The following is a 57,042-nucleotide window of genomic DNA, read 5'->3' on the forward strand; positions in this document are numbered from 1 at the left end:
CAATCAAGATCATGCGCGCGACCGATTTCGTCTTCCACGGTGATAGAGGCGAGAAACGATGGGGCTTCACCCGCGATTATGATGATGATGGGTTCAAGCTCTATCTCTGCGGCCCGGATAATCGCGCCCACCGGGAGCGCATCCGGTTTCGCGACTATCTCCGAGATCACCCGGAAAGAGCCCGGGCCTATGCCGAGCTGAAACGCCGCTTGGCTGTGGAGGCCGGCGGCGATCGGGATTTCTATACCGGCGGCAAGACCGAATTCGTCAGCGAGACGGTGCGGCTGGCAGCCTTACGGACATGAATCGGAGTGCGTAGGGCACCCCGTGCCCTATCAATCCCCGTCGCCCCGTCCGGAGACGATCTCGCGCTTACCGACATGGTTGGCCGGCCCGACGAGGCCTTCCTTCTCCATGCGCTCGACGAGTGAAGCGGCTCTGTTGTAACCGATGCCGAGGCGGCGCTGGATGTAGGAGGTCGAGCACTTCTTGTCGCGCATGACCACCTTGACCGCCTGCTCGTAAAGCTCGTTGCCATCCTCGGAAGCCATGGCGCTCTTGTCGAAAACGGCGCCGGCCTCTTCCTCTTCCGGTTCTTCCTCCTCGTCGGCGGTCACGGTGTCGAGATATTCGGGGCGGCCCTGCGTCTTCAGATGCGCAACGACCTTCTCCACTTCAGCATCGGAGACGAAGGGACCATGGACGCGGGCGATGCGTCCGCCCCCCTGCATATGCAGCATGTCGCCCTGGCCGAGCAGTTGTTCGGCGCCCTGCTCGCCGAGGATGGTGCGGCTGTCAATCTTCGAGGTGACCTGGAATGAAATGCGAGTCGGGAAATTCGCCTTGATCGTGCCGGTGATGACGTCGACCGAAGGGCGCTGAGTCGCCATGATCAGGTGAATACCCGCGGCACGCGCCATCTGCGCCAGACGCTGGATCGCACCCTCGATCTCTTTGCCGGCGACCATCATCAGGTCGGCCATTTCGTCGACGATGACGACGATATAGGGCATCGGCGCAAGATCCAGTTCCTGGCTTTCCTCGATCGGCGCACCTGTTCCCTTATCGAAGCCGGTCTGGACCATGATATGGATGGTCTCGCCCTTTTCGCGCGCCTGTGAGACGCGGCCGTTATAGCCGTCGATGTTGCGCACGCCGAGGCGCGACATCTTGCGATAACGCTCCTCCATCTCGCGCACCGCCCATTTCAGCGCCATGACCGCCTTCTTCGGATCGGTGACGACGGGCGTCAGGAGATGCGGAATCCCGTCATAGACGGAGAGTTCCAGCATTTTCGGGTCGACCATGATCAGCCGGCACTGCTCCGGCGTCATGCGATAAAGCAGCGACAGGATCATCGTGTTGATGGCGACCGATTTGCCCGAGCCGGTGGTGCCGGCAACAAGCAGGTGCGGCATCTTCGCGAGCTCTGCGATCACAGGCTCACCGCCGATGGTCTTTCCGAGGCCGAGCGCCAGCTTGTAGCCGCTCTTGTCGAAATCCTGGCTCTCGATCATCTCGCGGAAGTAGACTGTTTCGCGGGTGACATTCGGCAACTCGATGCCGATGACGTTGCGGCCGGGGACCACGGCGACGCGGGCCGAAAGCGCCGACATCGAGCGGGCGATATCGTCGGCCAGGCCGATGACGCGCGATGACTTCACACCGGGCGCCGGCTCGAATTCATAGAGGGTGACGACGGGGCCCGGACGGACATGGATGATCTCGCCCTTGATGCCGAAATCCTCAAGCACGCTCTCCAGAAGACCGGCATTCTGCTCCAGCGTCTCCTGCGACATGATCTCACCGAGACGTTCGGGCGGCTCCTGCAGGAGAGCACGCGGCGGGAATTCATAGCCTGATGCATCGACCTTTTCCGGCCTCGTCGCTAGGCGCGGCGACGGCAGGACCGCAGCGACCGGGGGCGTCGGCCGAGGCGCGGGGGCGGCTTGTAGCATCGGGGCGGCCTGAAGCACCGGCGTGACCTGAGGCATTGGAGTGGCCTGGCGTGCGGCCTGGGGCGCCAACGCGATCGTCGCCTCGCGAGCCCGCGGCGGCTTTTCCAGGGAAATCGCCGCCGGCGGGCGCGGAGCCACCGGCGCGGTCGTGGCAGCCGGCGGCTGGGTCGGGCGGGATGCCGACGGGGCGGGCTTCAGCGCGCCCGGACGCCATTCCATGACGCGGAACAGGGAGGTGATCGATTCGGGCGCGGTCTCGATCTTCGGAAGAACGATCGCGGGCGCCCGCACGGGTTCGCCTTCTTCGAAGGCCATGACTTCCCAGAAGGCGAAATCGGAAATCGACGACAGTTCGGAAGCGGCGCGCAGGGGGGAAGCCTCCACCGCGGCGGCCGGCGGTTGCGGCGTCTCGATCGTCTGAGCCGGCGCTGCGGCAAGTTCGCCGGGCTCCGGCAGATAGATGTCGAAGGGGACGTCGACCGCGACCGGCTCGATCCGTATTGCCTGCTGTTCAGATTGCGGTTCGCCGCGAACAGGCTCGTTCGATGGGCGGCGGCGGCTGATCAGCGTTTCGGGCGTGCGGGTGAAGCGAACGTTCGGCGCGAGCGAGAAGTTGCTCTGCCAGATCGGCGCGGCGGGCTTTTCGCCTGCAATTTCCTCCTGAAGTTCCGTTTCAAGCCCGCTGGAAAATTCCGCGGCATCGGTCAAATTGGTTCTGGGAAAACGCATGCGTCCGCTACTCACTCATGCCTAACGAATTACGACCGTACCGGGATAGAAAAGGAAGGTTAATAAGTTCCTTCCGGCCGTACCATTCCGAGACGGCCTTCCGAGACAATTTGCTGCCATTTCAACGATTTGTGTAAAGTGGAAAAATCTTCGCTTTTTTTGTCGAGGCGATTAGTGCGCCTCGTCCCAATTGCTGGCGGCGCGGGCATCGACCTTTAGCGGCACGCGCATTTCGAGCGCTGGCATAGTGGCGTTTTCCATGACCGAGACGATGATCGGCATCGCCTTTTCGACATCCTCGTCTTCGACTTCGAAGATGAGTTCGTCGTGCACCTGCAGCAGCATGCGAACGCGCTCGGCAAGGCCGGCTTCGGCCAATGCCGGCTCCATCTTGATCATCGCCCGGCGGATGACGTCGGCCGCCGAGCCCTGGATCGGCGCGTTGATCGCCGCACGCTCGTTGAAGGCGCGCACGGAGGGATTGGACGAGCGGATTTCGGGATAGTTGATTCGCCGGCCGAAGATCGTTTCGACATAACCCTTGTCGCGCGCCATCGCCTTGCGGCTTTCCATATAGTCGCGGATGCCGGGGAAACGTTCGAAATATTTCTTGATGTAGTCACCGGCTTCCGACCGCTCGATCGAGAGCTGGTTGGCGAGACCGAAGGCCGAGATGCCGTAGATGATGCCGAAGTTGATCGCCTTTGCGCGGCGGCGCACCTCGCCCGGCATGCCTTCAACCGGCACGCCGAACATTTCCGAGGCCGTCATGGCATGGATGTCGACACCATCCGCGAAGGCCTTGGTCAGCTGCGGGATCTCGGCCACATGGGCAAGCACGCGCAGTTCGATCTGGCTGTAGTCCGCGGAGATCAGTTTGCGACCCGGCGTCGAGATGAAGGCGGTGCGGATCTTGCGGCCTTCAGCGGTGCGCACCGGAATGTTCTGCAGGTTCGGTTCGGACGAGGACAGGCGCCCCGTGGTCGTCGAAGCCAGCGAATAGGAAGTATGGACCCGCCTGGTTTCCGGATGGACATAGCCGGGAAGCGCGTCTGTATAGGTGGATTTCAGCTTGGTCAGCTGGCGCCAGTCGACGATCTTGCGCGGCAGCTCGAAACCGGCAGCGGCAAGGTCCTCGAGCACCGAGGCGGAGGTCGACCATTGTCCCGTCTTCGTCTTGCTGCCGCCGGCAAGGCCCATCTTGCCGAACAGGATGTCGCCGAGCTGCTTCGGCGAACCGATATTGAAACGCTCGCCGGCGAGCTGGTAGATCTCGTCTTCCAAGCGCGCCGCACCCTGGGCCAGTTCGCCAGACAGGCGCGACAGGATCTGCCGGTCGACGGTGATCCCACGCGCTTCCATACGCGCCAGCACCGGCAACAGCGGCCGCTCCAGCCGCTCGTAAACGCTGGTCAGCCCCGCCGCCGCCAGCCGCGGCTTCAGGACCAGCCAGAGGCGCAGCGTCACGTCAGCGTCTTCGGCAGCATAATGGGTGGCGCGGTCGATATCGACGAGGTCGAAGGTGACGTTCGCCTTGCCGCTGCCCGCCACGTCCTTGTAGGGGATGGGCGTATGGCCGAGGAACTTTTCCGAGAGCGGGTCCATGCCGTGGGCGCCGGTGCCGGCGTCGAGCACATAGGAGATCAGCATCGTGTCGTCGAAACTCTTCGTCTCGATGCCGTAGCGCTTCATCAGGAGGTAGTCGTATTTCAGGTTCTGGGCGACCTTGAGTACCGATTCGTCCTCCAGCAATGCCTTCAGCCGCGGCAAGGCATCATCCATGGGGATCTGGTTTTCGGCCAGGCCACCGCCGAGCAGATCGCCGACGCCGTTCTTGTGGGCGAGCGGCAAATAGGCGGCGCGAATCTTCGTGCCTGTGGGGTCGGTGACATTGTCGGCGATCGCCATTGCAAAACCGACAAGTTCGGCCTGCATCGCATCCAGCGACGTGGTTTCGGTATCGAAGGCCATCAGGCCGGTGTCGCGCGCATCGGCGATCCATCGGTCCAGCGTCGCCAGATCGCGGATCGTCTCATAGTTCGCATGATCGAACGGCAGCGTCGCAAAGGCCTCGGCACGCGCCTTGGCAAGATCGGCGGGCGAAAAAGCACCTTCGACGCCGGCCTTCGCCTTTGCGCGCGGCGGCACGGGCACCGATTCGCCCGAAACCTCTGGGATGCCGCCGGCAACGGGTTCCGGCTCGACCGCGTCGAGATCGGGACCACGGGCTGCGTCGCCCCATTCGATAGGGACGACAGCCGGTTCGATGGCGCTCGCATCGCAGTCGCAGACTTCGGCGACGCGTCGCGTCAGCGTCGTGAATTCCATCGTCTTGAGGAAGCCGATCAGCTTCGGGCCGTTCTGCGGTTCCAGCACCAGCGCGTCGAGATCGAGATCGAGCGGCACGTCGGTGCGCAGCCGCACGAGTTCGCGCGAAAGCCGCGCCATTTCGATATTGGCAAGGATCGTCTCACGGCGCTTGACCTGCTTGATCTCGGTGGCGCGGTCGAGCAGCGTGTCGAGATCGCCATATTCCTCGAGGAGCTGGGCAGCCGTTTTCGGGCCGATGCCGGGAATGCCGGGGACATTGTCGACGGAATCGCCGGTCATCGCCTGCAGGTCGATCATCTTTTCCGGCGGCACGCCCCATTTCTCGATGACGTCGGGGATACCGATCTGCTTGTCCTTCATGCTGTCATACATGTGGACATTCGGTGTGACGAGCTGCATCAGATCCTTGTCGGAGGAGACGATGGTGACATCGGCGCCCGCGGCCTCGGCCTGACGGGCGTAGGTGGCGATGATGTCATCGGCCTCGAACCCCTCGGTCTCGATGCAGGGCAGGTTGAAGGCACGCGTCGCCTCTCTTATGAGGCCGAATTGCGGGATGAGCTCTTCTGGTGGCGCCGAGCGGTTCGCCTTGTAGGCGTCGTAGAGATCCTTGCGAAAGGTCTTGGCGGAATAATCGAAGATGACTGCAAGATGGGTCGGCGTCACCCCGACATCGGTATTGCGCGCATCCCTCAAAAGTTTCCACAGCATGTTGCAGAAACCGGAAACGGCGCCCACGGGCAGGCCGTCGGACTTGCGCGTCAGCGGCGGCAATGCGTGAAACGCCCGAAAGATGAAGCCGGAACCATCGACTAGGAAGAGGTGATCGCCTTTTTTCATGCGTGCATGGATAGCGCGGGCACTGAACGAGGTCCATATAAAGTTCGATGCGCCAGGAGCGGAAAGGATTTCTGCTCACCGAACTGTTACCGATTTGTAACGTACCGTGACCCTTGAAAAACCACATTCGTAGCTACAAATCTATGTTACCGACGCTATTGATCGCGTCGCGGGTCTGATAACCGGCTTGTCCCCCGCCGCATCAGGCTTGGACAAAGGCCTTATCCCCCTCTCCGGGCCTTTGTCCCCATTTTAAAGTCGCCATGGCCAACCTCCAGGTCATGGCGACTTTTGTTTTCCGGGCCTGCGAAGCACTGATCGCGGCTAACATTTTTGGAGCGTCCTATGCGATTTGCTGCATTGTCTCCGGCACAGTTTTGAGCCTAACTTGCAATCATGGGATTTAACCGCATGGATTCGGGAGCTTACCTTGCCAGCCAGCTGGCGAAGGGTTTTGCCCGCTCGCTTCAGCAGCGGGCAGTCGGGCTTGGTTTCTCTCCCGGTCAGTTTCCCATCCTGCTGGAGCTCTGGGCCGAGGACGGGCTGACCCAGAAACAGCTTCTCGATCGAGTCGATATCGAGCAGGCGACCATGGCCAATACGCTTTCGCGCATGGTTCGCGACGGGCTGATTGAACGCCGGCCGCATCCCTCCGACAAGCGGGCGCAGCTGATCTTCCTCACGCCGATGGCCCGTGCCATGGAGGCACAGGCGATCGAGACGGCGCGTGAGGCGGACTTGGCGCTGTTCAAAGGCTTTCGCGGCTTCGAGCGCGAGCTGACGCTGGAATATATCCGCCGGCTGCTGGAAAACGCCAAGGCGCTCTGACCGAGATTACTCACAGGCAAGGCGCGTCGGTCGCCTCCACGGTATCGGCAGCGCGCCAGCATCGGCCGTCGAGGATAGGAGGCTTTTGCGGGCAGCGAGCTTGATGCTCGGCTCGATATCCGGCTTGCCGAGTAAAAAACCCTGCACCTGGGCGCAGCCTTCTTCCAGGACGATCTGGCGCTGCGTCTCGGTTTCGACACCCTCCGTCACGACAGGCATGCCGAGACTGTGACCGAGGCCGATGATTGCGCGCACGATTGAACGCGCCGCCGCGTCGTGTTCCAGCATGCCGGTGAAGCTGCGATCGACCTTGATCTTGTCGAAAGGGAAGGTCCGCAGGTTGGAAAGCGAAGAAAATCCGGTGCCGAAGTCGTCCATGACTATGTGAACACCTAGACTGCGCAGGCGCTGCAGCGTCGCCATCACCCGATCGCGGTCGCGGATGAGAGCGGCCTCCGTGATTTCGATTTCCAGCCGCTCGGGCTCGAGCCCCGTTTCATTGAGGATTGCCTCGATCCGCTCGCAAAGGTTTGGCAGCATGAACTGCACCGGCGAGACATTGACGGCGATTTTCAACGGATGCGGCCACCGTGCGGCCTCTGTACAGGCCTCACGCAATACCCATTCGCCGAGCTGGACGATCGATCCGCTTTCCTCGGCGATCGGAATGAAGACATCCGGCTCGCTGATGCCGTGCCCCGGCCGGTTCCAGCGCATCAAGGCTTCGTAGCCGCTGACCTCGCCGCTCTGCGCATCGTAAATCGGCTGATAGCTGACATGGATCTGGTTGCGGGTAACGGCGTGGCGCAGTTCGCTTTCGATCTGGCGGCGGGCTCGCGTGGCTTCGTCCATTTCCGCATCGAAGAAACAGGCCTTGCCGCGGCCGCCGTGCTTGACCCGATAGAGCGCGATATCGGCGTTGTTGCAGATCTCGTCTGCCTCACGTCCGTCGGCCGGATAAAGGGCGATGCCGAGGCTGACGCCCACGGCGGTCGGGTCGCGTGCCATATCCATTTCGGCGGCGAATTCGTCCAGGATCGCGGCGGCGAGCTTCTGCGCGGCGGCCGGTTGCTGGCCGGCGGGCTGGATGATGGCAAACTCATCGCCGCCGAGACGGGCGATCGTATCGCTTTCATCGGCCACGCGACGGAGGATCGAGGCTACCTTGCAGAGAATCCGGTCGCCCTCGGCGTGGCCGAAAATATCGTTGACGGTCTTGAACCGATCGAGATCGATATAGAAGAGCGCCACCTTGCTGTTCTTTCGTTCGGCCATCTGCAGCGCCTGGCGGATGCGCGTGTCGAACAACGACCGGTTCGGAAGATCGGTGAGAACATCGTGGTGGGCGAGATGTTCTATCATCTCCTCGGCCTGCCTGCGCTCCGTCAGATCGCGCACTGCCAGTACGTCGCAATTGTGCCCGCGATAGACGATCCGGCTCGTATTCACCTCGACGGCAATCTGCTTGCCGCTGCTGGTGATGAGCAACCTCTCGCCCGGCCCGTTCTGTCCCTGTATGACGGTCAAAGCAGCGGACGGCGCCTTGCCGACAAGATCGGCAAGCTTCCAGCCGGATAAAGCCTGGAATCGTTCATTGGCATCGACGATCCTGCCTTCGCGCAGGATCAGCAATCCTTCCTGCGAGGCATTGGCGAGCCCTCTCAGATCCGTCAGGTGGCTTTCGATAAAGACCACCGCGATAGCGGTCAGAATGAGAGCCGTTGCCGCGATGACGACGATCGCCGCCAGCAGGCTGGTATCGAGCACCGTTGCCGGAACTTCTTTGCCGGGATCGGGCACGAGCGTGATGCTTGCCATCGAAATGAAGTGGAGAGCGCAGATTGCCAAGACGAAGCTGACCGACGAGGTGAGCAGCCGCCTCGGGCCCTTTAACCGAAAGAAGGCGTGAAAGGCCGCGCTCGACAGCAGCGCTCCCGCGAGAACCGCAGTCAGCGTCATGTAGGGATCGTAAAGGATTATCGCCTGTGTCTCGATCGCCTGCATGCCGGTCAGGTGCATCGAGGCGATGACGACCGCCATCAGGACGCCGCCGCGGATGCGCGAAAACCTGCCGCGCCCCTCCGAAGCGACGACGATCGCGGCCCACGAACCAGCAACCGACAGGAGGAAGGAAAGCGCCGTCAGCCCCAGTTGGTAGCTGATCGGCATGCCGCCGTCATAGGCCAGCATCGCGATGAAGTGCGTTGCCCATACGCCGGTGCCGAAGGCGAAAGCCGAGGCGGCTATCCAGAGCTTGCGCCGCCCGGCATCGCATTCTTGAGCGCGCGAAAGCGGCAGCATCGCTGCCATCGCGCCGATCAGGCAAACCGCGGCGGAGGCAAGCACCAGCCGCCAATCGTGATCATCCCGAATACATGTAATGACCGAAAACATCCGCTCCCCCGAACAGCTGAATTCAGTCAGACTACTTTGGTTGTACTAAATAACTGTAAATTGAATTAGCATGTTCTTCTATATTATCCGGTAATCTTCTTGCACGCCGATCTGGACATGACCGCTTTCGCGTCACCCATTTGCTTTTCCGCCTCGCCTGCCTTCCTCGTTTGGTCTATCGTCCGGCCAAATTTCAAAAAGGAGTCGAAAATGACGGATCTACAACAGGTGCTTGCGCGCGCGGATCAGAACCTCTCCTCGAGCCTCGAAAAGTTGTTCGAGCTTTTGCGCATTCAGTCGATTTCAACCGATCCCGTCTACAAGGCCGAATGCCGGAAGGCCGCCGAATGGCTTGTCGCCTATCTCATGGGGCTCGGCTTCGAAGCGTCGGTGCGTGACACGCCCGGCCATCCCATGGTCGTCGCGCACCATGAAGGGTCTTCCGCCGACGCGCCGCATGTTCTTTTCTACGGCCATTACGACGTGCAGCCGGTCGACCCGATCGAACTCTGGGAAAACGACCCCTTCGAGCCATCGATCAAGGATATTGGCGATGGCCGCAAGATCCTGACCGGTCGCGGCACCTCCGACGACAAGGGCCAGCTGATGACCTTCGTCGAAGCCTGCCGCGCCTATAAGGAGATCAATGGTGGGCTTCCCTGCCGCATCACCATTCTCTTCGAGGGTGAGGAAGAATCGGGCTCACCGTCCCTGAAGCCCTTTCTCGAAGCCAACGCCGCCGAGCTGAAGGCCGATTATGCGCTTGTCTGCGATACCGGTATGTGGGACCGCGATACGCCGGCGATTGCCGCCGCGCTCCGCGGCCTCGTCGGCGAGGAGGTTGTCGTGACGGCCGCCGACCGAGACCTGCATTCCGGTCTCTTCGGCGGTGCTGCCGCAAATCCGATCCATATTCTCGTCGAGGCGCTTGCCGGCCTGCGTGACGAGACAGGCCGTATCACGCTCGACGGTTTTTATGACGGCGTCGAGGAAACGCCCGACAACATCAAGGCGTCATGGGAGACGCTCGGCAAGACCGCCGAGAGCTTCCTCGGCGAAGTCGGCCTTTCCATTCCTTCCGGCGAAAAGGGCCGGTCAGTGCTGGAACTTACCTGGGCGCGGCCGACGGCTGAAATCAACGGCATCTGGGGCGGATATACCGGCGAAGGCTTCAAGACCGTCATCGCCGCCAAGGCCTCGGCAAAGGTTTCCTTCCGGCTCGTCGGCACCCAGGATCCGACTGCTATCCGCGAGACGTTCCGCAGTTATATCAGGTCAAAAATTCCGGCGGACTGCTCGGTCGAATTCCATCCGCATGGCGGCTCGCCGGCGATTCACCTCTCCTATGACTCGCCACTTCTGACAAGGGCGAAGACCGCACTTTCCGATGAATGGCCGAAGCCTGCCATCGTTATCGGCATGGGCGGATCCATCCCGATCGTTGGCGATTTCCAGAAGATGCTCGGCATGGAATCGCTGCTCGTCGGCTTTGGTCTCAGCGACGACCGCATCCATTCGCCAAATGAGAAATACGAGCTCGTTTCCTACCATAAGGGCATCCGCTCCTGGGTACGAATCCTTCAGGGCCTCGCCGGCTGAGGGGCGATGCGACCTTGCCGCGCGCCCGTCGAAATCCAAACAAAAAGGCCGGTCGCCCGGCCTTTCGTCATCCGCTCGGCTCGGTGCCAGTTCATCCGTGGTCAAGGAGCAAGCAGGTATTGCCGTCAGATTGCCGCCCAAAGGTTAATGGACGTTTAACGGTCCTCTGATGTGGCCCTTTCAATGTGCCATGAGAGCGTACCCGAATGTGGCGCACAAATCTCCCCCCGTTCAAGCTGCGTTCATCACGTTCGGCCTATAAGATGTTGAAAGACAAGCGAATGGTGACGCCCTAACAAATGCCGGCGATCGCTCTATCTTTTGTTCCAGATGGCATATGCCAAGGAAACGCAGCCGAGCGCTGCGTGAAAACACGCCAACCAGGAGTGAGAAGCGTGAAAAACCTCATCGTCAAAATAGCCGCAGCCGCGCTGCTTGTGCTGGCTCCGGCAATAGCGCAAGCCGCCGAGGGTTACTCGACGGCAAACGTCAACATGCGTGCGGGTCCGAGCACACGGTATCCCGCCGTCGCCGTCATACCCGCCGGTTCGCCCGTCGAAATCCGTGGATGCCTTTCCAACGTCAACTGGTGCGACGTCGAATTCTACGGCGGCCGCGGCTGGGTCTCGGGCCAGTACGTGCAGGCAGTCTATCAGCAACGCCGCGTCTATGTTGGTCCGCGATATTACCGTCCGCTGGGCATTCCGATGGTCACCTTCAGTGTCGGCAATTACTGGGACCGTTACTATCGCAACCGCGATTTCTACCGCGAGCGTGACCGCTGGAGCCGAGGCCCTGACTATTATTACCGGGACCGCTACTATCGCGATCGGGACTATCTCGATCGGGATTACCGCGATCGGGATTACCGTGATCGGGATTACGGACGTCGCGAGTACCGGGAACGCGATCGGGATCGGCGCGACGACGTTCGAAGAGAGGAAGTACGGCGGCCGGAGCGTCGGGCTACCGACACGAATTTCCGTGACCTGCCGCAGTTCAGAGGCGGAAAGGCTGACACCTACAATCGTCCCGACCCCAGGGCCTCGCCTTTCGTCTGCCGCCCAGGCGACCCTGCCTGCGACTGAAAATATCGAGGGCGGCAGTGATGCCGCCCTCTTTGCACACGGTGGCCGCAATGCCAAAGCCGAGCGAAGAAAAAAGCCCGGCGCTCCTTGAGGGATGCACCGGGCCTGATGTCGATCGGCTCGCGTTGAGGGGAGACGGCCGATCAAGCGCGGGACGTGAGGGGGGTGTCCCGCTTCCCGATAAACACTCCTCGCGCCTATTGGTTCCGCTCGCCGCATAAATCGTTGAATCGGAAACGCCCTTTGACTGCGCAAAGCGTCCCGGCTCTCTGATCACGATCCTGTGCCTCGATAGCGTGTCCCCGTCGCCGTCGCCTTTAACATCCCGTTAAATCGCCGCAATTACAGTTCAGCCGGATGATCGCGTCGCCCACTGCATAGTTCCTTAAACCGAAATCAATTTAAGGACAAAATTATGCAGCACTTCAAAGTGCTACAGCGTCCTTTGCGCGTCTACAAAGACACGCGGCGCTGTAAATGGGCGCCGTTATGCGAAGTGGGCTTCGCGATCGAACAGAGGATGCGACCGGTCCGCGATGGCAGGCAGAGGCAGATCAGGCGACAGAATCGAACCGTCCTTCAGCGGCCGTCCGGCACGCGACGATGATGAATTTTCTCTCGACGCGGATGACCGCGTCATCACAAGCAGATCCGGGCGGCGCGGCGGCTCAAAGTCCCCGCCGCGACGCGTCGCCCGCCAGCGGCGGCGCGAGCCGCGGGAGCGTGATGGCGGCGGTTTTTTCGGCTTCCTCCGCGGCGTGGTCTACTGGTGCGTCGTACTTTTCATCTGGGCCGGCATCGGCGTTGCCGGGCTTGTCGTCTATTACGGCTCGCGCATGCCGAGCGCCAGCACGTGGGCGATCCCCGAGCGGCCGCCGAACGTCAAGATCACTGCCGTCGATGGCAGCGTCATCGCCAATCGTGGCGCCACGGGCGGCGAGGCGCTGTCGCTCGAAAACATGTCGCCCTATATTCCCGAAGCCGTCATCGCTATCGAAGATCGGCGTTTTTATTCCCATTTCGGCGTCGATCCGCTTGGCCTCGGGCGGGCGATCGTCACCAATTTCGCGGCCGGCCATATGGTGCAGGGCGGCTCGACGCTGACGCAGCAGCTTGCCAAGAATCTCTTCCTCTCTCCCGAGAGAACGCTGGAACGCAAGGTGCAGGAAGTGCTGCTCGCGCTTTGGCTGGAGCAGAATTATACCAAGGACCAGATCCTTGCGATGTATCTCAATCGGGTGTTCTTCGGATCGAACGCCTATGGTGTCGAGGCGGCGTCGAGACGCTACTTCAACAAATCGGCGCGCGATGTGAACCTCGGCGAGGCAGCGGTATTGGCAGGCCTGCTCAAGGCGCCGTCGCGGCTTTCGCCGGCCCGTGATGCGGAAGCGGCGAATGCGCGCGCTCAGCTCGTGCTCGCGGCCATGCGCGAGCAGGGTTTCATCACCGATTCCGAGGTCAAAACAGCGATGTCGCAGACCCCGGCTTCGGCCAAAAGCTACTGGTCGGGCGCCGGGCACTATGTCGCCGACATGGTGATGGATCAATTGCCCGGACTGATCGGCGACATCAAGGAAGACGTCGTTGTCGATACGACTATCGACAAATCCCTGGAGAAGAAGGCAGAACAATCGCTGGTCGACGTGCTCGACAAGGAAGGCGGCAAGCTCGATGCCTCGCAGGCGGCCCTCGTCTCGATCGACGGCACCGGAGCAATCCGAGCACTCGTCGGCGGCAGAGACTATGCGACGAGCCAGTTCAACCGTGCCGTCAAGGCCAAGCGCCAGCCGGGATCTTCGTTCAAGCCCTTCGTCTATGCCGCGGCGCTGGAAAAAGGGCTGACGCCTTTTTCGGTGTTGAACGACGCGCCGATCCGCATCGGCGACTGGACGCCGGAGAACTACGAGAAGAAATACAATGGCGAAGTGACGCTTGCGACCGCGCTCGCCAAATCGCTGAACACGGTAGCCGCGCAGCTGGTGATGTATGACGGGCCGGATCAGGTGATCAAGCTCGCCCACCGGCTCGGCATCGAAAGCGAACTGCAGCCGAACGCCTCGATTGCGCTCGGCACATCCGAAGTGTCGCTGATGGAACTCACCGCCTCCTATGCCGCCTTCATGAACGGCGGCTACAAGGCCACGCCGCACGTCATCCGCCGGGTAACCACCGCCGAGGGCAAGGTCCTCTACGAAAATACCTATGACAGTCCGCCGCGTGTGCTCTCCGAAGAGATCGCCGCCCAGATGGACACGATGATGATGGGCGTCATCGAAAACGGCACCGGCAAGAGCGCCAAGATTCCTGGCTGGCAGGCGGCGGGAAAGACCGGCACGACGCAGAATTCACGCGACGCGCTCTTCGTCGGCTTCACCAGCAACCTTACAACAGGCGTCTGGTTCGGCAATGACGACGGCAAGCCGATGAAGAAGGTGACCGGCGGCGGTCTTCCGGCCAAGGCCTGGAAGGAATTCATGATCGCCGCCCACAAGGGTCTTTCGCCGGCGCCGCTGTTCGGCAACGGCCAGCTGATTGACAATCCTACCAATGGGCAGCCGATGGCTGAGGCAGCGCCCGACGGCGGGCAGCCGGTCACGGCCGAAGTGCCGCCACCGACAACGATCGGCGGCATCATTTCCGGCGTCTTCGGCGGCGGCGAGAATACCGAACGTTATCCGCAGGCGCCTGTCCGGCAACAGCGGACAAGCCAAGGAACCGCTCCAGTTCCTCCTGCAGACGTTGCCGAAGGCGGCGGTCCAGGCTACGAAGGCATGGTGCCGCCCGGTGATATCGGCGGGCCGCAGACGACCTCTTCGGTGCAGCCGCGGCGCACGACCCTGCTCGATCTGATCATGGGTCAGTGAAATTCCTTGCTGCATGCCCGGCGCAAGCCATATATCCTAGAAATCTCACGCTTTCCGGAGATGGAGCGACCTCTTTCCCGGCCCCTGCGAAAATTGAGGGCAACACATTCGTTTTGCTGGATTCCGGGCTATTTCCCGCCTTGCAGTCCAGAAAACCGCTCCTTATATACGCCGCATCACCGCAATCACGATTGCGTAATCTTAAGTAGGCCCATCCCGTAAGGGGCTGTCAGGGAAATGCCTTCTGGGGGTTCCGACAGCTTGCTTCAAGGAGAGAATGACATGGCAAAAGTAATTGGTATCGACCTTGGAACGACGAATTCCTGCGTCGCGGTCATGGACGGCAAGGACGCGAAGGTCATCGAGAATGCGGAAGGTGCGCGCACGACCCCTTCCATGGTGGCCTTTTCCGATGACGGCGAACGCCTCGTCGGTCAGCCGGCCAAGCGCCAGGCGGTCACCAACCCGACGAACACCCTCTTTGCAGTGAAGCGCCTGATCGGCCGCCGCTACGAAGACCCGACCGTCGAGAAAGACAAGCATCTCGTTCCCTTCAGCATCGTCAAGGGCGACAATGGCGACGCCTGGGTCGAAGCCAATGGCAAGGGCTACTCGCCCGCACAGATTTCCGCGATGATCCTCCAGAAGATGAAGGAAACCGCTGAATCCTATCTCGGCGAAAAGGTCGAGAAGGCCGTCATCACCGTTCCCGCATACTTCAACGACGCGCAGCGCCAGGCAACCAAGGATGCCGGCAAGATCGCCGGCCTCGAAGTCCTGCGTATCATCAACGAGCCGACCGCTGCCGCTCTCGCCTACGGCCTCGACAAGAAGGAAGGCAAGACGATCGCCGTCTACGACCTTGGCGGTGGCACCTTCGATATTTCGATCCTCGAAATCGGCGACGGCGTCTTCGAAGTGAAGTCCACCAACGGCGATACCTTCCTCGGCGGTGAAGACTTCGACATGCGTCTGGTCGAATATCTCGTTGCCGAATTCAAGAAGGACAACGGCATCGACCTGAAGAATGACAAGCTTGCCCTGCAGCGCCTCAAGGAGGCTGCGGAAAAGGCCAAGATCGAACTGTCGTCCTCGCAGCAGACCGAAATCAACCTGCCGTTCATCACGGCTGACGCGTCCGGTCCGAAGCATCTGACGCTGAAGCTGACCCGCGCAAAGCTCGAAAGCCTGGTCGACGACCTCGTCCAGCGCACGATCGCACCCTGCAAGGCAGCCCTCAAGGACGCCGGCGTCACCGCTGCCGAAATCGACGAAGTCGTTCTGGTCGGCGGCATGAGCCGCATGCCGAAGGTGCAGGAAGTCGTCAAGCAGCTGTTCGGCAAGGAGCCGCACAAGGGCGTCAACCCGGATGAAGTGGTTGCGCTCGGCGCTGCAATCCAGGCCGGCGTTCTGCAGGGCGACGTCAAGGACGTCCTGCTGCTCGACGTGACTCCATTGTCGCTCGGCATCGAAACCCTCGGCGGTGTCTTCACCCGCCTGATCGAACGCAACACGACGATCCCGACGAAGAAGAGCCAGGTCTTCTCGACCGCAGAAGACAACCAGCAGGCCGTCACCATTCGCGTTTCTCAGGGCGAGCGCGAAATGGCTGCCGACAACAAGCTGCTCGGTCAGTTCGACCTCGTCGGCCTGCCGCCATCGCCGCGCGGCGTGCCGCAGATCGAAGTGACCTTCGACATCGACGCCAACGGCATTGTGCAGGTTTCGGCCAAAGACAAGGGCACCGGCAAGGAACAGCAGATCCGCATCCAGGCTTCCGGCGGCCTCTCCGACGCCGACATCGAAAAGATGGTGAAGGATGCCGAATCCCATGCTGCCGAAGACAAGAAGCGCCGCGAGACCGTGGAAGCCAAGAACCAGGCCGAAAGCCTGATCCACTCCACGGAAAAGTCGCTGAAGGATTACGGCGACAAGGTCTCCGAAGCCGACCGTACCGCGATCTCGGATGCGATCGCCGCGCTGAAGTCCTCGACCGAGGCAACCGAAGCCGATGCGGAAGACATCAAGGCCAAGACCCAGACGCTCATGGAAGTTTCCATGAAGCTCGGCCAGGCAATTTATGAAGCACAGCAGGCCGAAGGCGGCGCTGCTGCCGATACCTCCGCAGAAGGCGGCGACAATGTCGTTGACGCCGACTACGAGGAAATCAAGGACGACGACCGCAAGAAGTCCGCGTAATCCGCGGCGGCGTGGTAATGCTTCAACACCTGATCCGGCTGCTCACCATGGCAGCCGGAAATCCATTTCCGGGGTTTAATCCTTAATGGCAAAAGCGGACTTTTACGAAACTCTGGGTGTAGCCAAATCGGCGGACGAGAAAGAGCTGAAGAGCGCCTTCCGCAAGCTGGCGATGAAATATCATCCGGACAAGAACCCGGATGACAAGGAAGCCGAACGGAAGTTCAAGGAAATCAACGAAGCCTACGAAATGCTCAAGGACCCGCAGAAGCGGGCGGCCTATGATCGTTATGGCCATGCAGCCTTTGAGCATGGCGGCATGGGTGGCGGTGGCGGCGGCTTTGCCGGCGGCGGCTTCTCCGACATTTTCGAGGATATTTTCGGCGAGATGATGGGCGGCGGGCGGGCGCGCCAGCGCTCTGCTGGAGGCCGCGAGCGCGGTGCCGATCTTCGCTACAACATGGAAATAACGCTGGAAGAGGCCTTCTCGGGCAAGACGGCGCAGATCCGCGTTCCAACTTCCATCACCTGCGACGTCTGTTCCGGTTCAGGCGCCAAGCCCGGTACGCAGCCGAAGAACTGCGGCACCTGTCAGGGCACGGGCCGCGTGCGCGCCGCGCAGGGCTTCTTCTCGATCGAGCGGACCTGCCCGACCTGCCACGGGCGCGGCCAGATCATTCCCGATCCATGTCAAAAGTGCCATGGCCAGGGCCGGGTGACGGAAGAGCGTTCGCTCTCGGTCAATATCCCTGCCGGCATCGAGGACGGCACGCGCATCCGCCTGCAGGGCGAAGGCGAAGCCGGTGCTCGCGGCGGACCGGCCGGCGATCTTTATATCTTCCTGTCGGTGAAGCCGCATGAGTTCTACCAGCGCGACGGAGCCGATCTCTATTGCGCCGTGCCGATCTCGATGACGACGGCGGCTCTCGGCGGGACCTTCGACGTGGCGACGCTCGACGGCACCAAATCGCGGGTGACCGTGCCGGAGGGCACGCAGGCGGGCAAACAGTTCCGCCTGAAGGGCAAGGGCATGCCGGTGCTGCGTTCGGCACAGACGGGCGACCTCTATATCCAGATCCAGATCGAGACACCGCAGAAGCTCACCAAGCGCCAGCGCGAGCTGCTGCAGGAATTCGAGCAGATTTCCTCGAAGGAGAACAATCCTGAGTCGACGGGCTTCTTTGCCCGGATGAAGGAATTCTTCGAAGGCTGAGCTGCCAGTTGTTACGCGATCGCGAAAGCCGGGGCGGAAACGTCTCCGGCTTTTTTTGCCCCGCATATCCTGATTTGAGACATCGGCCGTTCATGCCGAGAGATCTGTTCCAGACCGGCACGATGCTCGATCGGCAGGGGGACTTCCGTTAACGCAGCCCGATAATGCCGCTTGCAAGTTTTTAAAATAATTCCAATCTCTGCCGTCAGTGCATAACCCCGAAGATCGAAACCGGTATCAGAAAGGTGATGCGCAGTTTTAGAGCGATAGAGTGTTCCAGCGCATACCAATGGACGCAGGCGCTCTAACGGGGATCACCGAAGCAAGAGTATTCATCATGGCGCCAGCCTTTTCCTCTCAGTCCGAAGATGTCGACGTTCTCGCCGGCGCCATCTATACATGGTGTGCCGAACGCAATATCAAGCTTCGCAGCCAACAGGGCCTTTCCATCGCCAGCATGGCGATCGACCTCTACCATGCCGGCCACCAGACGCAGGACGATCTGCTGACGGCGTTGCATGGATGCGAGATCCACTAAAGCGAGTCGCGATCTTTGAGATTCGCTTGCAGCGCCAACTCTTTGCTTTCGGCCTGCAGGTATCGCAAATCGCTGCGCACCTTTGCGCGACATGCTCTGCCGCATCACCCGGAACCGGAAGCTTTTTTCGAAAAGCATGGAGTTAGGACGTGCCGTGAATGCTGATTTCACCCTTGTGGATAGGCAGCCCGGTAAGGTTTGGACGTCCTCATAGCTGAACACGTTTTGCCTTCGCAGAGGCAAGCTAACGCACCGGCGGAGTCAGGCAGCGCTTTCGACCGCTTCGCCACTCATGAGAGTCAGGATGGTCTTGACCGCTGCCTTGCCTGCGGCCGAGTTCAGCTTGTCGTAGCTCAGCGCAAGGGCATAGGCATCAGGGCTGAGTTCGATACGGCCGCCGAATTCCGATATGCCGGTCCCCTCGAAGAGGGCGGAGATCTCGACACCGAGAAATACCGCGATCTGATGCAGCTTGCTGGCGGAAACGCGGTTCGTTCCCTTTTCATATTTCTGGATCTGCTGGAAAGTCAGTCCGAGTGCTTCACCGAGTTCGAGCTGGGAAACACGGCGAATGGCGCGAAGCTGTCTGATGTTGCGACCAACAATGATATCGACCGGATCTGGCACTTCACCACTCTCTTATACATGAACCTTTTGTTCACCATATCGTTTTCGCGAGATAACGCAACCGTCGAGTTGCAAAATTCAACCGGCTTTTTCTGGACTTTACGTTACGTCAGCAGCCGCGGGAGAATGTCGCAGAAACCCTGTTTTTCAGGCGATCCGGGAGTCGTAACGATGGTTGTCGCCGGGAAGGGCGCGCAAATCGGGCGCCTATGGTGCGGTTGTATTTTTTAGGTTCTTGAAAAGGCTGTACCGAAAAGTACCGGAATCGGCCGCGTTTCGGTGCTTCCTGTCAAGCGCACAAGCTTGCCATCTGCGACGCTTCGGCTTAGCTGTCACGCTTCACGAACCCGGATACGCAATGCCGCATAAGGTTTCTCTTTCGCGTCTGAAGCTGACAGACTTCCGCAACTATGCGGCCGCGAGCCTTAGCCTCGACGGTCGGCATGCCGTGCTGACGGGAGACAATGGCGCCGGCAAGACCAATCTCATGGAAGCGGTCTCGCTGCTTTCGCCCGGCCGCGGCCTGCGCCGAGCGGCCTATGGCGACATCACCCGCGTCGGCGCCGCCGGCGGCTTTTCGATCTTCGCGACGCTTGACGGCATGGAGGGCGAAGTCGAGATCGGAACCGGCGTCGAAACAGGCGAGGAGACCACAGCCCGCCGGCTGCGCATCAACGGCACCCCGGCAAAAACCGCCGACGAATTGACGGATCACCTGCGCCTTCTCTGGCTGACACCGGCGATGGACGGGCTCTTCACCGGCGCCTCCTCCGACCGCCGGCGCTTCCTCGACCGGCTGGTGCTGTCGCTCGATCCCGCTCATGGCCGCCGCGCCAGCGATTTCGAACGCGCCATGCGCAGTCGCAACAAATTGCTGGATGAAGGCCGCTTCGACCCTTCCTGGCTCACAGGTATCGAAGAACAGATGGCCAGCCTCGGCATCGCCATGGCGCTTGCTCGCCAGGAGATGCTTGGCCTGCTGACCCGGCTGATCGAGGAAACACTGGAGAGCTCGCCTTTCCCTTCGGCCGCGCTGCAGCTCTCAGGCTTCATGGATGGCCAGTTCTCGCGCCCATCGGTCGACCTTGAGGACGACTACGCGGCGATGCTCGCCGAGAGCCGTTACCGCGATGCCGGTGCGGGGCGTACGCTGGATGGGCCGCACCGGGCCGATCTCATCGTTCACCACCGCGAGAAGGCGATGGAAGCGGAGCGCTGCTCTACCGGCGAGCAGAAAGCGCTGCTTGTCGGCCTGGTGCTTGCCCATGCGCGGCTGGTCGGCAATCTCACCGGTCATGCCCCCATCCTGCTGCTCGACGAGATCGCCGCTCATCTCGACGAGAACAGGCGCGCCGCGCTGTTCGACCTCATCGACGGTCTGGGCGGTCAGGCCTTCATGACCGGAACAGATCGGGTAATGTTCTCGGCCCTCGGCGACAGGGCGCAGTTCTTTACGGTTGCGGACGGAAGGGTGGTCGGATGAGGGAGGCCGCTTTTCCCGATGTCGGCAGCCATGCTACCATCGCCGTCATGGAACCTCTCAGCCCTGATGAAATCGCCCGATACCACCGTCACATCCTACTCCCCGAAATCGGCGGCGCAGGTCAGCAGAAGCTCAAAGCCGCCCGCGTGCTGGTAATCGGCGCCGGTGGGCTCGGAGCGCCGATCCTGCACTACCTCGCCGCAGCCGGTGTCGGCACGCTTGGCATCGTCGACGACGACCGGGTGTCTCTCTCCAATCTGCAGCGGCAGGTGATCCATGATTCCGGCACCATCGGCGAATTGAAGACCGAAAGCGCCGCCTTGGCCATTGCCAGGCTTAACCCGCATGTGCGGCTCATCCGCTTCGAGGAACGCTTTTCTCCGGAGACCGCGCGCCGTCACTTGTCCGGCTTCGATCTCCTGATCGACGGCTCCGATAATTTCGATACGCGTTACGCCGCCGCCGATGCGGCGGAGGAAGCACGCATCCCGCTCGTCACCGGCGCCGTCGGTCGTTTCGACGGTTCGCTGACGGTCCTAAAGCCTTATGAGACGGCCGAGGACGGAGCGCCCAACCCCGGCTATCGCGACTTGTTTCCCGAGGCGCCTCCGGCAGGTCTGATACCTACTTGCGCCGAGGCCGGCATCATCGGCGCGCTCACAGGCGTCATCGGCACGATGATGGCTATGGAGGCGATCAAGCTGGTCACCGGCGCCGGCGAGCCGCTGATCGGGCGGCTGCTGCTTTACGACGCGCTCTCGGCCCGGTTCGAAACCGTACGCTATAAGCGCCGCCGCGCCAGGCAGGCTGGATGACGATTACCCGCCTTGATAGGAGCTTCACGCGCTGGGACGAGCTGCTCGCCCTCATCCTCACGGCCTTCGCCCCGATGAACGGCAGGATCGATCCGCCATCTTCGGCGCTCAGGCTGACGGCGGCGGCGCTGGCAGCAAAGGCCGAGGCGGAGATCGGCCATGTCGCCATCGACAATGGCAAATTGACCGGCTGCCTGTTCCTGCGGCCGGAGGCCGATTGTCTCTATGTCGGCAAACTCGCCGTTCTCCCGCAAGCGCAAGGCAAGGGCCTTGGGCGGCGTTTGCTTGAGATCGCCGAGGAGACGGCTGCAGAGCTCGGCCTTGCCGCCTTGCGGCTGGAGACGCGCATCGAACTTGTCGACAATCACGCCGTCTTTGCAGCCTGGGGATTTTCGAGAACCGCGGAGAAGGCGCATCCTGGCTTTACCAGAACGACCTTCATCGAGATGCGGAAGAGCCTTGCTCGCTGACGCTGATCGGCGATTCGCTGACAGACATCTCAACGGCCGGGCAGCACCCGGTTCGGCGGCCTGTGGCCGTCGATGAATGTGCGGATATTGATGATGACCTTGTCCCCCATGTCGATGCGGCCTTCGATCGTCGCCGAGCTCATATGCGGCAGCAGCACGACCTTGCCCTCATTGGCGAGCTTGATGAGCTTCGGGTTGACGGCTGGTTCGTTTTCGAAGACGTCGAGGCCTGCGCCGGCGATCTTGCCCTCCCTCAGGCATTTGATCAGCGCGGTTTCATCGACCACGTCACCGCGCGCCGTGTTGACGAGATAGGCCGTCGGCTGCAGCAGCGCCAAGCGGCGGGCCGAGATCAGATGAAAGGTTGCCGGCGTCGACGGGCAGTTGATGGAAACGATGTCAACGCGGGCCAGCATCTGGTCGAGGCTTTCCCAATAGGTCGCCTCCAGTTCGTCCTCGACCGCCGGATTGACGCGCTTGCGATTATGGTAGTGGATCGAAAGACCGAAAGCCTTGGCGCGGCGCGCCACCGCCGTGCCGATACGCCCCATACCGACGATGCCGACACGCTTGCCGTGAATGCGCCGCCCGAGCATCCAGGTGGGAGACCAGCCAGCCCATTCGCCCGGCTTGTCGGTCAGTACGCGCGCCCCTTCGCCGAGCCGTCTCGGAACCGCAAGAATCAGCGCCATTGTCATGTCGGCGGTGTCCTCGGTCAGGACGTTCGGCGTGTTGGTGACCGTAATACCCTTACGCGCCGCCGCCTCGACGTCGATATGGTCGGTGCCGTTGGAGAAGCTGGCAATCAGCTTCATCTGTGGTCCCGCCTCTTCGATCAGCGCCGCGTCGATGCGATCGGTGACCGTCGGCACCAGCACGTCGGCGGTCCGGACAGCGGCGATAAGCTCGGGAACGGAGCGCGGCGCGTCGTCGATGTTCAGCTCGGCATCGAAGAGCTCCCGCATTCGGGTTTCGACGGCATCCGGCAGCTTGCGGGTGATATAGACCTTCGGTTTTTTCTTCGCTGTCATGGCTGCCTGTGGTGCCTTGTTCAGAGGTCTTTAACCAAGAGGGGTGATAATTTTCCCGTTCCGGGCAATTTCTACCAGACCCGCACGCGAAGACAAACAAAACTCGTGGTGCAGCCGGGGAATGTCAAAGCCCGGACCGCGCGCAGGCCGAGCTTGGCGCGAATTCGAGCAAACGGAAGCCTCCATGCGCAGCAAAGTCCTGAAGTCCTGCCTCGCCCTCGCGATCGCTCTGGCCGCATCCATGGGAACCATAGAATTTGCTCATGCGCAGGCGGCCAAGGGGCCGAGCGGCCTGCCATTGCCACGTTTCGTCACATTGAAATCCAAGCGCGTCAACCTGCGCATTGGCCCGGGAACGGATTTCGCCGTGTCGTGGATGTATCTGAAATCGGGCCTTCCGGTGGAAATCATCCAGGAATACGACAACTGGCGCCGCATCCGCGATGCCGACGGCACTGAGGGCTGGGTCAATCAGTCGCTCCTGTCCGGCCAGCGTGCGGCGATCGCCGCGCCCTGGATGAAAACGAAGGGCAAGGGCGTCTATGTCAATCTGCGCCGAGAGGCGCTACCCTCCGCCTCGATAGTCGCCAAGCTGGAACCCGGCGTGATGCTGACGATCGGAGAGTGCAACGGCAATTGGTGCCACGCTGAAACCGACGGCGCCGCAGGCTGGGTGGCGCAGTCGGAAATCTGGGGCGCCTATCCCGGCGAAGCCTTCAAATAAGCCCTGCCTGTTTGGCGGCCTCGGAAAGCGAGGTCATCGGGCGCGGGCCGATCTGCTGGATGACGATGCCGGCGGCCAGGCAGCCGAGCTTGCCGCAATCCTCCAGGGATCGTCCCTGCGTGTAGCCATAGAGGAAGCCGGAGGCAAAGAGGTCGCCGGCGCCCGTCGTATCCACAACTTCCCTGATCCGGATCGCATCGACGTAATAGCGCTCGCGGCCCTTCAGGATGACGGCGCCGTTCTCGCTCATCGTCACGGCGGCGATCTTGCAGTCTGCGGCAATCCTGTTCAGCGCGTCTTCGAAATCATCGGTCTCATAAAGCGACAGCGCTTCCTGGCGATTGGCAAAGACGATATCGACCTTGCCGGAGCGCATCAGATCGAGGAATTCGCCGCGATAACGGTCGACGCAGAAACTGTCGGACAGCGTCATCGACATTTCCCGGCCGTGTTGATGGGCAATGCGGGCGCAATCAAGAATCGCCTCTTTGGCGCGCGGCGGATCCCAGAGGTAACCTTCGAAATAGGTGACCTTGGCATCGGCAACGACGTCGGCCTCGACATCTTCAGGGCCAAGTTCGACGCATGCGCCGAGATAGGTATTCATCGAACGCTCGCCATCCTCGGTAACGAAGATCATCGAACGCGCCGTCGGCGGGAAGGTGCCCTTGGGACGGGTCTGGTAATGGACGCCCTGGGCGCGGATGTCATGGGTGAAGATGTCGCCGAGCTGATCTGCGGCGACATTGCCGAAATAGGCGGCCTTGCCGCCGAGGCTCGCAACACCCGCAGCCGTGTTGCCGGCACTGCCGCCGGAGGCTTCAAGGGCCGGGCCCATGCGCGAATAAAGGAGTTCTGCGCGTTCGGCATCGATAAGGTTCATCGCTGCCTTGGTGATCTGGTTGTCAATGAGGAACTGGTCGTCGCAACGGGCAATGATATCCACGATCGCGTTGCCGACTGTCAGAACATCGAATCTTGTCATGAAATGGGGGGTCCCGGATTTGTGATAGCCGGGGTTCGGTCATAGCGGAATTTCCGCGGTTTGGAAGGATAAATGGTGAATGGCTCGGTTAATCTTCGCAAAAGTGCCGCCTATTTGTCATGTCCGTGTCATTTCTGAAATCTACAGATGCTCGCAAGAACACCGGCATGTGCATCTTTCGGTTGCAACCGGGCGACGAGGGATGATCCCTCCGGTCTTGCCGGTGCGATGCTGACCACGGATGAACTGGCAGCTTCGTAACCGGATATCCGGCACGGCCGGAGCGGAAAAGCGGGCACTGCCCGCTTTTTTTGCATTGCGGAGAACCTCGGCTGCCATATCGGCGGCGCTTGCCTTTTCAACTCAAGCCTTTTGCTGCTAGACGTCGGATACTCCCCTCCCCGCAGAGCATCCTGCCCCATGTCAGCCATCGTTCTCGACGTCCTTCCCATCTTCATCCTGATCCTCATCGGCTGGGTGATCGTTCGCAGCGGCCTGATGGCCTCGAATGTCGGGGACGCGCTCAGCGAATTCGTCTTCAAGATCGCCGTGCCGCTTCTGCTCTTCCGCACCATAGCCGAGGCGGATTTCCACGGCGCCTCGCCTTTCCGGCTCTGGATCGTCTATTTCTCCGGTGTCGCCATTACCTGGGCCGCTGGCCATGTCGCCGCCACCCGCCTGTTCGGCCGCGACGAACGGATTGGAGTGCTGGCCGGCGTTTCCTCTGCCTTCGCCAACAATGTTTTCATCGGACTGCCGCTCGTCGAGCGCACGGTCGGCGACGAAGGGCTGGTCGCCTTGTCAATCCTGCTCGCCGTGCACCTGCCCGTGATGATGGTAGCCGGTACGGTGCTGATGGAGCACGCAGAGCGCAAGATCGCCGGCAAAAGCGACCGGAGCATCATGTTCGTGCTTCGCCAGATCGTCGTCAATCTCATACGCAATCCGCTGGTGATAGGGCTTGCGGCCGGCATGACCATGCACCTTTCCGGCCTTACCATGACGGCGACGCTGGCGACGGTGGTCAATCAGGTCGCCGGCATTGCCGGCCCGGCAGCGCTGATCTCGCTCGGCATGGCACTCGAAAAATACGGCGTCTCCGGCAATCTCGGCATCGCCAGCGTCACCTCGGCATGCAAGCTGCTGCTGTTGCCGGGCTGCGTCTGGGCGGCAAGCCGTCTCCTCGGCCTCAGCCCCGAATGGACGGCGGCGATCGTGCTGACCTCCTCCGTGCCGACAGGCGTCAACGCGTGGCTGATCGCCAATCGCTTCGGCGTCGGCCACAGCCTCGCCGCCTCGACGATCTCAGTAACGACGGCGCTCGGCGCAATCACCGTCTCGCTCTGGGCCTATTTCCTCGGCGCCTGAGCAGCTCTGACGACAACAAAAAGCCCGGCTGGCGGCCGGGCTTCCATGTCATGCGCGTATGCTGCCGCCTTACTGCGTCGCGGCATTCGGATCCGGCAACGGAACCGGCGAATCGGCAAGCGTATGCAGGTAGAGGATGACGTTGGCGCGATCCTGATCCTTCGCCAGCCCGGCAAAGCCCATCGCGGTGCCGGGAATGTCCTTCTTCGGCGCCAGAAGGAACTTGTTCAAGAATTCGAAGGTCCACTTCTCGCTGCCGCCCTTGGAGTAATCCTTCATGGCGGAGGAATAGGCGAAGCCTTCATGCGAGGCGATCGGGCGATCTACGACACCAAAGAGGTTCGGACCGACCTTGTTCGGTCCCCCTTTGGTGGAGTCATGACAGGCCTGACACTTCTTGAAGACCACTTCACCGGCCTTGGCATCTGCAGAAGCGAGCAATTGCGCGATCGGAACCGCAGCGGCCGGCGCAGCTTCGCCGCCGGCGGCAGGCGCCTCTTCGGCGACGATCGCGAAACCTTCCTTCTCCGGCGCTTCGGAATGGAAGATCCCCTCGGACGCGATGGAGACCGACATCAGAACGAAAATCGTTCCGAGCAGCGCCCCCACGGCCGTATTGACGTATGAATTCATCTGCAATGCTCCCCTTGCAGCCGGCAGACCAGAACCGGACCATCTTGAAATCGCGCGGAACCTATGTCTTTTGACTGATCGTTGCAACTGTCTAAATGGTCTTATGCGTGAGACTTTTTGACACTTTTCAGCCCGGAATAGAAGGCCCGAGGAATGAGTGATTTAAATTTCGACGACGTGCTCGTACTGATCCCGGCACGGATGGCCTCCACCCGGCTTCCGGGCAAGCCGCTCTCCGATATTTGCGGACTGCCGATGATCGTGCAGGTGGCGATGCGCGCCCGGGAGGCTGCCATCGGCCGCGTGGTCGTCGCCGTCGATGACCAACAGGTATTCGACACCGTGGCCGCCGCCGGCTTCGAAGTCGTCATGACGCGCATCGATCACCAATCGGGTTCCGACCGTATCTTCGAGGCGTTGACCAAGGTCGATCCTGATGGAAAGGCGAAAATCATTGTCAACGTCCAGGGCGATTTGCCGACGATTGATCCGCAAACCGTACGGGCGGCTTTGCGCCCTCTCAGGAACGAGGCAGTCGATATTGGCACGCTAACGACCGAAATCGACAATGAGGAAGACAAGACCGCGCCGCAGATCGTCAAGGTCGTCGGTTCGCCCGTCTCCGACACGCGTCTGCACGCGCTTTATTTTACCCGCACCACCGCACCCTACGGAAGCGGACCACTCTACCATCATATTGGGCTTTACGCCTATCGGCGCTCGGCGCTTGAACGGTTCGTCTCGCTCGGTCCCTCGACGCTCGAAAAGCGCGAATCACTGGAACAGCTCAGGGCGCTGGAGGCCGGCATGCGCATCGACGCCGAGATCGTTGACACGGTTCCGCTCGGTGTCGATACTCCCGCCGACCTCGAAAAGGCGCGGCGCATTCTCTCCGCAAAGGCCAACTGACGGAATCACCCCATGAACATCAAGACCAACAGGATCGCCTTCCAGGGTGAATTCGGCGCCAATTCCGACATGGCCTGCCGTGACATGTTTCCGACCATGGAGCCGCTGCCCTGCCAGACTTTCGAGGATGCGTTCACCGCGGTCGACAATGGTGATGCCGATATCGCGATGATCCCGATCGAAAACACGATTGCCGGGCGCGTCGCCGATATCCACCATCTGCTGCCGGAATCGCGGCTGCACATCATCGGCGAATATTTCATGCCGATCCGCTTTCAGCTGATGGTGCTTCCGGGAGTAACCAAGGACGAGATCCGCACGGTACACAGCCACATCCATGCGCTCGGCCAGTGCCGCAAGATCGTGCGTGCCCACGGCTGGAAGCCCGTGATCGCCGGCGATACGGCGGGGGCGGCAAAGCTCGTCAAGGAAACCGGCGATCGCTCGATGGCGGCGCTTGCGCCGCGGCTTGCCGCCGATCTCTACGGACTGGAGATCGTCGCCGAAAATGTCGAGGATACGGAAAACAACGTCACCCGTTTCGTCATCCTGTCCCGCGACGAGGAATGGGCGCAGCGGAGCTCGGCGGAGGAAAAGGTCGTCACCACCTTCGTCTTCAACGTCCGCAACATTCCGGCCGCGCTCTACAAGGCGCTCGGCGGTTTTGCCACCAACAATATCAACATGACGAAGCTCGAAAGCTATCAGCTCGGCGGAAAATTCGTCGCGACGCAATTCTACGCCGATATCGAAGGCCATCCGAACGACCCGAATGTTCGCCGGGCATTGGAGGAACTGCGCTTCTTCTCCGAAAAGGTGCGAATCCTCGGCGTCTACAAGGGGCATGCGATGCGAGGCCTGCTTTAACAGACCTCGCGCTCTGGCATTACTTGTCCGGCTCGCAGACACGCAGCCGATGCCCGTCCGGATCGAGCACGACGAAGGTCGGGCCGAAATCAAGCTCGGTTAATTCCTGGGCGATCGGCAAGCCGCGCTGACGCCAGTCCTCATATTGCTTGGCGACGGCATTTTCCCCGTTCACCATGAAGGCTACCTCGCCTCGGTTGCCGATGGCCGACGGCTGCGGCTCGACCTTGCTGCGCCGCCAAAGGCCAAGGGTGAAGCCGCCATCGAGCGGAAAGGCGACGAAATTCGGCGCCTCGACGGCCGGTTCGCGGTTCAATAGATTGCGGTAGAAGCTCGCACTCTCCGCCGGGTCCTTGACGTAGAGAATGATGAGGTTCGGGCTGGTCATATCGGTTCTCCCCTTGCTGATAAGAACATGCGTAGGACGATCTTCTGCTGACAATTCGTGGCAGCAGGATAGGGAGGCGCAGCAATAACTGCGCCCATTCTCGTCGGGCGGATTGTTGAGGCGGATTAGAGCGGGAAACGGTCCCCGCGGCGCGGGTCGCGTCCATCGATGAAACCGAGGTCGCGCTTGCGGTAATCCGGTGCCGCCTCGATATCGAGGCTGCTGTGGTCTGCACTGCGAATCCGAAAGACGTTCATGACCCGGCGCAGAAGCCCGGAGTGCCCGGACTGCCCGACATCGGCGAAAGTTTCAGCCGAGATGACATCGGCAAAGGTGTCAACTGCAAAACGGTCGCCGGCTTGCTGGAACACTGGAGACGTTGCCATGATCAGTACTCCTTCCCTGGCGCATCGGCACGATGCGCTGAACCTGGATGCTACAGCGTCCTGCGTCTAAAGAGGCGCGACGCTGTAGTGGATTAAGGCTAATCATAGCTCCAACTACTGACAGTTTATGGCAGCAGCATTCACCTCTCGATCGGCACGTCCTGCGTCTCGCGCCATTCCTTGAGGAGCACCGTGCGGCGGCGCGGATAGCGAACGTCGTGCAACGCCATGTCGATGATGCGGTCGGTGCGGAAATGGCGAAAATCCTGGCGCAGCTCGCACCAGGCCATCAGCACGCGCACATGCTCAAAATAGCCGAGTGCGAAAGGCCAGACGCGGCGCCGCGAGATGCGGCCCTGCTCGTCACCATAATGCAGTTCGAGGATACGCTCCAGGCGGATGGCCTTGCGGATGGCCGAGACATCGGCACTGTCTTCGTCCCGACGTTTGGGACCGACGAAGAGGGCTGCCGAATCGATCATCTCGCGCATATCGGCCGGCAGCACGGCGGCGATCTTGGCCAGCGCGTCGGCGCCGGCGCCGGCAAGGCGCGGCTCGGCGGCGCGAGCGACCCAGCGCGAGCCAAGCACCAGTGCTTCCAGCTCTTCTTCGGAAAACATCATCGGCGGCAGCATGAAGCCTGGCTTCAGCACGTAGCCGATGCCGGCTTCGCCTTCGATCATCGCACCTTGAGCCTGCAGGCTGGCAATATCGCGATAGAGCGTGCGCAGGCTGACGCCGGTTTCCTGGGCAAGAACAGTTCCAGTCACCGGCCTGCGATAACGCCGAAGCGTCTGGAGCAGCGTCAGCAGCCGTTCCGAACGGGCGACAGGCATGGCACTAGCGCTTCCACTCCACCCAGTCGCGCATCAGGCGGTGGGCGATCGCACCTTTCGGCGGCGAGGCCTTGCCGTTGGCGCCTGGGCGCTCGAGCATCTCAAGCGTCTCCTCGCGAGTGAACCAGCGGCAATCCTCCAATTCGGCCTCATCGCGCTTGATCTCGGTGGACTTCGCCTCGGCGTAACAGCCGATCATCAGCGAATGCGGCATCGGCCAGGGCTGCGACGCATGATAGCGGACACGGCCGGTGCGGATGCCGGATTCCTCAAGCGTCTCGCGGCGCACGGCGCTCTCGATGGTCTCGCCGGGCTCGACGAAGCCGGCAAGACAGGAATACATGCCGGGGGTGAAATGCGGGCTGCGTCCGAGCAGGCAGAGATCGCGCGTCTCATCGATCGTCAGCATGATGACAACAGGATCGGTGCGGGGGAAGATCATGTGCTCACAGGCGGTGCAGACGCGCTTGTAGCCGCCGATATGGATCTCCATCGCCGCGCCGCAGCGGCCGCAGAAGCGGTTGTCGCCGTTCCAGCGGATGAGGCTTGCCGCCTGCGCGAATTCGCCGAGCAGCACCTCGTCGATCAGCATCTCGCGAAAAAGCGTGCGGCCATCCGCCGGCTTATATTGGCTGGCAAGATCGTCGACACCGACGCCGACGGGAACGGCAAGGCGCGGCTCGCCCGTTTTGCGGTAGCCTAAGAGCACCGTCTCGTCCCAATTCGGCCGAAGCTCCTGCAGTTCGTAGCGGGCAAAGAGCGGGTCGAGCACCTGGCCGTCATGCTTCAGCACCAGCCTGTCGTTCGCGAAGGCGAAGATATGCGTGCCTTCCCTCGCCAGCGCCCTCTCGACGGAGTGTTCGTCGCGATGTTCGGAATCGCGATTGAGGTCATTGGCTGCAAAAGCCGTGAGATTGCTGGGTTCCGGATGCGGCACATCCGAATCGAAAAGCGAATGACTCATGATGAAAGGGCTTCCCGCAGCTTTGCTGTCAATTCGTCTCTCTTTGCGTCCTCGTAGGGCTCTGCCCGCCCGAAGCCCCAGACGGGACCCGGCCAATTGGCGTCGCCTTCGAAGCGGGCAATGACATGAACATGAAGCTGACGGACGACATTGCCAAGAGCCCCGACATTGATTTTTGTCGCCCCGGTAATCTTCTTGAGCGCATTGGCGACCAGTTCCGTCTCGAAGGCGAGCAGCACCTGGTCGAGCGGCGTCAGTTCGAAGATTTCCGTGATGTCAGCCCGGCGCGGCACAAGAATGAGCCAGGGCCAGCGGGCGTCCTTGGACAATCTGAGATCACAGAGACCGGTGATCATGATGCTGACGCTGTCGTTTTCCAGCCGGGGGTCGAGCTCGAAGGCGTTCAACGGACAATCTCCTCGTGTTTTCCAAGGACTAGCAGTTTTTTATCATGTTGGCTTGCTTTTGATGACGATATTGCCGATATGTGCATCCGGGAGGTTGGTGGTGGACGAGCCACTCGCCAACCGGGTCAGGTCCGGAAGGAAGCAGCCCTAACGAGCCCGGCACGGGTCATCGTGCCAGCCTCCCACCTTCTCTCCACGAAATGCCTGACAATTCCGGGCGACAAGCAGGGCGATGAGCGATACCGAGCGACAATCAAAAGATGCCGCCTCGACGGGCACCGGATACCGGGTGCTGGCTCGCAAATACCGCCCCAAGGATTTTACGGACCTGATGGTCGGCCAGGAGCCGATGGTCCGCACACTCACCAACGCCTTCGAGACCGGCCGCATCGCGCAAGCCTATATGCTGACCGGGGTGCGCGGCGTCGGCAAGACGACGACGGCGCGCATCCTGGCGCGGGCGCTGAACTACAAGACAGCAGATGTCGATAAGCCGACGATCGACCTGCGTGTGCCGGGCGAGCACTGCCAGGCGATCATGGAAGGCCGGCATGTCGACGTGATCGAAATGGATGCCGCTTCGCACACCGGCATCGACGATATAAGAGAGATCATCGAGCAAGTTCGCTATCGGCCGGTTTCGGCGCGCTACAAGGTCTACATCATCGACGAAGTGCATATGCTGTCGACCCAGGCCTTCAACGGTCTCTTGAAGACCCTGGAAGAGCCGCCGGAGCATGTGAAGTTCATCTTCGCCACCACCGAAATCCGCAAGGTGCCGATCACCGTGCTGTCGCGCTGCCAGCGCTTCGACCTGCGCCGCATCAGCGCGTCGGATCTCGTCGGGCTGTTTACGACGATCGCGGCCAAGGAAGGCATCGAGGCGGAACCGGATGCGCTGGCGATGATCGCACGCGCCGCCGAAGGCTCTGCCCGCGACGGCCTGTCGCTGCTCGATCAGGCGATCGCGCATGGCGCGGGCGCCGTGCAGGCGGAAGCCGTGCGCGGCATGCTCGGCCTTGCCGACCGCGCCCGGATCGTCGATCTCTTCCAGCATATCGTCAAAGGCGACGTCGCCGCCGCGCTCGGTGAATTCCAGAACCAGTACGAGGCCGGCGCCAATCCGGTGGTCGTGCTCACCGATCTCGCCGATTTCACGCATCTGGTGACGCGCCTCAAATATGTGCCGGATGCGGCAAACGACCCATCGCTGAGCGAAATCGAGCGTACCAAGGCGGCGGAATTCGCCAGGGGTGTTGCGGTGACTACGCTGTCGCGCATCTGGCAGATGCTGCTGAAGGGCATCCCTGAAACGGAAAGCTCGTCGCGCACCGCCGGTGCTGCCGAAATGGTGCTGATCCGGCTTGCTCATGCAGCCCATTTGCCGGCGCCCGAGGATGCGGCACGGCGGCTTGCCGAATTTTCTGGCGACAATGCCGGCCAGCGGCCCTCCTCGCCCTCCGGCAGTGGCGGCGGCAATGGCACGCGGGTTCCCTATCAGAGCAGTGTCGCGGCACGCGCGCCGGAGCCGACACCACGACCGCAGCCCTCGGGACCGACCGCGATGCTGCGCGCCGTGCCCAATCCGGAGCCGCAGACGATCGGCCGCACCGAGGCCAAGGCCGCAGAGGCTGCGAAGCCGCTCGTCTCTATCAATTCCATCGGCGATATCGTCGACCTCGCCAGCGAAAAGCGCGATGTCAAGCTGAAGGCGCTGGTACGCAACTTCGTGCGGCCGGTGCGCCTTGAGACCGGGCGGCTTGATGTCAACCTTACCGAAGGCGCCCCGAACACGCTGCTCAACGAGCTCGCCGTCAAACTCAAGGAATGGACTGGGATCCACTGGATCGTCAGCACCAGCCGCGAGGAAGGCGGGCCGACGATGGTGGAAGCAGAGGCGAGGACCCGTGAACAGCAGGTCATCGACGCCCGCCAGGATCCCGACGTGGCGGCGATCCTGGCGCATTTTCCGGGTGCGAAAATCATCGACGTGCGCGTGCGGGCGCCCGAGCCGGAAGAGGAAGGCGAGGCGAAGCCGCCGGCCGCCGCCGAATCAGAGGAAGGTGACATCCTGCCTGGCGACGACATAGAATTCTGACGTTTCAAGAAGGAGCGAGAAGATGCGCGACATCATGGGCATGATGGGCAAAGTCAAGGAAATGCAAGCCAAGATGGAGCAGATGCAGGCGGAGATCGCCGAGCTCACGGCTGAAGGCAAGGCCGGCGGCGGCCTCGTCACCGTCGTCATTTCTGGCAAGGGCGAACTCAAGAGCCTGAAGATCGACCCGTCGCTCTTCAAGGAAGACGATGTCGAGATCCTCGAGGATCTCATCGTCGCCGCCCACAAGGACGCCAAGGACAAGGCCGAGGCGCTCGCCGCCGAAAAGACCAAGGCGCTCACTGCCGGTCTGCCGATCCCGCCCGGCTTCAAGCTGCCGTTTTAATAGCAGGCAGGCGATCTGGTATTCTCAGCCAGCCTTAGCGCGGAGCTTCCAGGATTGCCCGCAGCTTATAGTGAATAGGAGCAGCGAGATATCGCGTCCGGTCTGGCTCCGAAAGCCGTCGGCCGAAAGTTTCCATCAGTTCCGGCATCGTCACCTTGCCTCCAGGAAAAGCCTGGTATTCGATCGGCGTTCCGACCTCGGCCACTCCGCCGCGGATGACGCGGCAATAGATGCCGGGACGGGCGGCCACGGTGTATCGTTTGACGAATTTCGGATCGGACATCCTGGCGGCGAAGGTCGCGCAGGGGATGCGGCACGCTGTGGCTTCGAGGATGAGATCGCCTGATATGAACCGGTCGCCGACGCAGACATCGCGATTGTCAAGGCCTGAGATCACCATGTTTTCGCCGAAAGTGCCGGGCTCGTACGGCCGGCCGAGTTCGCTGGCCCACCAGTCGAGCGTCAGCGATCCCTCGACATAAACCGCCTGATCAACGCCGCCATGATGCTTGCGATTGCAGATCGCATCGCCGACCAGCCCCTGGGCATCTATCACCACCGCACCATTGACGGCCCGCTTGAAGATGCCGGTTTTGTAGCTCTTGCCAGGCAGCCTTTCCGGATTGCCGATACACAGTGCCAGGATTTTCATAGGGCAGCCGATCCTTCCGCGATTCCGTTTTCGTTCCATATCAGTTAAGAACGGCGCATGGCAAAACGAGTCACCGGCCCCGAAATCGAAAAACTCATCCAGCTTCTGGCGAAGGTGCCGGGCCTCGGGCCGCGCTCGGCCCGCCGGGCGGCTTTGCATCTGATCAAGAAGAAGGACCAGCTGCTCGGCCCGCTGTCGAATGCGATGGGCGAAGCCTATGACAAGGTGAAGATCTGCTCGCGCTGCGGCAATGTCGACACCGTCGATCCCTGCACCGTCTGCACCGACACGCAGCGCGATCAATCCGTCATCATCGTCGTCGAGGACGTTTCGGATCTCTGGGCGCTGGAGCGGGCAGCCGCGATGAACGCCGCCTATCACGTGCTCGGCGGCACGCTGTCGCCGCTCGACGGGGTCGGGCCCGACGATCTCAATATCCGTGGGCTGATCGACCGGATCGGCGAAGGCGGCATCCGCGAACTGATCATCGCCGTCAATGCCACCGTCGAGGGACAGACGACGGCGCATTACATCACCGATCAGCTGCAGGGGCTCGATGTGAAGATCACACGGCTGGCGCACGGCGTGCCGGTTGGCGGTGAACTCGATTATCTCGATGAGGGCACGCTTGCGGCGGCGCTGCGGGCGCGGACAGTGATATGAGGGGATTGCATATGCTGCGAATAGTCGCGCTCGCCGTAACTGCCGCTTTCCTCCCCCTCCCCTCCCACGCAGCCCCTTCGAAAGCCGATGTCGAGGCGCAATTCGAACAATGGGTGCAGAGCGACCTCTGGCCCGAGGCGAAGGCGGGCGGTGTCTCCGAGAAGACCTTCAGGGCGGCCTTCTCCGACATCACGCTGAACTGGAATCTGCCCGATCTCGCCCCGCCCGGCTTTCCACCGCCGAAGGAGCAGAAGCAGACGCAGGCGGAATTTTCCTCGCCCGGTCCCTATTTCAACGAGGACCAGCTGAAGAAGCTCGCCTTAACGGGGCGCGGCTTTGCCGCACAATATAGCTCGACGCTGAAGCGGATCGAGAAGACCTATGGCGTGCCGGGGCCGATCGTGCTTGCCATATGGGGCCGCGAGACGGGCTTCGGAGCCGCGAAAATCCCGAATTCAGCGATCGAAGTGCTGGCGACCAAGGCCTTCATGTCGACGCGCAAGGAGATGTTCCGGACGGAGCTGGTGGCAGCACTCCATATTCTCGACGGAGGCGACGTGACGCCGGCCGAGTTCAAGAGCTCTTGGGCGGGCGCGCTCGGCCAGCCGCAATTCATGCCGACAAGCTATCTGAAATATGCGGTGGATTTCGACGGCGACGGCCACCGCAACATCTGGACCTCGGTGCCGGATACGCTCGCTTCGATTGCGAATTATCTGGTCAAGAAGGGCTGGGAGCGCGATCGTGACTGGGGCTTCGAAGTGTCGATACCCCATGCGGTCTCCTGCGCGCAGGAGGGACCTGATCTCGCAAAGCCGCTTTCTCACTGGGCCTCGCTCGGGATCGAGCGCGTCTCCGGCAAGGCCTTTCCCGCAGGTGAGATGAAGGCTCAAGGCATGATGCTGGTTCCGGCCGGCCGCGACGGGCCGGAATTCATCGTCACGCCGAATTTCTACATCATCAAGGAGTACAACAACTCAGATCTCTATGCGCTTTATATCGGCAATCTCGCGGACCGGATCGGCTCTGACGGCGGCGCCTTCGAAGGCAGGTGGGGCGATGTCGGCAAGATGCTGCGTTCGGACGTCGCCGCCATGCAGAAGGCGCTGGAGCGGCAGGGCTATGACGTCGGCGGTTCCGACGGATTGCCCGGCTACAAGACGCGGCGCTCGATCGGCCAATGGCAGGCGAAGAACGGCATGAAGCCGACCTGCTTTCCCGAAGCCGCAATGAAGGGCAAGCTGAAATAGCCGGCCTCAGAGGTTGCGCTTCAGCCCTTCGTGGCTGGCGACGAAACCGAGCTTCTCGTAGAAGCGGATCGAGTCTTTCCGCGTCTTGTCGGATGTCAGCTGCACGAGGCCGCAGCCGCGCTCGATACTTTGGGCAAGCGCCCACTCGATGAACTGTGCGCCGAGGCCCGATCCGCGACACTCTCTTGCGATGCGCACGCTTTCGATCTGACCGCGCCACATGCCGGTCCGGGAGAGGCCGGGAAGAAAGCTCAGATGCAGGCAGCCGACGACCTGGTCGGCCGCATCGGTCGCGACAGCCAGCAGCTGGTTGGCATCCGCCTCGATCGCGGCGAAGGCCGAGAGATAACGTGCATCGACGGGATCGGAGACGATTTCCCTGGCGCCGCCGAGATCATCGTCGGCCAGAAGCCGTACGATGGCAGCAAGATCGGATAAGCGGGCAAGCCTGAAACTGTGCATGACTCTCTCAATGATGCAGATCGATCGGCGCCTTATGGAAGACATCGTCGCCTGGCGGGATCGCCTGGCGCTCGATCATTCGGTGAACATGGGGCGGACCTTCGCCGCGGTGGAGCGCGCGCAGCCTGTCGATGTTTTCGGCATCGGCCTGCGTGCGCCGTTGGTTGTGTCTTATGTATTCGACCCAGGTCGGCGTATGGTAGGTCTCCGTCCATAGCCCGGGATTTTCGAGATCGCGCATCAGCGCCCAGTTGCGGGCGCCGTCGCGGATTCGGATGCGGCGGCGCTCACCCATCAGCACCATGAATTCCGCAAGATCGTCGTCGGCAATCTCGTAATCGACCTGGATGACGATCGGGCCGCTACGCGGCGTGATGTCGAGGCTGAGCGCCGGCGCGGTGAAGCGGTTCAAGGGATCGAGATTGAGCGAAGCGAAGGCTGGCATTGAAAAACGCAGGCCGATCGCAACGCCGAGCAGCATGACCACTGATGACATCAGCAGCGCATCGGCGACGCCATAGCGATCAGCGGCGACACCCCAAAGCCAGCTGCCGCCGGCAATGCCGCCGAAGGTGACGGTCTGGTAGAGCGACAGCGCCCGGCCCACCACCCAGCGCGGCGTCGACAGCTGGACGATGGTGTTGAAAAGCGACAGCGCCGAGACCCAGCAGGCGCCCGAGACGAGCAGCCCGGCGGAGGTCAGGACGGCGCTCGGACTGACGGCGGCGATGACGGCGCTCAGCGCAAAGCCGGCGAAGGCCAGCCGGATGATCGTCTCGCTGGACAGCATCTGGCGAAGCCTCGCATTCAGAACAGCGCCGCCGATCGCGCCGACGCCGAAGGCGCCAAGCATGAAGCCATAGGTCAGCGGGCCGCCGGCAACGAGATCGAGCGCCACGACCGGCAGCAGCGCCAGGATGGAACTGGCGCCGATGCCGAAGATCAGGCCCCTGGCGAGAACCTTTTCGAGATTGGGCGACATGGAGACATAACGCAGGCCCGCGAAGACAGCGCTGCCCAGCGCTTCGCGCGGCAGGGTCGAGACTGGCATATTCGGCCGCCAGCGCAGCAGGGCATAGATCAAAGGAAAATAACTCACGGTGTTCACCGCGAAGGCCGCGGCCGCGCCGGCTGCCGCCACGATGACGCCGCCGATCGCCGGGCCGACGCTGCGGGTGATGTTGAAGCCCATACTGTTCAGCGTGACCGCGCCCGGCAGATCGGTCCGCGGCACCATATCGCCGACTGAGGCCTGCCATGAGGGATTGTTGAGCGCAGTGCCGCAGCCGATCAGAAAGGTGAAGAACAGCAGCAGCCAGGGGGTGACCCAGCCGAGAAGGGCGGTGGCCGTCAGCGAGGCCGAAACCGTCAGCATCATGCACTGGGCCGTCAGCATGACCCGGCGGCGATCAAAATTATCGGCCAACGCCCCCGATATCAGCGAAAACAGCATGATCGGCAGCGCCGTCGAGGTCTGCACCAGCGCGACCATATCCTCAGAGGTGGTGATCGTCGTCATCATCCATGCAGCACCCACCGCCTGGATCAGGCCGCCGAAATTCGAGGAAAGGCTGGCGAACCAGATGGTGCGGTAGGTATCGTGCCGCAAGGGCGCCAGTGTCGACGAGGTATAGCCCACGATGTCTCCCGCTTTTGTTATTGTGCGCCAACGGCAATATATGCGGAAGATGATCGCTGGCCATAGGCCTTCCCCTCGCCCGGCATGAATCGGCGGAATTGGTCGCAGACCTTGCAATTTCGGAAAAACCCGACTATATGGCTCTCAAATTCTTGATCGCTTGATGAAGAGTGGGCCGCAAGGACCCGCTCTTTTTTATTAGCGCGATCGCCTGGACAGCAGGAAATTGCGAGGAGCGCACCGCTTGTCGGACATGACAAACGCAGACAACGAACTTGAGCCGCGACTGATTACCGAAACCGGGCTCGACCAGCGTCTTGCCGATATCATCGAACCCGTGCTTGTCGGCATGGGATTCCGGCTCATCCGTGTGCGCATGCTGAACCAGAACGGCATGACGATGCAGGTCATGGCCGAGCGCAATGACGGCACGATGACGGTTCAGGACTGCGAAGAGGTCTCGATGGCGATTTCTCCGGTCCTCGATGTGGAAGATCCAATCGATAAAGAGTATCATCTTGAGGTGTCCTCGCCCGGCATCGACCGTCCGATGGTGCGGAAATCCGATTTTGTCCGCTGGCAAGGTCACCTAGTGAAATGCGAGACGTCGATCATGATCGGCAACCGCAAGCGCTTCCGCGGCAAGATCGTCGAAGCCGACGCTGATGGATTCACGCTGGAGCGTGACCAGGTTGCCTATGGAGAAGAGCTGAACGTCACCATCCCCTTCACGGCGCTTAGCGATGCGAAGCTCATTCTCACCGACGATCTGATCCGCGATGCATTGCGCGCCGACAAGCTGGCGAAAGCGCAGGCCGCGAACCAGAACGAAGCAGACGACCAGGAATAACCGATCAATAGACCGCTGCAGGGACGGGAACCCTGGAGTAAAGACGGAGAAACAAAACAATGGCAGTCAGTGCGAACCGGCTCGAACTTCTGCAGATCGCAGATGCAGTGGCGCGCGAAAAAGTCATCGACCGGGAGATCGTGCTTGCCGCAATGGCCGATGCCATCCAGAAGGCGGCGCGCTCCCGTTACGGCACCGAGTCCAACATCCGGGCCGACATCAATCCGAAGACCGGTGAAATCCGTCTGCAGCGTCTGCTCGAAGTCGTCGACAAGGCCGAGGATTATTCGACGCAGATCCCGCTGGAGCTTGCCCGCGACCGCAATCCGGACGCAGCCCTCGGCGATTTCATCGCCGACCCGCTGCCGCCAATGGATTTCGGCCGCATCGCCGCACAGTCCGCCAAGCAGGTGATCGTGCAGAAGGTGCGTGAGGCCGAGCGCGACCGTCAGTTCGACGAATTCAAGGATCGCGTCGGCGAAATCGTCAACGGCACCGTCAAGCGCGTCGAATACGGCAATGTCATCGTCGATCTCGGCCGCGGTGAAGGCATCATCCGCCGCGATGAAATGATCCCGCGCGAGAACGTGCGCTATGGCGATCGCGTCCGTGCATACGTATATGATGTGCGTCGCGAGCAACGCGGCCCGCAGATTTTCCTGTCGCGCACGCACCCGCAGTTCATGGTGAAGCTCTTCACCATGGAAGTGCCTGAGATTTACGACGGCATCATCCAGGTGAAGTCGGTCGCCCGCGATCCGGGTTCGCGCGCCAAGATCGCGGTGATCTCGAACGACAGTTCGATCGATCCGGTCGGCGCCTGCGTCGGTATGCGCGGCTCGCGCGTTCAGGCCGTCGTCGGCGAACTGCAGGGCGAGAAGATCGACATCATCCCGTGGAGCCAGGACCCGGCGACCTTCGTGGTCAACGCCCTGCAGCCGGCGGAAGTCGCCAAGGTCGTTCTCGACGAGGACGCTGAGCGCATCGAAGTCGTTGTTCCCGACGAGCAGCTGTCGCTTGCAATCGGCCGCCGCGGCCAGAACGTCCGCCTCGCCTCGCAGCTGACCGGCTGGGATATCGACATCATGACGGAGGCCGAGGAATCGGAACGCCGTCAGAAGGAATTCAACGAGCGCACCAACCTGTTCATGGATTCGCTCGATGTCGACGAAATGGTCGGCCAGGTTCTGGCATCTGAAGGCTTTGCCGCCGTCGAGGAACTTGCCTATGTCGATCTCGACGAAATCTCCTCGATTGACGGTTTCGACGAAGAGACGGCGCAGGAAATCCAGCAGCGCGCCCGCGAATTCCTCGAGCGTCTCGAAGCCGAGATGGACGAGAAGCGCAAGGCGCTCGGCGTTCAGGACGAGTTGCGCCAGATCGACGGCATGACTGCCCAGATGATGGTGGCGCTCGGCGAGGACGGCATCAAGACGATCGAGGACTTCGCCGGCTGCGCTGCCGATGACCTCGTCGGCTGGACGGAACGCAAGAACGGCGAAACGAAGAAGTTCGAAGGCCTGTTCTCGAAGTTCGACGTCTCGCGTGTCGAAGCCGAGCAGATGATCGTGCAAGCGCGTCTAGCGGCCGGCTGGATTACCGAAGAGGACCTGGCGAACGCGACCGAAGAAGAGGTCACCGAAGCCGAACAGGAAGCATGATGACCGCGCATGAGCCGAACGCTCTTCCTGAGGACGACGATCTTGCAGGGTATGACGTGAACGGACGCATGTGCATCGTGACGCGCGAAAGCGGATCGCCGGAAGATCTGATCCGCTTCGTAGCGGCTCCCGATGGAACCGTTGTCGCCGACCTGAAGCGCGAGCTTCCGGGACGCGGCTGCTGGGTGAAAGCCGACCGGTCGCTGGTCGACAAGGCGGTGGCGAAAAAACTATTCGCCCGCGCATTGAAGAGCGATGCGAAGGCCGCGGACGATCTCGGCGCGAGCGTCGACCGGCTGCTGGCGGCGCAATTAATGCAGATGATGAACATGGCGCGCAAAGCCGGCCAGTTCGTCAGCGGCGCCTCGAAAGTGGATGCCGCGGTCAGAAGTGGAGCGGCCCTTGCGGTGTTCCACGCGACTGACGCAGCGGATGACGGAGTGCGAAAAATCGACCAGGCCCGCAAGGCCTGGCACCTCGGAATGGAGACCGAGGAGGAGATACCTTCCTACCGTTTCTTCTCGGAGAGCGAAATGGAGGGCCTGATGGGCCAGAATGCTTTTATCCATGCCGCAGTGCTTGCAGGGCAGGCGGGTGAGGGTGTAGTGAAGCGCGCAAAGATGCTCGAACAGTACCGTATTGGCGGTCAGTCCCGGGCAGCGGGCGGCGCTGGCCGGCAAAAACAATGAGGCGGTCACCGGCATCGGCCGGTCTCATTCTCATTGATCGACAGTATTTGAACGACAGGGTCTGATCTAGTCATCGCTCCCTGTCCGAAGGAACGGGAACGAATGACCGATAGTAACGACGACAAGACAATCAGCGTAACGGGCAAGAAGACGCTTACCCTGAAACCATCGGGGATGAGCCAGGGCACCGTTCGCCAGGATATGGGTCGGGGTCGCAGCAAAGCGGTCGTGGTCGAGACCCGCAAGCGGCGCCCGATGCGCCCGGAAGACGAAAAGCCGATCACGCCCGCTGCCCCCGCAGCCCCGGTTCGCGCAGCCGAACCAGCGCCGGCACCTGCTCAGGCGCGTCCGCAGCAGTCGACGCCGGCGCCGAGGATTCATCAGCCGGGCAGTAACCAGACCAACCAGCGTCCGCAGCAGTCCTATCAGCCGTCGCGTCCGAACGATCGTCCGCGCCCGGTGGTTCTGAACCATCTGTCGCCGGAAGAGATGGATGCGCGCCGCCGTGCGCTGGCCGAATCCCAGGCGCGTGACGCCCAGGATGCGATCCGCCGTGCCGAGGAAGAAAAGCGCCGTGCCGCCGAAGAGGTGATCCGCAAGGCAGCCGAAGCCGAAGAGGCCGCCCGCAGGGCAGCCGAAGAGGCTGTCCGCCAGGCAGAGGCGTCCGCTGCCGCCGAACCGGCAGCCGCTGCACAGGCTCCTGCCGTCGCCGAATCCCGTCCGAACGCTCCCAGGCCGGCATCGCCGGCGCCGGCTGCGCGCCGGCCCGATGGCGCCGGAGCACCGGCTGCCGCCCGCCCGGCGCCCGGCGCTACGGCACCGGCTGGTGTCCGCGGCCGTCGCGACGACGGCGACGACGATGATCGCGGTGCTGCACGCGGCGGTCCGGCCCGTGGCCGCGTCATTCGCCCGGAACCCGCAAAGCCCGTCACCACCCGTCCGAAGACGGATGAGGAGCGCCGCCGCGGCAAGCTGACGATCACCACGGCCGACGTTGACGGAGACGACAATGCCCGGGGCCGCTCGCTCTCGGCGATGCGCCGCCGGCAGGAAAAGTTCCGCCGCAGTCAGATGCAGGAAACTCGCGAGAAGATCTCCCGCGAAGTGGTCCTGCCTGAGACCATCACCATTCAGGAGCTGTCGCAGCGCATGTCCGAACGCGCCGTCGACGTCATCAAGTTCCTGATGAAGGAAGGCCAGATGATGAAGCCGGGCGATGTCATCGATGCCGACCTCGCCGAACTCATCGCCGGCGAATTCGGCCATACCGTCAAGCGTGTCTCTGAATCCGACGTCGAACTCGGCATCTTTGACATCGCCGACGTCGAAGGCGATCGCGTTTCGCGTCCGCCCGTGGTCACCATCATGGGCCACGTCGACCACGGCAAGACCTCGCTGCTCGACGCCATCCGCCATGCCAACGTGGTTGCCGGCGAAGCCGGCGGTATCACGCAGCATATCGGCGCCTATCAGGTGGAGCAGAACGGCCAGAAGATCACCTTCATCGACACCCCCGGCCACGCCGCCTTCACGGCGATGCGCGCCCGCGGCGCGCAGGCGACCGACATCGCGATTCTGGTCGTGGCAGCTGACGACAGCGTCATGCCGCAGACAATCGAATCGATCAATCACGCCAAGGCGGCCGGTGTTCCGATCATCGTGGCGATCAACAAGATCGACAAGCACGAAGCCGATCCGCAGAAGGTGCGCAACCAGCTTCTGCAACACGAAGTCTTCGTGGAATCGATGGGCGGTGAAACGCTTGACGTCGAAGTCTCGGCCAAAACAGGCAAGAACCTTGACAAGCTGCTCGAAGCAGTTCTGCTGCAGGCGGAAATCCTCGACCTCAAGGCCAATCCGAACCGCACTGCCGAAGGTACCGTCATCGAAGCCCAGCTCGATCGCGGCCGCGGCTCGGTTGCCACGGTTCTCGTTCAGAACGGTACGCTGAAGCCGGGCCAGATCATCGTCGCAGGCGACGTCTGGGGCCGCGTGCGCGCCCTCGTCAACGACAAGGGCGACCATATGAAGGAAGCGCCGCCGGCGATGCCCGTGGAAGTGCTCGGCCTTTCCGGCACGCCGCAGGCGGGTGACAAGTTCGCAGTGGTCGAGAGCGAGAGCCGCGCCCGCGAAATCTCGGAATACCGCCAGCGTCTTGCCCGCGACAAGGCGGCTGCCCGCCAGTCGGGACAGCGCGGTTCGCTGGAACAGATGATGACGCAGATGCAGAGCACCGGAATCAAGGAATTCCCGCTTGTCATCAAGGGCGACGTGCAGGGTTCGATCGAAGCGATCGCCGGCGCACTGGAAAAGCTCGGCACCGACGAGGTGCGTGCCCGCATCGTCCATTCGGGCGCAGGCGGCATCACCGAGTCGGATATTTCGCTCGCCGAAGCCTCGAACGCGGCCATTATCGGCTTCAACGTTCGCGCCAATGCGCAGGCGCGCCAGTTCGCCGAGCGTCAGGGCATCGAGATCCGCTACTACAACATCATCTACGACCTCGTGGATGACGTGAAGGCAGCGATGTCGGGCCTCCTGTCTCCGGAACGGCGCGAGACCTTCATCGGCAATGCCGAGATCCTGGAAGTGTTCAACATCACCAAGGTCGGCAAGGTCGCAGGCTGCCGTGTCGTCGAAGGCAAGGTCGAGCGCGGGGCCGGTGTACGCCTCATCCGCGACGACGTCGTCGTTCACGAAGGCAAGCTCAAGACCCTCAAGCGCTTCAAGGACGAAGTCTCCGAAGTGCCGATGGGCCAGGAGTGCGGCATGGCCTTTGAAAACTATGAAGACATGCGCGTCGGCGACGTCATCGAGTGCTTCCGCGTCGAACATATCACGCGGACGCTCTAATCCTCGGCGTCACAGCAGCTTTTCAAAGCCATCCGCTATCCGGCGGGTGGCTTTTCTATCTGCCGGCTTGACCTTTTCGGCCAAAAGAGTCATGGACGCTCTCCTTTGACGGGTTCGATTCCCAGCCGCATCGGCAAACAGAGATAACAATGACCAGACCAACATCTTCCGCGCCTTCGCAGCGCATGCTGCGCGTTGGCGAACAGGTCCGCGCCGCAATCACTCAGGTGCTGCAGCGCGGCGAAGTGCGCGACGACATCATCGAGGCGACGGTGATTTCGATCTCCGAAGTGCGCATGTCGCCTGATCTCAAGATCGCCACGGCTTACGTGACGCCGCTCGGCGTTTCCGACCACAGCATCGTCATCGAGGCTTTGAACCGCCATGCGAAATTCATCCGCGGCCGGCTCGGACCGCAGCTCCGGCAGATGAAATACATGCCGGAGGTACGCTTCCGGGACGATACCAGTTTCGACAATTACAAGAAGATCGACGAGCTGCTGCGTTCGCCAGAGGTGAGCCGAGACCTCGACGGCGACAACGACGAACAATAACAGAAGAGACTGATGTCCAAACCACGCAAACCCAAGGGCCGACCGATTTCCGGCTGGCTGATCCTAGACAAGCCGGTGGATTTCGGCTCGACGGAAGCCGTTTCCAAGATCAAGTGGCTCTACAAGGCGCAGAAGGCCGGCCATGCCGGCACGCTCGATCCGCTCGCCTCCGGCATGCTGCCGATCGCGCTCGGCGATGCGACCAAGACCGTTCCCTATGTGATGGACGGCCGCAAAATCTACGAATTCACCGTCAGCTGGGGCGAGGAGCGCTCCACGGACGATCTCGAAGGCGAGGTCACTCAGAGCTCGGACAAGCGGCCAAGCGAACAGCATATCCGCGATATCCTGCCGAAATATATCGGCACCATCAGCCAGGTGCCGCCGCAGTTTTCCGCGATCAAGATAGCGGGAGAACGCGCCTATGACCTGGCGCGCGACGGTGAAGCCGTCGAGATCCCGTCGCGGGAAGTGGAGATCTTTCGGCTGACCCTGCTTGCCTGCCCTGACGCCAATACCGCCCATTTCGAAGTGGAATGCGGCAAGGGCACGTATGTGCGGGCGCTCGCTCGCGATTTCGGCCGCGAGCTCGGCTGCTACGGTCACATATCCGGCCTGCGGCGCACCTTCGTCGCGCCCTTCGCGGAGGACGCCATGGTGCCGCTCGCCGACCTGGTGGCGCTGGAAGCGATCGAGGACATGGACGAGCGGCTCGCCGCCCTCGACGCGCTGCTGATCGACACCTGCGAGGCGCTTTCGGCGCTGCCCCATCTCGTCATCAACGACGACCAGGCGCACAGGCTGAAGATGGGTAATCCGATCCTGGTACGCGGCCGGGATGCGCCGATTGCCGAGAGCGAAGCCTATGCGACGGCGCGCGGCAAGCTGATCGCGATCGGCGAGATCGGCCAGGGCGAATTTCGTCCCAAGCGCGTTTTTGCCTGAGCCCGTCCGATTTGTGACTGCTCTGGCAATTGCCAGCCGTTGACGATGCAATATGTTTCCCCCGGGGCCATGGCGGCCCGAGGGGAAATCATGCGCAGAATTACCGGAATACTGACGTTCTTTTCGTTGTTCCTGATCCTTGCCGGCGCCCAAGCCGCCGAACGCTGGGCCGAGCTTCCGGCCTTTCCTTCGATGCCCGCGCCGAAGATCGGTGGCATGGCCGATGTCAACGACATCAAGATGTATTACGCCGAATATGGTGAGGGCGACCCGATCCTCTTCATCCATGGCGGCCTTGGAAATGCCGATGTCTGGGGTCGCCAGGTCGCCGAATTCGCGAGGGATCATCTGGTCATCGTTGCCGACAGCCGCGGTCACGGCCGCTCGACGCGCAGCCAGCAGCCCTTTGGCTATGATCTGATGACATCCGATTATGCAGCCCTTCTCGATTATCTGAAGATCGACAAGGTGACGCTGGTGGGATGGTCGGACGGCGGCATCATCGGCATCGACATGGCGATGAAACATCCGGAAAAGCTCACGCGGGTCATTGCCCAGGCAGCGAATGTCACGACAGATGGCGTCAAGGACGATGTCATGAACAACAAGACCTTCAACGAATACATCAATGTCGCCGGGGAGCAGTATAGGAAGCTGTCGCCGACGCCGAACGAATATGACGCCTTCGTCGCGCAGATCTCCCGGATGTGGGAGACGCAGCCGAACTGGACGGCGGCTGACCTTGGGAAGATCACCGTACCCGTCACGCTTGCCATCGGCGACCATGACGAGGCCGTCAAGCTCGACCATACGGAGATGATGGCAAAGGAGATCCCAGGCGCAAAACTTGTCATCCTCAAGGATGCCAGCCATTTCGCCATGCTGCAGGATCCCGGCGGTTATGATGCAATGATCCGGGACGCCATGGCCGGCCGTTGAAAGCCGCTGCGGGAGTCCCCTCTTTCCATCGCTGCATATTTGGTTTATAGGCAGCGCCAGCGTCAGGTCCGCCTGCTCGCATTCACGGCCAAAGCTGGACGGCATCCCGGCTTTTGGCGACTTCTTCTCCTCTCATAGAAAGGAACATCCGATGTCGATCACTGCTGAGCGCAAGGCTGCGCTGATCAAGGAATATGCGACTGCCGAAGGCGATACCGGTTCCCCGGAAGTCCAGGTCGCGATCCTGACCGAACGCATCAACAACCTGACCGAACACTTCAAGGACCACAAGAAGGATAACCATTCCCGCCGTGGTCTGCTGACGATGGTTTCGAGCCGCCGCTCGCTTCTTGACTATCTCAAGAAGAAGGATGAAGGCCGCTATTCCAAGCTGATCAACAGCCTGGGTATCCGCCGCTAAAACTGTCCGGCGGGCGCTTTTGAGCGTCCGCCGGATCCGTTTCGGGACAATGGTCCTGATGAAATGTTCCGCCCGCGCCCTATCTCAAGCGGTGGAACGACCGGCAGACCCGGATGGGCCGGTTCTGCCAAACCAACCGTTGACCTGTCATGGGGCAGGATTGCCGGATGCTTTCGGCCAAAGCTCTCCAAGGCTTTGGCCTAAGTTTCCCAGGAACTCTCCGTTCGGGAAACTGCTGGTGAAAAGCCTCCCGTTGTCTTGCCCGTGATACGTCACATTGATTGCGGTCGACTGTGCGCTGCGCCCGATATCGGCGATGGCGCGTGCTCCCGCATTGAAGGACAAGATATGTTTGATACACACAGCGTGGAAATCGAGTGGGCCGGCCGCCCGCTGAAGCTCGAAACCGGCAAGATCGCCCGTCAGGCGGACGGCGCAGTTCTCGCCACCTACGGTGAGACCGTCGTTCTCGCCACCGTCGTCTCGGCCAAGGCGCCGAAGCCCGGCCAGGACTTCTTTCCGCTAACCGTCAACTACCAGGAAAAGACCTACGCAGCCGGCAAGATTCCCGGCGGCTATTTCAAGCGCGAAGGACGTCCGAGCGAAAACGAAACGCTCGTTTCCCGCCTCATCGACCGCCCGATCCGCCCGCTCTTCCCGGAAGGCTACAAGAACGACACGCAGGTCGTCGTCACCGTCATCCAGCACGACCTTGAAAACGATCCGGACGTGCTGTCGATGGTCGCCACTTCGGCGGCGCTGACGCTCTCCGGCGTGCCCTTCATGGGTCCGGTCGGCGGCGCGCGTGTCGGCTACATCAATGGCGAATACGTTCTCAACCCCCATCTCGACGAGATGGACGAATCGAGCCTCGACCTGATCGTCGCCGGCACCTATGACGCCGTGCTGATGGTTGAATCCGAAGCCAAGGAACTGCCTGAAGACGTCATGCTCGGCGCCGTCATGTTCGGCCACAAGGGCTTCCAACCGGTTCTCGACGCGATTATCAAGCTCGCCGAAGTTGCCGCCAAGGAACCGCGCGACTTCCAGCCGGAAGATTATGCCGCGCTCGAAAGCGAAATGCTTGGGCTTGCCGAAACCGAACTGCGAGAAGCCTACAAGATCACCCAGAAGGCCGACCGCTACGCCGCCGTCGACGCCGTCAAGGCCAAGGTAAAGGCGCATTTCCTTCCCGAGGAAGGCGAAGCCCGGTACACCGCCGAGGAAATCGGCGCGATCTTCAAGCACCTGCAGGCCAAGATCGTGCGCTGGAACATCCTCGACACCAAGAGCCGCATCGACGGCCGCGACCTCGAGACCGTTCGTCCGATCGTTGCCGAAGTCGGTCTACTGCCGCGCACGCACGGCTCGGCCCTCTTCACCCGCGGTGAAACCCAGGCCATCGTCGTCGCCACGCTCGGCACCGGCGAAGACGAGCAGTATGTCGATTCCTTGACGGGCATGTACAAGGAAAACTTCATGCTGCACTACAACTTCCCGCCCTACTCGGTCGGCGAGACCGGCCGCATGGGTTCTCCGGGCCGCCGCGAAATCGGCCATGGCAAGCTCGCATGGCGCGCCATCCATCCCATGCTGCCGTCGGCGGAGCAGTTCCCCTACACGCTGCGCGTCGTTTCCGAAATCACCGAATCCAACGGCTCGTCGTCGATGGCAACCGTCTGCGGCACGTCGCTGGCGCTGATGGATGCCGGCGTTCCGCTGGCAAAGCCGGTTGCCGGCATCGCCATGGGCCTGATCCTGGAAGGCGACCGCTTCGCCGTCCTCTCGGACATCCTCGGTGACGAGGATCATCTCGGCGACATGGACTTTAAGGTCGCAGGCACGGCCGACGGCATTACCTCGCTGCAGATGGACATCAAGATCGCCGGTATCACCGAAGAGATCATGAAGGTCGCTCTCGCCCAGGCCAAGGGCGGTCGCGCCCACATTCTCGGCGAAATGTCCAAGGCCATCACCGAGAGCCGCGGCCAGCTCGGCGAATTCGCTCCGCGCATCGAAGTCATGAACATCCCGGTCGACAAGATCCGCGAAGTCATCGGCTCCGGTGGCAAGGTCATCCGCGAAATCGTCGAAAAGACCGGCGCGAAGATCAACATCGAGGACGACGGCACCGTCAAGATCGCCTCCTCTTCCGGCAAGGAAATCGAAGCGGCCCGCAAGTGGATCCACTCGATCGTCGCCGAGCCTGAAATCGGCCAGATCTATGAAGGCACTGTCGTCAAGACCGCCGACTTCGGCGCCTTCGTCAACTTCTTCGGCGCCCGCGATGGCCTCGTCCACATCTCGCAGCTGGCTTCCGAGCGCGTCGCCAAGACGCAGGACGTCGTCAAGGAAGGCGACAAGGTCTGGGTCAAGCTGCTCGGCTTCGATGAACGCGGCAAGGTTCGCCTGTCGATGAAGGTCGTCGATCAGGCCACCGGTCAGGAAATCCCGAACGAGAAGAAGAAGGAAGAAGCGGCCGAATAAGCCGCGTCTGCCAGCTTTAGAGCTTTTCCGGGCGCGGGATTCTTCCGCGCCCTTCTTCTATTCTAAATGAGACGAGATCCATGAGCCGCGATACGCTGAAGACCCTGTTCCATCCCTTTGCCAGCGGCACGATCCAGGCGCCTGGCGAAGGCGAGCGTGTGCTTTTTCTCGGCGCCGAGGCAGGCTTTGCGCTGCCGGAAGGTTTTGCCGCCTCGCTCAGCGCCGTCCAGGGCTTCCGGCCGCTCTATCGCCAGCTCCTCGCTCAGCGGATCGAAGCGACGCCTGAGATCGAGGGCGAGGATTATGACGCGGCGCTTGTGCTTTGCACCAAGCACAAGGGCGAGAACGAGACCAATCTCGCCGCCGCGATCGCCCGCACGCGGGCCGGTGGGCTCATCGTCGTCGCCGGCGCCAAGGAAGACGGCGTCCAGCCCTTGCGCAAGCGTATGGAAGCTTTCGGCCTCGCCATCGACCATATGCCGAAATATCACGGCGTCGCCTTCTGGTTCGGCCGCCCGGCCGAGGCCGGCGACGTCATTTCCAGACTGGCAAAGGCGCCGGTGCGCGTCGACGATCGCTTCCATGCGGCAGCCGGCATGTTCTCGCATGACCGGATCGACGCCGGATCGGAACTTCTCGCCTCGCGCCTGCCGCAGGATTTTACCGGCGACGTCGCCGATTTCGGCGCCGGATGGGGCTATCTCTCGGTCGAGATGGCGCAGAGATCGCGCGGAATGGCCCGCCTTGACCTCTATGAGGCCAATCACGCAGCTTTGGAAGCAGCGCGGGGTAACCTGGCGGAGAACTGTCCAGACGCGCCGGTGCGCTTCTTCTGGCACGATCTGGCGGGCGAGCCGGTCAAGGACAAATACGATCTCGTCATCATGAACCCGCCCTTCCATGAAGCACATGCCGCCGAGCCATCGCTCGGCCAGGCGATGATCAAGACTGCCGCCTCCGCCCTTCGCGGCGGCGGCCGGCTGATGCTCGTCGCCAATCGCGGCCTGCCTTACGAGCCGGTTTTGGCAGCGAACTTCAAGGAAAGCGGCGAAACCTGCCGCAATGCACGTTTTAAGGTGTTGTGGGCGAAGAAATAAGGCGGGACGGCCCGGCACCGGCGCATGTTGACGAAAACAAAAAGGCCGTGCGCATCACCTGCGCACGGCCTTTTTTGTTTCAAGCAGGATGAGTTTATTCCACGTCGGCCTTGCGCAACGTGTCCAGCGTCGGCATGGAGGTGATGTTGAAGCCGGCATCGACGAAGTGGATCTCGCCGGTGACGCCGGCGGAGAGGTCGGAGAGCAGGTAGAGCGCCGAGTTGCCGACCTGATCGATGGTCACGGTCTTGCGCAGCGGCGCGTTGCGCTGGTTCCACGAGAGGATCGCGCGTGCGTCAGAGATGCCGGCGCCGGCGAGCGTGCGGATCGGGCCGGCGGAAATCGCGTTGACGCGGATGCCGCGCGGGCCGTAATCGGCGGCGAGATAGCGCACCGAAGCCTCGAGCGCTGCCTTGGCGACGCCCATGACGTTGTAATTGGGAATGACGCGCGTCGAGCCGTTATAGGTCAAAGTCAGCATCGCGCCACTGCCCTCCATCAGCGGAGCGCAACGCCTGGCGATCTCGGTGAAGGAGAAGCAGGAAATGACCATGGTGCGGCTGAAATTCTCACGCGTGGTATCGGCGAAGAGGCCCTTCAGCTCGTTCTTATCGGAGAAACCGATGGCGTGGACGATAAAATCGAGCTTGCCCCAGCGCTCGCCGAGCGAGTCGACCACGGCGTCGACGGATTCAATATCCTCGACATCGCAAGGCAGCACGAAATCCGAGCCGACTTCGGCGGCAAGCGGCCTGACGCGCTTGCCGAGCGCATCGCCCTGATAGGTGAAGGCGAGGTCCGCACCTTGTGCGGCGAGAGCTTTTGAAATCCCCCAGGCAATCGAATGGTTGTTTGCGACGCCCATGATGAGGCCGCGCTTACCCTGCATGATTCCAGTCATGTTATTATCCGTTATAGCGCTGGAAGACGAGCGTGGCGTTCGTCCCGCCGAAGCCGAAGGAGTTGGAGAGAGCGGTGTCGATCTTCGCATTGTCGATACGCTTGCGCACGATCGGCACGCCTTCGAATTCGGGATCGAGTTCGATGATATGGGCACTTTCGCCGATGAAGCCTTGCTGCATCATCAGCAGGGAATAGATCGATTCCTGCACGCCGGCCGCACCCAGCGAATGGCCCGTCAGCGATTTGGTCGATTGGATGTGCGGGATCTTGGCGCCGAACACTTCGCGGATGGCGCCGATTTCCTTGCTGTCGCCGACCGGCGTCGACGTGCCATGGGTGTTGATATAGTCGACCTCACCTTTGACGGTGGAAAGCGCCTGGCGCATGCAGCGGGCAGCGCCCTCGCCCGAGGGAGCGACCATGTCGTAGCCATCGGAGGTGGCGCCGTAGCCGACGATTTCGGCATAGATTTTGGCGCCGCGCGCCTTGGCGCGCTCCAGCTCTTCCAACACCAGCACGCCGGCGCCGCCGGCAATGACGAAACCGTCGCGGTTGACGTCATAGGCGCGCGAGGCGGTATCCGGCGTATCGTTATATTTGGAAGACATGGCGCCCATTGCATCGAAGAGATTGGACATCGTCCAGTCGAGATCCTCGTGGCCGCCGGCAAACATCACGTCCTGCTTGCCCCACTGGATCATTTCGGCTGCGTTGCCGATGCAATGCGCAGAGGTCGAGCAGGCCGACGAGATAGAATAGTTAACGCCGTGAATCTTGAACCAGGTCGCAAGCGTGGCGGAGGCGGTCGAAGACATCGCCTTCGGCACGGCGAAGGGGCCAATGCGCTTCGGGCTCTTGTTCTTGACGGTAATATCGGCCGCCTCGATGAGGGTGCGGGTCGACGGGCCGCCGGATCCCATGATGATGCCGGCGCGCTCGTTCTGAGCGTATTCCTTCTCTTCCAGCCCGGAATCGGCGATCGCCTGCTTCATGGCGACATGGTTCCAGGCGCCGCCCTGCGACAGGAAGCGCATGGCGCGGCGATCGACCAGATCCGCAAGTTCCGCCGGGCCGAGCTTCGGACTGCCCCAGACCTGGCACTTGAAGCCGTGTTCGGCAAAATCGTTGGAAAAGGAAATACCCGACTTTGCCTCCCGCAAGGATTCGGTGACTTCGGCCGCGTCGCTCCCGATCGAGGAAACGATACCCAGACCCGTGACAACTACCCGTCTCATCTGATCAAACCTTTGTTGTTTTCGTCAGCCGCTCGAAATGCGGTTTCAGGCGGACTTGTCTTTCGATAGACCGACGCGAAGGTCGGCCGCCTGGTATATGGTCTCACCGTCCGCCTTCAGCCAGCCGTCAGCCGTGCCGAGCACGAGGCGACCGCGCATGACGCGCTTGAAGTCGATACCGTATTCAATCAGCTTCGTATGCGGCCGGACCATGCCCTTGAATTTCACTTCGCCTGTTGAAAGCGCCATGCCGCGACCTTCCTCGCCGAGCCAGCCCAGAAAGAAGCCGGTCAGCTGCCACATGCCATCGAGGCCAAGGCAGCCCGGCATGATCGGATTGCCTTCGAAATGGCAGGGGAAATACCAGTCGTCGGGGCGTACGTCGTATTCAGCCCTGAGATAGCCCTTGTCGAAGGCGCCGCCCGTTTCGGAAATTTCCGTGATGCGGTGAACCATCAGCATGGGTGGCAGCGGCAGCTGCGCATTGCCGGGTCCGAACAGCTCGCCATGGGCGCAAGCGATGAGTTCTTCATACGAGAAGCTGGACTGTCTGGTTGTCATAAAATTCTTTTTCCCCCCCGCGTGAAGCCGATGGATGTGAACGTGTAGTCCAAGTTCTTCAGAAAATGAAGCACAAGCAAGGCAGCTTCACTCATCGTACCGGACCAGGCCTACGCCATTATTTGGTGGTCGCATACAGGAAGGCCAGGGCCGCGACCAGACCTATTTGCGTCTAAAGTCCGTTTTTTGCGGCGTTTAGCAGGCTCTTGTCCCCATTGAACTATTGAAAGGCTCCGGCGCAAAAGTTATACCGCTTGGAGAAACATGATTGCTTTATGCAGGAATATCCGGAGTTGGTCTTGATGACGGGTGCATCCCCGATCGCAATAGAGGTAAGGCTGCGCGGCGCGGGCTTGCGCCCTACGCGCCAGCGCGTCGCGCTCGGCGATCTCCTGTTTGCCAAGGGCGATCGGCATTTGACCGTCGAGGAACTGCACGAGGAGGCGGTTGCCGCCGGCGTGCCGGTTTCGCTGGCGACCGTCTACAACACGCTGCACCAGTTCACCGAAGCCGGTCTCATCCGCGTTCTCGCCGTCGAGAGCGCCAAGACCTATTTCGACACCAATGTTTCCGACCACCATCATTTCTTCATCGAAGGCGAAAACGAGGTGCTCGACATTCCCGTCAGCAACCTGACGATCGGCAATCTGCCGGAGCCGCCTGAAGGCATGGAGATCGCTCATGTCGACGTGGTGATCCGCCTGCGGGCCAAACAAGGCTGATACACTGCCGCCTCACATGACATCGTCGGGATGCCGGCCGGGCTGGTGTTTGTAGATCGGAAAGGTCCAGCCGAACCACAGAGCACCACCGCGAACGGCAAAGGCCGCTACGACGCCGCAGCCCGAGGCCAGATAGAGCGGCATTCCCAGCGCATTGGCGAGCGTGAACACTCCGGCGCCGATAAGAGCCGCGGTCACGTAGATTTCCGGCCGCAACAGCACCGAAGGTTCGTTTGCCATCAAATCGCGCAGGATGCCGCCGAAGGTCGCCGTCAATGTGCCGGTGACGATAGCGATTGTCGGCGAGCCGGTGGCGGCAAGTCCCTTGGCGGCGCCGAGCACGCAATAGGCGGCAAGGCCGATCGCATCCAGCCAGATCAGCAGGCGGTAGCGCGATTCTAGCAGGTGGGCAGTGAAGAAGACGATGACGCCCATGATGCAGCAGACGAGGATATAGGCGGGGTTCAGCACCCAGAACACCGGCACGCGGCCGAGCACGATGTCGCGCACGGTGCCGCCGCCGGTTCCCGTCACAATGGCGAAAAACAGAAAGCCGATCAGATCGAGCTGCTTGCGCGAGGCGGCGAGCGCGCCGGTCGCGGCAAACAGCGCAATGCCGGCATAATCGAGATAGACGAGCAAGGACATGCGGACCCCGGAACCGGCAAACAGTTTCCGGAAAGAACCATGGCGGCAAGGGCGGCGCAAGGCGCAGCGGCCATAAAGCATCGGTCTTTATTCGATGCATGTTGTTATTCTAAAACCCTGCACAGTTTTGGGGCGACATACATTGGCTACGGGGCCTTTGTGCAAAAGAGGAAAGCTCGTGAAAACGCTGGTGCTCGCCGTTCTCAACATCGTCCTGCTGCTCGCCATGCCAGTTGCAGCGCTTGCCCAGCAATCGCTGATCTCCGACCCCGAGATCTACGAGAAGAAGCATTTCCAGGAACAGTGCAAGGCGGCCGAATTCGCCGACGGCTTCGTCACCCGGCAGGACATCAACAATGACGGGCTGGTCGACGCCGTTGTCAATGAGGGTCAACTGACCTGCGACGGGCAGAAGGGGCCGCAATGCAACGACGACGGCTGCACCTATAATTTCTATCTCCAGGTTGCCGAAGGCGGTTATTTCATGATCGCGACGGCGCAGATCTACGGCTACGATTTCGTCCAGCGCTTCGGCAATATGGTGCTGGCGATGAAGATGCATCCGCGTTTCTGCGACCGCACCCAAGGCGATCCCTGCATCGTGACGGCGCGCGTGCGCGGCACGAAATTCGTCACCATCTCCAAGAAGTAGCTCAGCCCGGATAGAGCTCCGACGTCCGGCCGGCGAGATAATAGCCGACCAGGCCGTACCATTCGCGGATCGCCGTCGAGATATTCTGGGCATTGAGGTTCGGCTGGGTAAAATCCAGGCCCGGCCTCACCTGCCCGTCGGTGCGGTAATCGGTCGGCCAGGGAACGATATCGATTCCGAGCTTGCGGAAAATGCCGACCGAGCGCGGCATGTGGAAGCCCGAGGTGATCAGCAGGCAATTGGAAAGCCCCTGGCTCGCCAGGAATTCCCTCGTATTGACGGCGTTTTCGAAGGTCGTGCGCGATTGCCGCTCCTCGATCAGGCGGTCCTTGCCGATACCGAAAAGCGGGAAAAAGCGCTCGGAGGCCGCCGCGTCGCCCTCGTAGACGCCTGAGAGTGAGCCGTCGCCGCCCGACACGAGAATGCGCGACTGCGGAAACTTCTGCGCGAGCCGCAGGGCTTCGACGAAGCGGTCGGCCCCGCCATTGAATTCGATCCCGTGGCGCGTCGTATTCACCTCGTTTTCAAACGCGCCGCCCAGCACGATCATGCATTGCAGGCTATCGGGATCGCCAGCGGGTTTCGCGAAACGCTGCTCAAGACCCTGCATCAGAAGGTTGCCGGTGGTGGTGTAGAGGGTGACGAAGAGAATGAAAGCGGCGCCGCTTGCGCCAAGGATAGTCAAGGCACGCCAGCGCAGAAGACCGGCAACGAGGGTGAAGAAGACGAGAAGGAATGCCAGCGACAGCGGCTGCGCAAAAATCCAGACAAGTTTCGAAATGACGAACAAGACCTACTCCTTGAGGATGGGCGGCGGCCCCTTCCTATCCGATTCGACGGTAACAGGAATGCGACGGTTCTAAAGCGCCTCGCGGTCTTTCAGATTCGCGCCTTGCGCCTTAGTCGTTCTTTTACGCAGATCGTTGCCGCACCGCTGGACATTCTTGCGCGACATGCCTTATTTGCCGCGGAGAGCGGCCGGGCGCTGCGGCGCGAGCTTCTGGTTGAAGCGCCGCTGAAGCGGCCGGGGAATGAACATGGCGGCAATCGCCAGCGCCATGGCAAAGATGGCGACCAGCCACAAGGCATGGGCGCCGGTCAGCCGCGTCAGGACAGCACCGGCGATCGCGCCGAGCACCATGCCGCCCCAGGGGACGATCTGGATCGTCCATTCGATACGGCGATCACCGATGATCCAGCGGCCGATGCCGCGCCCAAAACGCGACAGAGCGCCGGTGACA

The 57,042-nt window shown here is 61.6% G+C and carries 52 protein-coding genes and 1 other RNA gene (2 of these 53 running past the window's edge); 32 read left to right on the forward strand and 21 right to left on the reverse strand.

Annotated features, from left to right (window positions below; translation table 11 throughout):
• On the forward strand, positions 1–305 hold the 3' portion of the coding sequence (locus FFR93_RS19610) for a GrpB family protein (protein WP_138394428.1). 199 nt of this gene lie to the left of the window's left edge; the window shows 305 of its 504 coding nt (coding positions 200–504); its start codon lies beyond the left edge, outside the window; it ends in the stop codon at positions 303–305.
• A 30-nt stretch (positions 306–335) separates the two neighbouring features.
• Here FFR93_RS19610 and FFR93_RS19615 read toward each other — a convergent pair whose 3' ends face one another.
• Positions 336–2,687 (reverse strand): DNA translocase FtsK, encoded by a 2,352-nt coding sequence (locus FFR93_RS19615; RefSeq protein WP_138394429.1) that lies wholly within the window; start codon positions 2,685–2,687, stop codon positions 336–338.
• Between the two features lie 171 nt (positions 2,688–2,858).
• A complete protein-coding gene (polA, locus tag FFR93_RS19620) occupies positions 2,859–5,858 on the reverse strand; it encodes a DNA polymerase I (RefSeq protein ID WP_138394430.1) in 3,000 nt (999 codons plus the stop codon).
• A 411-nt stretch (positions 5,859–6,269) separates the two neighbouring features.
• Here polA and FFR93_RS19630 point away from each other — a divergent pair, with 411 nt between their 5' ends.
• On the forward strand, positions 6,270–6,686 hold the full coding sequence (locus FFR93_RS19630) for a MarR family transcriptional regulator (RefSeq protein WP_138394431.1): 417 nt from the start codon (positions 6,270–6,272) through the stop codon (positions 6,684–6,686).
• A gap of 6 nt (positions 6,687–6,692) precedes the next feature.
• On the opposite strand, the gene FFR93_RS19635 is transcribed toward FFR93_RS19630, so the two are convergent.
• Positions 6,693–9,080: an EAL domain-containing protein gene (locus FFR93_RS19635; RefSeq protein WP_138394432.1), complete on the reverse strand. Its 2,388-nt coding sequence runs from the start codon at positions 9,078–9,080 to the stop codon at positions 6,693–6,695.
• 210 nt (positions 9,081–9,290) lie between these two features.
• Here FFR93_RS19635 and FFR93_RS19640 point away from each other — a divergent pair, with 210 nt between their 5' ends.
• The 6 genes from FFR93_RS19640 to FFR93_RS19665 all read left to right on the forward strand — a co-directional run bounded on the left by FFR93_RS19640 (position 9,291) and on the right by FFR93_RS19665 (position 18,581).
• A complete protein-coding gene (locus FFR93_RS19640; protein ID WP_138394433.1) occupies positions 9,291–10,679 on the forward strand; it encodes a M20/M25/M40 family metallo-hydrolase in 1,389 nt (462 codons plus the stop codon).
• 395 nt (positions 10,680–11,074) lie between these two features.
• Complete coding sequence (locus FFR93_RS19645) at positions 11,075–11,767, forward strand: SH3 domain-containing protein (protein WP_138394434.1); 693 nt, start codon at positions 11,075–11,077, stop codon at positions 11,765–11,767.
• Positions 11,768–12,303: 536 nt separating this feature from the next.
• Positions 12,304–14,631: a transglycosylase domain-containing protein gene (locus FFR93_RS19650; protein WP_138394435.1), complete on the forward strand. Its 2,328-nt coding sequence runs from the start codon at positions 12,304–12,306 to the stop codon at positions 14,629–14,631.
• A 282-nt stretch (positions 14,632–14,913) separates the two neighbouring features.
• On the forward strand, positions 14,914–16,830 hold the full coding sequence (dnaK, locus tag FFR93_RS19655; protein WP_064707569.1) for a molecular chaperone DnaK: 1,917 nt from the start codon (positions 14,914–14,916) through the stop codon (positions 16,828–16,830).
• 85 nt (positions 16,831–16,915) lie between these two features.
• Entirely contained in the window at positions 16,916–18,043 is a 1,128-nt protein-coding gene (dnaJ, locus tag FFR93_RS19660; protein ID WP_064707568.1) for a molecular chaperone DnaJ, read from the forward strand.
• Positions 18,044–18,380: 337 nt separating this feature from the next.
• Positions 18,381–18,581: a hypothetical protein gene (locus FFR93_RS19665; RefSeq protein ID WP_064693332.1), complete on the forward strand. Its 201-nt coding sequence runs from the start codon at positions 18,381–18,383 to the stop codon at positions 18,579–18,581.
• 261 nt (positions 18,582–18,842) lie between these two features.
• On the opposite strand, the gene FFR93_RS19670 is transcribed toward FFR93_RS19665, so the two are convergent.
• Positions 18,843–19,208: a helix-turn-helix transcriptional regulator gene (locus tag FFR93_RS19670; RefSeq protein WP_064707567.1), complete on the reverse strand. Its 366-nt coding sequence runs from the start codon at positions 19,206–19,208 to the stop codon at positions 18,843–18,845.
• A 358-nt stretch (positions 19,209–19,566) separates the two neighbouring features.
• Here FFR93_RS19670 and recF point away from each other — a divergent pair, with 358 nt between their 5' ends.
• The 3 genes from recF to FFR93_RS19685 are packed head-to-tail and all read left to right on the forward strand — an operon-like array spanning position 19,567 to position 21,976.
• On the forward strand, positions 19,567–20,691 hold the full coding sequence (recF, locus tag FFR93_RS19675) for a DNA replication/repair protein RecF (RefSeq protein WP_138394436.1): 1,125 nt from the start codon (positions 19,567–19,569) through the stop codon (positions 20,689–20,691).
• Entirely contained in the window at positions 20,688–21,506 is an 819-nt protein-coding gene (locus tag FFR93_RS19680) for a molybdopterin-synthase adenylyltransferase MoeB (RefSeq protein WP_138394437.1), read from the forward strand. The genes recF and FFR93_RS19680 overlap by 4 nt, the downstream gene beginning before the upstream one ends.
• Entirely contained in the window at positions 21,503–21,976 is a 474-nt protein-coding gene (locus tag FFR93_RS19685; RefSeq protein WP_064707564.1) for a GNAT family N-acetyltransferase, read from the forward strand. Before FFR93_RS19680 ends, FFR93_RS19685 begins: the two co-directional genes overlap by 4 nt.
• Positions 21,977–22,005: 29 nt before the next feature.
• Here the strand turns inward: FFR93_RS19685 and FFR93_RS19690 are convergent, their stop codons facing one another.
• Positions 22,006–23,007: a D-glycerate dehydrogenase gene (locus FFR93_RS19690; RefSeq protein ID WP_064707563.1), complete on the reverse strand. Its 1,002-nt coding sequence runs from the start codon at positions 23,005–23,007 to the stop codon at positions 22,006–22,008.
• 184 nt (positions 23,008–23,191) lie between these two features.
• On the opposite strand from FFR93_RS19690, the gene FFR93_RS19695 reads away from it, so the two are divergent.
• On the forward strand, positions 23,192–23,731 hold the full coding sequence (locus FFR93_RS19695; protein WP_064711917.1) for an SH3 domain-containing protein: 540 nt from the start codon (positions 23,192–23,194) through the stop codon (positions 23,729–23,731).
• On the opposite strand, the gene FFR93_RS19700 is transcribed toward FFR93_RS19695, so the two are convergent.
• Positions 23,724–24,716, reverse strand: coding sequence for an adenosine kinase (locus FFR93_RS19700; RefSeq protein ID WP_064707562.1), 993 nt, complete (start codon positions 24,714–24,716; stop codon positions 23,724–23,726). The genes FFR93_RS19695 and FFR93_RS19700 overlap by 8 nt on opposite strands.
• A gap of 420 nt (positions 24,717–25,136) precedes the next feature.
• On the opposite strand from FFR93_RS19700, the gene FFR93_RS19705 reads away from it, so the two are divergent.
• The gene (locus FFR93_RS19705) at positions 25,137–26,084 is read left to right on the forward strand and encodes an AEC family transporter (RefSeq protein ID WP_138394438.1); all 948 of its coding nucleotides are present in this window, start codon (positions 25,137–25,139) and stop codon (positions 26,082–26,084) included.
• Between the two features lie 69 nt (positions 26,085–26,153).
• Here the strand turns inward: FFR93_RS19705 and FFR93_RS19710 are convergent, their stop codons facing one another.
• Positions 26,154–26,717: a cytochrome c family protein gene (locus FFR93_RS19710; RefSeq protein ID WP_138394439.1), complete on the reverse strand. Its 564-nt coding sequence runs from the start codon at positions 26,715–26,717 to the stop codon at positions 26,154–26,156.
• A gap of 153 nt (positions 26,718–26,870) precedes the next feature.
• Between FFR93_RS19710 and FFR93_RS19715 the strand changes: the two genes are divergently transcribed.
• Both FFR93_RS19715 and FFR93_RS19720 read left to right on the forward strand, forming a co-directional pair.
• The gene (locus FFR93_RS19715; RefSeq protein WP_138394440.1) at positions 26,871–27,626 is read left to right on the forward strand and encodes a 3-deoxy-manno-octulosonate cytidylyltransferase; all 756 of its coding nucleotides are present in this window, start codon (positions 26,871–26,873) and stop codon (positions 27,624–27,626) included.
• A 12-nt stretch (positions 27,627–27,638) separates the two neighbouring features.
• Positions 27,639–28,493 carry a prephenate dehydratase gene (locus FFR93_RS19720; RefSeq protein ID WP_064711858.1) on the forward strand — a complete coding sequence of 285 codons (855 nt, stop codon included), beginning with the start codon at positions 27,639–27,641 and terminating at the stop codon, positions 28,491–28,493.
• A 19-nt stretch (positions 28,494–28,512) separates the two neighbouring features.
• Here the strand turns inward: FFR93_RS19720 and FFR93_RS19725 are convergent, their stop codons facing one another.
• From FFR93_RS19725 to FFR93_RS19745, 5 genes are all read right to left on the reverse strand, one after another.
• The gene (locus FFR93_RS19725; RefSeq protein WP_138394441.1) at positions 28,513–28,881 is read right to left on the reverse strand and encodes a VOC family protein; all 369 of its coding nucleotides are present in this window, start codon (positions 28,879–28,881) and stop codon (positions 28,513–28,515) included.
• A gap of 125 nt (positions 28,882–29,006) precedes the next feature.
• Positions 29,007–29,267 carry a hypothetical protein gene (locus tag FFR93_RS19730; protein WP_138394442.1) on the reverse strand — a complete coding sequence of 87 codons (261 nt, stop codon included), beginning with the start codon at positions 29,265–29,267 and terminating at the stop codon, positions 29,007–29,009.
• Between the two features lie 140 nt (positions 29,268–29,407).
• Positions 29,408–30,103: a YafY family protein gene (locus FFR93_RS19735; protein ID WP_064707555.1), complete on the reverse strand. Its 696-nt coding sequence runs from the start codon at positions 30,101–30,103 to the stop codon at positions 29,408–29,410.
• Positions 30,104–30,107: 4 nt separating this feature from the next.
• Positions 30,108–31,067, reverse strand: coding sequence for an NAD(+) diphosphatase (gene nudC / locus FFR93_RS19740; protein ID WP_138394443.1), 960 nt, complete (start codon positions 31,065–31,067; stop codon positions 30,108–30,110).
• The gene (locus tag FFR93_RS19745; protein ID WP_138394444.1) at positions 31,064–31,474 is read right to left on the reverse strand and encodes an HIT family protein; all 411 of its coding nucleotides are present in this window, start codon (positions 31,472–31,474) and stop codon (positions 31,064–31,066) included. Before FFR93_RS19745 ends, nudC begins: the two co-directional genes overlap by 4 nt.
• An 89-nt stretch (positions 31,475–31,563) precedes the next feature.
• Between FFR93_RS19745 and ffs the strand changes: the two genes are divergently transcribed.
• From ffs to FFR93_RS19760, 3 genes are all read left to right on the forward strand, one after another.
• An RNA gene (ffs, locus tag FFR93_RS19750) (signal recognition particle sRNA small type) lies at positions 31,564–31,660 on the forward strand.
• 46 nt (positions 31,661–31,706) lie between these two features.
• Positions 31,707–33,572, forward strand: a complete 1,866-nt coding sequence (locus FFR93_RS19755) for a DNA polymerase III subunit gamma/tau (protein WP_138394445.1) — start codon at positions 31,707–31,709, stop codon at positions 33,570–33,572.
• A gap of 22 nt (positions 33,573–33,594) precedes the next feature.
• Positions 33,595–33,918: a YbaB/EbfC family nucleoid-associated protein gene (locus FFR93_RS19760; RefSeq protein ID WP_004676719.1), complete on the forward strand. Its 324-nt coding sequence runs from the start codon at positions 33,595–33,597 to the stop codon at positions 33,916–33,918.
• 34 nt (positions 33,919–33,952) lie between these two features.
• On the opposite strand, the gene FFR93_RS19765 is transcribed toward FFR93_RS19760, so the two are convergent.
• On the reverse strand, positions 33,953–34,570 hold the full coding sequence (locus tag FFR93_RS19765; RefSeq protein WP_171049217.1) for an MOSC domain-containing protein: 618 nt from the start codon (positions 34,568–34,570) through the stop codon (positions 33,953–33,955).
• Between the two features lie 57 nt (positions 34,571–34,627).
• On the opposite strand from FFR93_RS19765, the gene recR reads away from it, so the two are divergent.
• Entirely contained in the window at positions 34,628–35,233 is a 606-nt protein-coding gene (recR, locus tag FFR93_RS19770) for a recombination mediator RecR (RefSeq protein WP_138394447.1), read from the forward strand.
• Between the two features lie 11 nt (positions 35,234–35,244).
• The gene (locus tag FFR93_RS19775) at positions 35,245–36,483 is read left to right on the forward strand and encodes a lytic murein transglycosylase (protein ID WP_138394448.1); all 1,239 of its coding nucleotides are present in this window, start codon (positions 35,245–35,247) and stop codon (positions 36,481–36,483) included.
• Positions 36,484–36,489: 6 nt separating this feature from the next.
• Here FFR93_RS19775 and FFR93_RS19780 read toward each other — a convergent pair whose 3' ends face one another.
• Together FFR93_RS19780 and FFR93_RS19785 are read right to left on the reverse strand one after the other, a co-directional pair.
• Positions 36,490–36,945: a GNAT family N-acetyltransferase gene (locus FFR93_RS19780; protein ID WP_064707548.1), complete on the reverse strand. Its 456-nt coding sequence runs from the start codon at positions 36,943–36,945 to the stop codon at positions 36,490–36,492.
• A 7-nt stretch (positions 36,946–36,952) separates the two neighbouring features.
• On the reverse strand, positions 36,953–38,584 hold the full coding sequence (locus tag FFR93_RS19785) for an MFS transporter (RefSeq protein ID WP_138394449.1): 1,632 nt from the start codon (positions 38,582–38,584) through the stop codon (positions 36,953–36,955).
• Between the two features lie 244 nt (positions 38,585–38,828).
• Here FFR93_RS19785 and rimP point away from each other — a divergent pair, with 244 nt between their 5' ends.
• The 10 genes from rimP (at position 38,829) to FFR93_RS19835 (ending at position 51,080) form a co-directional block, all read left to right on the forward strand.
• A complete protein-coding gene (gene rimP / locus FFR93_RS19790; RefSeq protein ID WP_064707546.1) occupies positions 38,829–39,434 on the forward strand; it encodes a ribosome maturation factor RimP in 606 nt (201 codons plus the stop codon).
• A 59-nt stretch (positions 39,435–39,493) separates the two neighbouring features.
• Positions 39,494–41,095 carry a transcription termination factor NusA gene (nusA, locus tag FFR93_RS19795; protein ID WP_064707545.1) on the forward strand — a complete coding sequence of 534 codons (1,602 nt, stop codon included), beginning with the start codon at positions 39,494–39,496 and terminating at the stop codon, positions 41,093–41,095.
• Positions 41,092–41,784 (forward strand): RNA-binding protein, encoded by a 693-nt coding sequence (locus tag FFR93_RS19800; RefSeq protein ID WP_171049218.1) that lies wholly within the window; start codon positions 41,092–41,094, stop codon positions 41,782–41,784. The genes nusA and FFR93_RS19800 overlap by 4 nt, the downstream gene beginning before the upstream one ends.
• 102 nt (positions 41,785–41,886) lie before the next feature.
• Positions 41,887–44,637, forward strand: coding sequence for a translation initiation factor IF-2 (gene infB, locus FFR93_RS19805; protein ID WP_138394451.1), 2,751 nt, complete (start codon positions 41,887–41,889; stop codon positions 44,635–44,637).
• 149 nt (positions 44,638–44,786) lie between these two features.
• Positions 44,787–45,191: a 30S ribosome-binding factor RbfA gene (rbfA, locus tag FFR93_RS19810; RefSeq protein WP_009993666.1), complete on the forward strand. Its 405-nt coding sequence runs from the start codon at positions 44,787–44,789 to the stop codon at positions 45,189–45,191.
• A gap of 12 nt (positions 45,192–45,203) precedes the next feature.
• Positions 45,204–46,136 carry a tRNA pseudouridine(55) synthase TruB gene (gene truB / locus FFR93_RS19815; RefSeq protein WP_138394452.1) on the forward strand — a complete coding sequence of 311 codons (933 nt, stop codon included), beginning with the start codon at positions 45,204–45,206 and terminating at the stop codon, positions 46,134–46,136.
• Positions 46,137–46,226: 90 nt separating this feature from the next.
• Positions 46,227–47,075 (forward strand): alpha/beta hydrolase, encoded by an 849-nt coding sequence (locus FFR93_RS19820; RefSeq protein WP_138394453.1) that lies wholly within the window; start codon positions 46,227–46,229, stop codon positions 47,073–47,075.
• 151 nt (positions 47,076–47,226) lie between these two features.
• Complete coding sequence (rpsO, locus tag FFR93_RS19825; protein WP_009997779.1) at positions 47,227–47,496, forward strand: 30S ribosomal protein S15; 270 nt, start codon at positions 47,227–47,229, stop codon at positions 47,494–47,496.
• A gap of 348 nt (positions 47,497–47,844) precedes the next feature.
• Positions 47,845–49,983, forward strand: coding sequence for a polyribonucleotide nucleotidyltransferase (pnp, locus tag FFR93_RS19830; RefSeq protein ID WP_064707539.1), 2,139 nt, complete (start codon positions 47,845–47,847; stop codon positions 49,981–49,983).
• Between the two features lie 80 nt (positions 49,984–50,063).
• Complete coding sequence (locus tag FFR93_RS19835; protein WP_138394454.1) at positions 50,064–51,080, forward strand: class I SAM-dependent methyltransferase; 1,017 nt, start codon at positions 50,064–50,066, stop codon at positions 51,078–51,080.
• Positions 51,081–51,174: 94 nt separating this feature from the next.
• Here the strand turns inward: FFR93_RS19835 and fabI are convergent, their stop codons facing one another.
• From fabI to fabA, 3 genes are read right to left on the reverse strand one after another with little or no spacing between them, the layout of a single operon-like run.
• Positions 51,175–51,981 carry an enoyl-ACP reductase FabI gene (fabI, locus tag FFR93_RS19840; RefSeq protein ID WP_138394455.1) on the reverse strand — a complete coding sequence of 269 codons (807 nt, stop codon included), beginning with the start codon at positions 51,979–51,981 and terminating at the stop codon, positions 51,175–51,177.
• 4 nt (positions 51,982–51,985) lie between these two features.
• Entirely contained in the window at positions 51,986–53,218 is a 1,233-nt protein-coding gene (gene fabB / locus FFR93_RS19845; protein WP_138394456.1) for a beta-ketoacyl-ACP synthase I, read from the reverse strand.
• Between the two features lie 45 nt (positions 53,219–53,263).
• Complete coding sequence (gene fabA, locus FFR93_RS19850; protein WP_064711871.1) at positions 53,264–53,779, reverse strand: 3-hydroxyacyl-[acyl-carrier-protein] dehydratase FabA; 516 nt, start codon at positions 53,777–53,779, stop codon at positions 53,264–53,266.
• 302 nt (positions 53,780–54,081) lie between these two features.
• On the opposite strand from fabA, the gene irrA reads away from it, so the two are divergent.
• The gene (irrA, locus tag FFR93_RS19855) at positions 54,082–54,501 is read left to right on the forward strand and encodes an iron response transcriptional regulator IrrA (RefSeq protein ID WP_064707862.1); all 420 of its coding nucleotides are present in this window, start codon (positions 54,082–54,084) and stop codon (positions 54,499–54,501) included.
• 12 nt (positions 54,502–54,513) lie between these two features.
• Here the strand turns inward: irrA and FFR93_RS19860 are convergent, their stop codons facing one another.
• Positions 54,514–55,149 (reverse strand): trimeric intracellular cation channel family protein, encoded by a 636-nt coding sequence (locus FFR93_RS19860; protein ID WP_064707861.1) that lies wholly within the window; start codon positions 55,147–55,149, stop codon positions 54,514–54,516.
• Positions 55,150–55,327: 178 nt separating this feature from the next.
• On the opposite strand from FFR93_RS19860, the gene FFR93_RS19865 reads away from it, so the two are divergent.
• Positions 55,328–55,801, forward strand: coding sequence for a hypothetical protein (locus FFR93_RS19865; protein ID WP_138394457.1), 474 nt, complete (start codon positions 55,328–55,330; stop codon positions 55,799–55,801).
• Between the two features lies 1 nt (position 55,802).
• Here the strand turns inward: FFR93_RS19865 and FFR93_RS19870 are convergent, their stop codons facing one another.
• Complete coding sequence (locus tag FFR93_RS19870) at positions 55,803–56,591, reverse strand: YdcF family protein (protein ID WP_138394458.1); 789 nt, start codon at positions 56,589–56,591, stop codon at positions 55,803–55,805.
• Between the two features lie 168 nt (positions 56,592–56,759).
• Positions 56,760–57,042, reverse strand: partial view of a YoaK family protein gene (locus FFR93_RS19875; protein WP_138394459.1) — the 3' portion only. 440 nt of this gene lie beyond the right edge of the window; the window shows 283 of its 723 coding nt (coding positions 441–723); its start codon lies off the right edge, out of view; the stop codon is at positions 56,760–56,762.

Source organism: Rhizobium sp. MHM7A (assembly GCF_005862215.1).
GTDB classification, from domain to species: domain Bacteria; phylum Pseudomonadota; class Alphaproteobacteria; order Rhizobiales; family Rhizobiaceae; genus Rhizobium; species Rhizobium bangladeshense.

Excerpts from the sequence above, each read along its gene's own strand:
- nudC (WP_138394443.1), bottom strand. The coding sequence starts at position 31,067 with ATGAGTCATTCGCTTTTCGATTCGGATGTGCCGCATCCGGAACCCAGC.
- infB (WP_138394451.1), top strand. The coding sequence starts at position 41,887 with ATGACCGATAGTAACGACGACAAGACAATCAGCGTAACGGGCAAGAAG.
- FFR93_RS19695 (WP_064711917.1), top strand. The coding sequence starts at position 23,192 with ATGCGCAGCAAAGTCCTGAAGTCCTGCCTCGCCCTCGCGATCGCTCTG.
- FFR93_RS19665 (WP_064693332.1), top strand. The coding sequence starts at position 18,381 with ATGGCGCCAGCCTTTTCCTCTCAGTCCGAAGATGTCGACGTTCTCGCC.
- irrA (WP_064707862.1), top strand. The coding sequence starts at position 54,082 with ATGACGGGTGCATCCCCGATCGCAATAGAGGTAAGGCTGCGCGGCGCG.
- FFR93_RS19720 (WP_064711858.1), top strand. The coding sequence starts at position 27,639 with ATGAACATCAAGACCAACAGGATCGCCTTCCAGGGTGAATTCGGCGCC.
- FFR93_RS19730 (WP_138394442.1), bottom strand. The coding sequence starts at position 29,267 with ATGGCAACGTCTCCAGTGTTCCAGCAAGCCGGCGACCGTTTTGCAGTT.
- FFR93_RS19760 (WP_004676719.1), top strand. The coding sequence starts at position 33,595 with ATGCGCGACATCATGGGCATGATGGGCAAAGTCAAGGAAATGCAAGCC.
- pnp (WP_064707539.1), top strand. The coding sequence starts at position 47,845 with ATGTTTGATACACACAGCGTGGAAATCGAGTGGGCCGGCCGCCCGCTG.
- FFR93_RS19800 (WP_171049218.1), top strand. The coding sequence starts at position 41,092 with ATGATGACCGCGCATGAGCCGAACGCTCTTCCTGAGGACGACGATCTT.
- fabI (WP_138394455.1), bottom strand. The coding sequence starts at position 51,981 with ATGACTGGAATCATGCAGGGTAAGCGCGGCCTCATCATGGGCGTCGCA.
- FFR93_RS19690 (WP_064707563.1), bottom strand. The coding sequence starts at position 23,007 with ATGACAGCGAAGAAAAAACCGAAGGTCTATATCACCCGCAAGCTGCCG.
- FFR93_RS19715 (WP_138394440.1), top strand. The coding sequence starts at position 26,871 with ATGAGTGATTTAAATTTCGACGACGTGCTCGTACTGATCCCGGCACGG.
- recR (WP_138394447.1), top strand. The coding sequence starts at position 34,628 with ATGGCAAAACGAGTCACCGGCCCCGAAATCGAAAAACTCATCCAGCTT.
- FFR93_RS19775 (WP_138394448.1), top strand. The coding sequence starts at position 35,245 with ATGCTGCGAATAGTCGCGCTCGCCGTAACTGCCGCTTTCCTCCCCCTC.
- polA (WP_138394430.1), bottom strand. The coding sequence starts at position 5,858 with ATGAAAAAAGGCGATCACCTCTTCCTAGTCGATGGTTCCGGCTTCATC.
- FFR93_RS19705 (WP_138394438.1), top strand. The coding sequence starts at position 25,137 with ATGTCAGCCATCGTTCTCGACGTCCTTCCCATCTTCATCCTGATCCTC.
- dnaJ (WP_064707568.1), top strand. The coding sequence starts at position 16,916 with ATGGCAAAAGCGGACTTTTACGAAACTCTGGGTGTAGCCAAATCGGCG.
- FFR93_RS19615 (WP_138394429.1), bottom strand. The coding sequence starts at position 2,687 with ATGCGTTTTCCCAGAACCAATTTGACCGATGCCGCGGAATTTTCCAGC.
- FFR93_RS19765 (WP_171049217.1), bottom strand. The coding sequence starts at position 34,570 with ATGAAAATCCTGGCACTGTGTATCGGCAATCCGGAAAGGCTGCCTGGC.
- dnaK (WP_064707569.1), top strand. The coding sequence starts at position 14,914 with ATGGCAAAAGTAATTGGTATCGACCTTGGAACGACGAATTCCTGCGTC.
- nusA (WP_064707545.1), top strand. The coding sequence starts at position 39,494 with ATGGCAGTCAGTGCGAACCGGCTCGAACTTCTGCAGATCGCAGATGCA.
- FFR93_RS19735 (WP_064707555.1), bottom strand. The coding sequence starts at position 30,103 with ATGCCTGTCGCCCGTTCGGAACGGCTGCTGACGCTGCTCCAGACGCTT.
- FFR93_RS19700 (WP_064707562.1), bottom strand. The coding sequence starts at position 24,716 with ATGACAAGATTCGATGTTCTGACAGTCGGCAACGCGATCGTGGATATC.
- FFR93_RS19635 (WP_138394432.1), bottom strand. The coding sequence starts at position 9,080 with ATGTTTTCGGTCATTACATGTATTCGGGATGATCACGATTGGCGGCTG.
- FFR93_RS19725 (WP_138394441.1), bottom strand. The coding sequence starts at position 28,881 with ATGACCAGCCCGAACCTCATCATTCTCTACGTCAAGGACCCGGCGGAG.
- rbfA (WP_009993666.1), top strand. The coding sequence starts at position 44,787 with ATGACCAGACCAACATCTTCCGCGCCTTCGCAGCGCATGCTGCGCGTT.
- FFR93_RS19835 (WP_138394454.1), top strand. The coding sequence starts at position 50,064 with ATGAGCCGCGATACGCTGAAGACCCTGTTCCATCCCTTTGCCAGCGGC.
- FFR93_RS19640 (WP_138394433.1), top strand. The coding sequence starts at position 9,291 with ATGACGGATCTACAACAGGTGCTTGCGCGCGCGGATCAGAACCTCTCC.
- fabA (WP_064711871.1), bottom strand. The coding sequence starts at position 53,779 with ATGACAACCAGACAGTCCAGCTTCTCGTATGAAGAACTCATCGCTTGC.
- FFR93_RS19650 (WP_138394435.1), top strand. The coding sequence starts at position 12,304 with ATGGCAGGCAGAGGCAGATCAGGCGACAGAATCGAACCGTCCTTCAGC.
- recF (WP_138394436.1), top strand. The coding sequence starts at position 19,567 with ATGCCGCATAAGGTTTCTCTTTCGCGTCTGAAGCTGACAGACTTCCGC.
- truB (WP_138394452.1), top strand. The coding sequence starts at position 45,204 with ATGTCCAAACCACGCAAACCCAAGGGCCGACCGATTTCCGGCTGGCTG.
- FFR93_RS19710 (WP_138394439.1), bottom strand. The coding sequence starts at position 26,717 with ATGAATTCATACGTCAATACGGCCGTGGGGGCGCTGCTCGGAACGATT.
- FFR93_RS19755 (WP_138394445.1), top strand. The coding sequence starts at position 31,707 with ATGAGCGATACCGAGCGACAATCAAAAGATGCCGCCTCGACGGGCACC.
- FFR93_RS19780 (WP_064707548.1), bottom strand. The coding sequence starts at position 36,945 with ATGCACAGTTTCAGGCTTGCCCGCTTATCCGATCTTGCTGCCATCGTA.
- FFR93_RS19680 (WP_138394437.1), top strand. The coding sequence starts at position 20,688 with ATGAGGGAGGCCGCTTTTCCCGATGTCGGCAGCCATGCTACCATCGCC.
- rpsO (WP_009997779.1), top strand. The coding sequence starts at position 47,227 with ATGTCGATCACTGCTGAGCGCAAGGCTGCGCTGATCAAGGAATATGCG.
- FFR93_RS19860 (WP_064707861.1), bottom strand. The coding sequence starts at position 55,149 with ATGTCCTTGCTCGTCTATCTCGATTATGCCGGCATTGCGCTGTTTGCC.
- FFR93_RS19685 (WP_064707564.1), top strand. The coding sequence starts at position 21,503 with ATGACGATTACCCGCCTTGATAGGAGCTTCACGCGCTGGGACGAGCTG.
- FFR93_RS19630 (WP_138394431.1), top strand. The coding sequence starts at position 6,270 with ATGGATTCGGGAGCTTACCTTGCCAGCCAGCTGGCGAAGGGTTTTGCC.
- FFR93_RS19820 (WP_138394453.1), top strand. The coding sequence starts at position 46,227 with ATGCGCAGAATTACCGGAATACTGACGTTCTTTTCGTTGTTCCTGATC.
- fabB (WP_138394456.1), bottom strand. The coding sequence starts at position 53,218 with ATGAGACGGGTAGTTGTCACGGGTCTGGGTATCGTTTCCTCGATCGGG.